Below are 57671 nucleotides of genomic sequence, written 5' to 3' on the forward strand. Positions count from 1 at the left end.
GTAGGTCTGAGAGAGGCACCGACGGGCACAACATATCGGGCTAAACCGGGTCGGTCAACCCAATAGATTGTGGATTGGTCGGTGGATAAGCCGGAAAAACCGAAGCCGTGGCGGGGCTTATCGGCCCGCCAGAAAAATTTTCCGGGTTCTGTTCAATGGCTCCACAGGAAGGACTGCAACAGCCGAAAGCGCCACCTCTCCCAAACCGTCATCCCCGCGAACGCGGGGATCCGGTGCCTTTCCTCGCGTCCGAATGGCAGGGGCAAATTGGAGCAAGTCGCTGAATCCCCGCGTTCGCGGGGATGACGGCTTACTTCGGCCATGTTCCCGGGATTCTGTAACGGCGCGCGCAGGCTCAGGCTCAGACCCGGCGACTGGAGAGAATCTCGCCAAACACCGCAGCAAAACGGTGCACATCCCCAGGCCAGCGGGCGGAGACGTAGTTCCCATCGCGCACCACAAACGCCGGCGTCGCATCCGCGTCGCTATCGCGCACGAGCCCGGAGGTCTTACGGCGATAGTGCGCCGCGTCGCGCGGTACATCGAGGAAGTCTTCCGGTCTGGCCAAGGCGCGCGTCACTTCCTGCTGCACCGACATATGGCCCACCGGCTGGCCGGGACCATCGGCATAGGTGCGGTAGTAGTCCGGGTCCCAGAAGCGGGTGATGCGGGTCAAGGTCCACGCGGATTTCTCCAGCGCCCAGGTCAGCGCGGTGGTACGTCGGCCATGCAGCACGGAACGCCCATCCGCGCCACGGCTGCGCGCAGCCAGCACCACGCCATGACAGATCGCGGCGACCGGTTTGTTGGCGGCGAAGAAGGCGGCGACTACACTTTGCAGTCGCGAGCTTTCGAGATACACACGCACGCCACGCGCACAGTGGCCACCGGGAAGCAGCAGTCCGTCGAAGCTCGCAGGTTCGATGTCGTCCCAACGCAGTGGCGCGTTGAAGGCCTGGTCCTTCAGCAGCGCGGCGTAATCGCGGCGCGCGACCGCGTTGGCGCGTAATAGACGGCCAAACGCCGTCAGCTTGCGCAGGCCCGGTATCCAACCCCACAGATCCAGCCCTTCACCGCTGATCATGATCGGGTCCGCGCTTGCCGGCTGGCCATCCGGCGTGGCGAATGTCACCCGATGTCCCGCCTGGGTCAGCACGCGCCAGGGCACAGCGACTTCGCTGGGGTCGAAGTCCAGGTGGGGGAGGGGGATGAGGACAGTGGCCATGTGGATCTTTCTGCGGCAGGTTGGGTGAGGCATAGCGGCTGACTATGGCGCATAGCCCCTGCGCTAGCCATCACCCGGCCATACGGCAAGGATCGATCGCGTAACCAAGGACGCCGCCATCCGGTTGTTTGCGACGGACCCGGCCCCGCGCCCTGGTTGCCCGGCCGGCAAGGCGGCTGGCCCAGGCTTCCAAAGTGTGACGTGGATCACATTTTGTGTGCTACCGTGATGAAATCGAAACCATGTGTCGGCGTGTTCGGTGGGCCGGTGCCTGATCTCCGGTCGATTGTCGTGGGGATTCCACGGCCATGGAAGGCTGCAGCCTTCTGCAGGAGTGCGTTGCGATATGGCGCAGGCACCCGCGGTATCGGAATTCCGGTACCGCGCCTTCATCAGCTATAGCCACCAGGACAAGTCCTGGGCCGATTGGCTGCACAAGGCTTTGGAAACTTACCGTGTCCCCTCACGCCTGGTCGGCCAGCAGACGGCCGCGGGAACGATCCCGCGACGTCTCGTGCCGATCTTTCGCGACCGCGACGAATTGGCCAGCGCGACCGACCTGGGGCGCAAGGTCAATGAGGCGTTGGCCCAATCGGAGAACCTGATCGTCATCTGTTCGCCGCGCTCGGCGAGCTCGCACTGGGTGCAGGAGGAAGTGCTGGCCTTCAAGCGGCTGGGTCGCAGCGAACGCGTTTTTTGCCTGATCGTCGACGGCGAGCCCAATGCCAGTGATTGGCCGGGCCGGGAGGCCGAGGAATGCTTCGCGCCGGCGCTGCGTTTCCTACTGGACGCCCATGGGCAGCCGACCACGGCGCGCACCGAGCCGATCGCGGCGGACGCGCGCGCCGGCAAGGACAGTCGCGGCAAGGCCAAGCTGAAACTGATTGCCGGCATGCTCGATATCGGCTTCGATAGCCTGAGGCAGCGCGAGCTGCAGCGCCGTCATCGGCGCATGACGGCGATCACCGCAGCGGCACTGGTGGTCATGGCGGTCACCACCGCCCTGGCGATCAGGGCAACCATCGCGCAGCACGCCGCGGACGCGGCCAGCCAGCTTGCCGAACGTCGCCAGAAGCAGGCCGAGGACCTGGTCGACTTCATGCTTGGCGATCTCAATGACAAGCTGCAGGAGGTGAAGCGGCTCGACATCATGGCGTCCGTCGACGACAAGGCAATGGCGTATTTCGCTTCGCTGCCGCTCACCGATGTCACCGACCAGGCTCTGGCCCAGCGCGCCAAGGCCTTGGAAAAGATCGGCCGCATTCGCGAGGAACTGGGTCACCTGCCGGACGCCATGGCGTCTTACCAGGCCGCCGCGAAGCTCACCGCCGCGCTGGCCGCGGCCGCTCCCGCCGACACGTCGCGCCAGCTCCAGCACGCGCGCATCCTCACCTTCATTGGCCAGAACCACTGGTTCCAGGGACAGCTCGACGAGGCCCAGGCGAGCTTTGCGTCGGCGCAGGGCGTGCTGCGGCAGGCCGGGCCTCACGCACCGGATGATCTTGTGTTGCAGTTCGAGCTGGAGATGATCGACAACAATCTTGGCCATGTACTTGAGGCCCGCGGTCGGCTGGATGAAGCGTCCGTGCAATACAAAAGCGCACTCGACCTTTCCAGGAAACTGGTGGCGGCCGATCCCGGCAAGACCGAATGGGCTCTTGAGCTCGGCGGTGCGCACAATAACCTCGGCAAGATGGCCTTGCTGCACGGGGACCTTGTCACCGCCATCACCGAGTACGGCAACGATGACGCTATCGAAACTGAATTGGCGGAGCGCGACCCCAAGGACAATGGGCAAAGCGACGCCATGCTCACGGTACGGGCCATCCTGGGACGCACGCTGGCGTTGGCCGGTGATGACGAAACCGGCATGCATCATTTGCAGCAGGCGGTGCAAATGGCGACCGCGTTGGTGAAGCTCGATCCGCACAACAGCGGCTTTCAGCGAGACCTTGCCCACTATGCCCAGCAGCTGGCCCGGCTCAAACGCCTCAACGACGATCTGCCATCGGCGCAGGCACTGACCGCGCAGTCGCTATCGATATATCCCGAGCTGGTTCGGAAGAACCCCGACGACACAAGCTTGCAACGTGAGCTGGCCGAGGCGCAGACCGAGCAGGCTGCCGAAACCCTGGCCGTGGGCCAGGCGGATGCGGCGCGCGCACAGGTGCAGGCAGCGCTGCACACGTTGGAACCCTTGCTGCAACAACAGCCCCGCGACCGCTCGACCCTGCTTGCCACGCTCGCTGCGCAAGCCTTGCTGGCCAGGCTCAGCAACGACCCGGCCGCCGCCGCGCAGCTGCAGGCTGCGGTGGTGACGGCCGCGCAGGCCCAGATTCGCGGCCAGGGCGATCCGCGCCTGCTGGCCCTGCAGGTGGAGGCGCTGCTCGCGTTGGGTCGCAAGCCCGAGGCGCTGCCGCTGATCCGGCAGCTATGGCTGAGCGGTTATCGCGATGCGGCCCTGCTCGCGGTATTGCAGCGCGAACACATTGCTTATCCGGTCAATGCGGCGTTCCAGAAACAGCTGCTGGCGGCAACCAGCAGAGACGATCGCTAGGGAGGGTGCACAGGGCTGGCAGGGGAGGCGGAAACATCCACAAGCACGGGGACCAACCTCTCGCATAGGAGTTCACCATGAATCAGCAAGCCGAGCAGCACGTCGAGGTGAGTGTCGAGCTCAAGGACGATCTGAGCAAAGGCAACGACTACAACGTACTCGTCGTTGATGGTGGCAAGCACCACCACAGTTTCGAAAAGCTGAATGACTCCCGGCATATGCATACCATCACGTGGGTGCTCAAGGGCAACGCCAGTAGCGGTGAATTCTGCGCGCTTGATGACAAGGAAAATCCCGGTTTTGCGTGGCTCATCAAGAAACCCGACGAAAAGGTCTTTCATAAACTGCAGCGCGTCGGCAAGAACAAGCTCACCATCCACAATCACCATATCGACAAGACCAGCGAAGGAACCTGGCATTACCAGCTGTTCGCCCGCTTCGGTGACAAGGTGTTCGGCGTGCCGCTGACATTTGCCGCGGGCCCCGCGAACAACCCCAACCCATCGATAAAGAACAACTAGCACCTGGCGGACGCCGCTTGCCGCTTGGGGCAAGGCCAAAACGTCTCGACTTGGAATTCGCCGGGATGACCCGATAACGAAGGAACGACCTTCGCCGCCGCCGGAACACCGGCGGCGGGCATGTCTCATGCGTCGACATTCCACGTGAACGGGTGCGCCGATAGCGTCTGCCCGGGAGGTTCGAGATGGCTTTGTTTGCCCGACATGCAAGCGGTCTCCGGCTTGAGCGGATGCAGGCGTCCGCGCAGTACGCCGGCGATGGCTTCGTCAATACCTACCCTTCCAGCGCGCAGCTTGTGCGCGAGAACCGTCCCTCGCTGGTCGACTTTGTCTTTGGCGGCGAAGGACGTACCCCGGGTCAACCCTTGCCCGCGCTCGATCCGCGCAGCGTCTGGACACGGCCCGTGGAAACGGGCCTGCGCGCCACCTGGCTGGGACACTCGACGGTACTACTGGAGATCGACGGCCACCGCGTATTGACGGATCCGGTGTGGGGACAGCGCGCCTCGCCGTTTTCCTTTTTCGGGCCCAAGCGCTTCCAGCCGGTGCCAGTCGATATAGCGCAACTGCCGCCGCTCGATGCGGTGCTTATCTCGCACGATCACTACGACCATCTCGACTACCCGAGCATTCGCGCGCTGGCCGCCTTGCAGGTGCCGTTCGTCACCTCACTGGGCGTGGGCGTGCATCTGGAAGCGTGGGGCGTGCCGGCGGAACGCATCACCGAACTGGATTGGTGGGAGCACACCGTCTTGCCAGGTGGACTGACCATCACCGCGGCACCTTCGCATCATTTCTCCGGGCGTGGCTTGCACGATCGCAACGCCACGCTGTGGTCGTCGTTTGCCTTGCGTGGAGAGCGGCATGCAGTGTTTTTCAGCGGCGACACCGGCCTGTCGCCGGTCTTCACCGAAATCGGTCAGCGCCTGGGGCCATTCGACCTGGTGATGATCGAGGTCGGCGCGTTTCATCCCTCCTGGGGCAATGTGCACCTGGGCCCGGACAATGCGCTGGAGGCCTGGGCCCAACTAGGCAGCGGTCGCCTGCTGCCGGTGCATTGGGGCACCTTCAATCTGGCCATGCATCCCTGGGCCGAGCCGGCGGAAGTGTTGCTCGCCAAGGCACCCGAAGGGCTGCTGATGCCGCGTCTGGGCGAACCGGTGGAGCCGGTCCAGGTGGAAGGCGTGCAGCCGTGGTGGCGGGGTGTGGCTCCGGGCCAATGGCAAGGCCCGGCGCTCGAGGCGGCCGAATTCCTGGCCATGCGCACGAACGACTAGGCTCCCGCATTTTCAGAGCCGCGGCATGGCGCGTCAGGGCGAAACCGCTTCCTTTGCAGCGCTGAGAATGTCGCCACCTCGCGGAACCTGGACCAGCGCGGCCGTCGACAAGGCCGATGATTGCGCAGGTGGGAGCGGGAAGGCCTGCGCCGCTCCGCTCCACGTACCGAGGTGAACGAGTTCGCGCACGACATTGCGATGCTGTAGCGTGCGGCCGCTGTTCTCACCGGCACCAATACGAACGCTGAGCATGTGCGGGTCATAACGCACCAGCCAGACATCACAAGGTGCGGACGGCTGGCCTGCACCCACGACGACTTGACCTTGCTTCCAATCGATCGAAGGGCCGCTGCTATTGGCATGCGCGATGGCGTCGGCGAGCTGGGCGCGATCCGTCCCCACGATGTCCGTGTGGCCATTGATATAGATTTGCGGCGTCCAGACGTTGTCGTGCTTGTGCGCGCGCGCGTAGTCCCATTGCCGCTGCGTATAGGCATCGCGGGCGAAGGTGTCCTTCCAGCCAAGATCATCCCAATACGTCACGCCGAACGACAGCGCAAGAATGTCTGGCTGTCCGGCGATCGCATTGAGGTTGGCTTGCGCGGGTGGACACGATGAACAGCCCTGGCTCTGGAACAGTTCCACCACCACCAGGCGTTGTCGCTGCGTTGATGGCGAGTCCTGGGCTTGGCTCAGCGCACTGAAGCCGAGCAACGCGACAGCGCCGAGCAGCGTCTGGTGCAGCCTGCTGAAGATCATGGCCATGCAGCTCTCCGGGCAAGGACGAAGCTTGGGGCGGGCTTAGCTTACCCCTACGTGATTGCTTCGCCGCATCGCCTGCGTCGGTTACACGACACGCCCTCTTGTGCGGGCAAGCGCCCATTGCAGCGAAGTCGGCCCGGCGCCGCGCTGGACGCACGGTATAGCCGCGTCTGCAGTTTGAAGTGGAAGCGCAGGGGACAAAGTCTGGACAGGTGACCAGACGGGCCGGGGCTTGATCCCGCAGCCGGCGAAGAAGCGATGGATTGACGGGATCTTGCTCGTCCGTCTTTCCAGGCGACTCCACCCTGCTGCACGCCGCGCTCACGGCGGCGTGCTGGCAGGTGTTCGTACCGGCTTAGCGCCGGAAACGCGTATTGGGTGCCAGCGGCTTTGACGGAGCGGTACCCGAGTGGTTTGGCTCGCGTGCGAACTGATTGGTGGTCTTGTAGCTGACTTGCGATCCCTCGGCCTTGCTTGGGTTCGCGTCCGGCGCAGTTTTTACGACCGCACCGCTGTAAACGCTATGGATATTGGCGAGTGAGAGTGCTTTGGGAAACGGATTCATTCGGTCGCTCTGAGTTGAGCCTGATCCAGATGATCAGGGTGAATCATCGTTTCGAAACCTCGATTGCTGAGGCGCTAGGTGCGGTGGGCACGAGCAGCGGATGCATAGAGGCATGAGCGGCGGGCACCCACACGTTCCTTCACCATACGCTAGTTGGCCGGCGGGTCAAGCGCTTTTCGGCGGCGGCGCCCCTGGGTGCCAGGGCGGCCTCAGTGCATGCGGTGGTACCAAAGGACCTCGCGGCCAAGCGGAGTGAGCGAGACCTTGGATCGGCCAAGCCTGACCAAGTTCTCCTTGAGCAGACCGCGCAAGTCGCTCAGGTGGCCAACCGCGCCCAAGGATATGGGGCACTCATGATCGATCCCACGCAGCAGTACCCACTGGGACAGTGTCAGGGTTGCCGGGTGATGCATGAGGTTCTCCGCCAGTGAAGCATGAACTTCATCCGAGAAGGGCTGGCGGCAGGCGCTCCCGGCATCTGCAAGGCTGCATCTTCAAATCGACCCGCCGGCTTTGGACGGCCAATCGGACCGCCGGCCCCGCAACCGCCGTTCGAGCTTGCCGTTACCGCCAAGGCTCGCCCTTGATGGATCGGACAAGCGTGAGACGGCGCGCCGTCTCCTGCGCTTTCTTGCTGTCCTGGGCCAGCAGCAACGACTGCCGCCGCGTCAACGGGACCGGCGCTGCCGCGGGTGCCAGGTAACCCATCTGGCGCGCGATCCGACGGGCGCGATCGAGCCAGGTATCGAAACGAGTGTGAAGCTGCGATCTTGAAGTCGAGCGCGCGATCATGGGAGGACCTTCGTCGACGCTGGCGATCGTCAGGTAATCGCCGTTACGTAGTAAGGATGACGGTGCGCCGGATCGCATTAACAGGCTGTGATGAAGCGTGTCTGCTGACTCGACGCAGCACACCCCTCGTCGGTTTTTCCCGAGTTGAGGCGTGCATGGAAGTGCATCGCAGCACGGCTTTAAGCCACACGATCAGGGCGCACTCCGAACATCGGAATGCGCCCTTGTGTGGTCGGTTGTTCGATCAGCGCAGACCGCCGCCTGCAAACAGGTGTTCGCCAGTCAGCCAGGCCGAGTCGTCGGAAGCGAGGAAGGTGACGATCGTGGCGATATCGTGCGGCTGGCCTATGCGGCCAAGCGGCGTGTTGGCGACGGCGTGCGATTCGAATTCAGAGCCGATAAAGCCTGCCGTGTGCGCGCCTTCCGTTTCGACCATGCCGGGATTGACCGCATTGACGCGAATCTTGCGCGGGCCAAGCTCACGCGAGAGCACGCCGGTAATCGCATCCACGGCGCCCTTGGTGGCGGTGTATACCGAGCTGCCGGGAGGCACGACGCGAGTAACCAGCGAACCGATATTAATCACGCTGGAACCTTCGCCCAGGTGCTTGGCCGCCGCCTGCGTGGTCAGCAGCAGGCCAAGCACGTTGACGTTGAACTGCTTGTTGAAATGCTCTTCGGTGATGTCTTCGAGCGGGGCAAACTCGTAGACGCCCGAATTGTTGACCAGGACATCGAGCTTGCCGAAATGCTTGATGGCGGCGTCGACGATGCCTTTCGCATCGGCGGCCTTGGAGACATCACCGCCTACCGACACTGCCTTGCCGCCGGCCGCGGCAATCTCGGCAACCACGGCGTCGGCGCCCGCCTTGCTCGACGCATAGTTCACGACGACCGATGCACCGGCGGCAGCGAGCGACTTGGCGATGGCGGCGCCAATGCCTTTGGATGCGCCGGTGACGATGGCGACTTTACCTTTGAGCTTGCTCATGACGTGTTCCTTTGGAGGGAGGGAGAGGCACGATCTACTTCAATAGTTCGCAACATATGAACTTCTGAACTAATTATCAAGAGCTGATAAAATCAAACGATGAGGCCCCTGACCCACCCGTCGCTGGAAGACATAACCGTAGAGGGCATCCTGCATGCGCTATCGGACCCCGTGCGCGTGGCGATCTTCGCGGAGCTGGCTGGGTCCGCCTGCGCCCACACCTGCTCGAACTTCCTGCAGGTGAGCGACCGCAGCATTCCGAAGTCCACGCTTTCGCAGCATTTCCGCGCGTTGCGGGAGGCGGGGTTGATACGCAGCGAGCGGCATGGCGTGGAAATGCACAACAGCTCTCGCCGCGAAGAAATCGAACAGCGCTTTCCGGGCTTGCTCGCCGCGATCATGAATGCACACCGCATTCAATCCACCAGCCGCTCGCGTCCAGCGAAACGACAGGCTGCCACGTCGAAGGCGAAGGCAGGATGATGTTGGTGTCGCGCGGTGGTCTGAGATGGTGCGTCACGCCACGCCGCGTCCCCGCGCTCGCGGCAGGCATCATGCACGAAGCGGGCAGTTGGCTGACTTCGTAATAGGGCAATGCCTGCATAAAGGCGTTTCCAGTCGCGGCATCCTACCTACGTCTGATCGGTCCTCTGTTAGATCCAGACGCCATGAGTCGGTCCTCTACCCCCTAGAATCGGCTCATCGGCCCCCCGCAAGGGGGGCCTTTCTTTGTCCGTTCTTAGAGCCTGTTCACGATCTCCGCGTAGCCCGCGTTGAGTGCGTGTGCCCGCCAGGGAGTGGTGCGTGGCGAAGCGCCTGCACGCGGGGAGGCGCCATGCATGGCGCCGGCTTTGAGGAGCGAGGACTGGTTGTCAGGTCGAGCCGCGCGCCGGTTCCTGGCGGGCACACGCACTCAACCCTTCGGGCCGGGTCTGTTTGCCCCCAGCCCCGCGTCATCACTCAGTCGTGTACGGACGTACACTCCTTCGTTCTTCCTTGGTCTGCGCGCAAACAGCTCCCGGCGCGGGCCACGCGGAGATCGTGAACAGGCTCTTAGGCCGCGCCCTGGCCCGCGCAAGCAAGCTCAGCTCGCAGCACCGTTCAGGTAATCCAGCGTGGCTTGCAGCATGGACGCCATGCCGATCTTGAGTGCGGCTTCGTCCATGAAGAATTTCGGCGAGTGGTTGGCAGGCGCCTTCGAGGCATCCTGTCCAACCGGCGTGGAGCCAACGAAGAAGTAGACGCTGGGCACTGCCTTGGCGAAATAGGCGAAGTCTTCCGAGGCCATCCACGGCTTGGCTTCGATCGCGTGGTCGCTGCCGATCGCCTTGCCGATGCTGGCGCGCACGCGCGCAGCCAGCGCAGGGTCATTCACCAGCACCGGGTTGCTGTCGCCAACGGGAATGGTGGCGTCCACGGTGGCGCCATTGGCCTGGGCAATGTGATCGGCGATGCTCTTGAGGTTGTCGATGGCCTGCTGGCGCATGACCGGATCGAAGGTGCGCAGCGTGCCTTGCAGCTCCACCTTGTCGGGCACGATGTTGAAGCGTTCGCCGCCTTCGACGATGCCGAAGCTGAGCACGGCAGGGAGGTCACCGATATTGAGTTTGCGACTCACGATGGTCTGGGCGGCACTGATGATTTCTGCCGACGTGACGATGGGATCCACGCCATTCCAGGGCAAGGCGCCGTGGGTCTGGCGGCCGTGCACGACCAGCTTGAACCAGTCCGAGCCGGCCATCGTCGGGCCCGGGCGCACGGCAACTGTGCCGGTGTTGAGCGCGCTGACCACGTGCATGCCGAACATCGCATCCGGCTTGAAGTCGCGGAACACGCCTTCCTTCAGCATCAGCGAGGCGCCACCTTCTTCGCCAGGGGGCGCACCTTCCTCGGCGGGCTGGAACACGAACATCACTTCGCCGGGCAGGTCCTTCTTCATGCCGGCCAGCACGGTCGCCAGTCCAAGCAGCATAGCCGTGTGCGCGTCGTGGCCGCAGGCGTGCATCACGCCGGTCTGCTTGCCGCGATACTCACCCTTGGCCTTGGAGGCGAAGGGCAGATCCACTTCCTCGGTCACCGGTAGGGCATCCATATCGGCACGGATGGCCAGCTTCGGTCCGGGCTTGCCACCCTTGAGGATGCCGATCACGCCGGTATGGGCGATGCCCGTGTGCACTTCCAGGCCTAGCTTCTTCAGTTGTGCTGCGACCAGGGCGGACGTGCGTGTCTCGCGGTTGCTCAGTTCCGGGTGCTGGTGGATATCGCGTCGCCACGCCGTGACCTGCGGCAGCTCGCCCTGCACGAGTTGTGCGGTGTCGGTGGCATCAGCGGATCCACACACGGCGGCGGCGATGGAAAGGGACAGGGCAAGCACGGTACGGCGCATGAGGTGTCTCCTGGAAGGTCAGCCGATCCTAGCGCGTTTGGCGACGCGCACGGCCGCGTCGCCAAACACCGTCTGTCCGCTCTCGCTGAAGGCGAGGCGAAGCGACCGGGCCATCAGGCTTGGCGCGCCGATCGGCTGGCCCGCCAGGGTGGCCGGCAGCGCCTTCTACTTCGCGATGCTGAAGTCGATCTCGATCGGATAGGGCTTGGGCTGTGCCGGTGGCGCCGGCAGCATCCAGCTGGCGAACTGGCCGGCCATGCATTTGGCTACGGCCGTTTGCGGCTGCACATCGATCTGCACCAGGCGGCCATCCGCCGTGACGTTGGCCACCAGGGTGAAGGGGCCTTTGTCCGTCGGCTTGTTGCTATCGATGCAGGACTTGTAAGCGTCCGTGGTCGGTTTGCCGATGCGATCCCATACCTGCTTCTGATAGGCCGGCCCAGTGGCCGCACCTTCGGCCAGCTTGGCCTGGGTGACGCGCGCGTGGAAGTCGGCGCCGGCAGCGGGGCTCAGTTGCAGGGCAAGGGCGAGCAGGGCGGACATGGCGGCTCCGGCGGTTCAGGAAATTTCACGTTAGCAGTTAAGCAGCTTGCGTTCACGCTGGCGACTCGACGCACGGTTATGGTGCCGTCATTCCATCCGGGGGAGGCTGCGATGAAGGTGATACTTCGCCCAGGCGTGATGCTGATGGCGATGCTGGCGTGCAGCGGCACACCCGCGGCGGAATCCACCCAGGTGCAACGTGCTGATGGCGCGATGACCCCGCTGCTGGTGTATGAGCCTGCGTCCGCGAAGGCCTGTCCGCCGCTGTTGCTGATCTCGCACGGCGCCGGCGGCAGCGAGCAAGGTTATGCCTATCTGGCCCGGGCCATGAGCGAGGACGGCTGGCGTGCGATCGTCATGGGGCACCGTGAAAGTGGCAACGCCTCGTTGCGCGCCGACGTCCGCCAACACGGCCTGAAGGAAGGCATCGGCGTGCTGGTGACCGACGCCCACGCGTATCGCGCCCGCTTCATGGATATCGACGCGGCGACCCAGTGGGCTGAAAAGCGCTGCCACGCGCCGTATCGGGCCCTGCTGGGTCATTCGATGGGCGCCATCACGGTCATGCTGGAAGCGGGAGCGACCAATCGTCTCGGCGTCCAGGGCAAGGGTGGGTTCGACGCCTATGTCGCCTTGTCGCCGGAAGGACCGGGGCGCGTATTTCCAGCTGGGGCGTGGGCGCCGATCCACGCGCCGATGCTGCTGCTGACTGGCACGCGCGATGGCGGCCTGGATGGCGACTATCGCTGGCGTACCCAGGCCTTCGATGGCCTGGGACCGGGCTGCCATTGGCTGGGCGTCATCGACGGCAGCAGCCATCTCAACTTTGCCGGGGTAGGTCTGTCGGGCAAGACCGAGACGGCGACGGTCAGCCTGGTGCGCTCCTACCTCGATGGCTTGCGTGGCGGCCATTGTGGCGAGCCGCCACATTTGGCCGGGGTGGAGGTGCGCAACAAGTAGCGCCGCGTCAGGGCAGGTGTTCGCTGGCGAGGTATTCCTCGCTCTGCATCTCGATCAGGCGCGACTCCGTGCGCCCGAATTCGGCACGCAGCCGTTCGCCGTCATACAGTTCGGTGATCGGCGCCGCCGCCGAAAGAATCAGCTTCACGTGGCGATCATAGAATTCGTCCACCAGCGAAACGAAGCGGCGCGCGGCATCGTCCGTGTAGATGGTGAACTGCGGCACGTTCGAAATGATGATCTCCGGGCCGGCCTTGGCCAGCTCGATATAGTCGGCGACCGCACGCGGGCCTTCGCACAGCGCGGCAAACTCGAACCACAAGATATTCCTGGCGCGTTTGCGCAGCGGAATGGGACGGTCGTTGAGGATGATCTCGCCGCCTTCCTGCACTTCACCGTCGGCCTGGCTGGCGAAGATGCGCGCGAGCGCGCGCTCGGCTTCCTGGCCTGGAGGCGTGTGATACACCGGCGCCTGGGACAGTGCGCGCAGGCGCCAGTCATGCGAGGAAATCATCTGCACGACTCGGCAGTGCTGCTCGATCAAGGCGATGGCAGGCAGGAAGCGCGCGCGTTGCAGGCCGTCCTTGTACAGATTGGCCGGTGCCGTGTTGGATGTGGTCACCAGGCAGACCCCGCGTGCGAACAATGACTCAAGCAGGGTGGCGAGGATCATCGCATCGCCGATGTCGTTGACCAGGAACTCGTCCAGGCACAGCACGCGGCAGCGCCCGGCGATGTTCGCGGCGACCTCGAGCAAGGGATCCTGGCGTTCGCCCAGGGCACGCAGCTGGTCGTGCACTTCGCCCATGAAGCGGTGGTAGTGGCGACGCAGTGCCATCCCATGCGGCAGGCTGGCGACGAAAAGGTCCATGAGGAACGTCTTGCCGCGGCCGACGCTACCCCACAGATACAGGCCGGGCACGCCCTCGCGGGTGTCGTTGCCGAGCAGGGACTTCAGACGTCCAAACAGGCCGCCGTTGTCGACCGTGGCCGCGATCAGCGCTGCATGCATGCGGTTGAACTCGGGCAGCAGCGCCTGTTGGGCCGGGTCGGCCTCCCAGCGATGGGCGGCGACGCCTTCCTGGTAACGGGCGCTGGGCGCGAGCAGGGGGGAATCAGTCATCGGTACGGCAAACTCTCAGGGCGCTACGCGGCAAGGCGCGGCAGCTGGCACGGTGGATGGAATCGAGATGGCATCAGCGCTGGCGCAGCGGCGGCAGCCAGGTCTGGATCGCATGCTTCACGGCGCCGCGCAGATCCATCAGGCGTCGATGGAAGAAGTGGCTGGTCTCCGGCATGCGCACCAGCTCGGGCGGATGCTCCATGCCGTCGATCCAGTCGAACACCGCCTGCGGATCGACCACCTCGTCTTCCTCCCCCTGGACGACCAGCCAAGGACAGGCGGGCAGGGCGATGCCTTCGAATGGCCAACGGCCGGCAGGCGGCGCAATGCTGATCAAGGCATCGGCGTGCAGGCGCACGGCATTGCGGATCGACACATAGCTGCCGAAGGAAAAGCCGGCCAGCCACACCGAATCGTCCGGACGCGTGCGACGAACCCACGCCACCACGGCAGCCAGGTCGTCGCCTTCGCCATTGCCGTTGTCATAACTGCCCTCGGATTCACCGGTGCCGCGGAAATTGAATCGCACGGTGTCCAGCCCTGACTCGCGCAGCGCGCGCTCCACCATCGTCACCACCTTGTTGTGCATGGTGCCGCCTTGCAGCGGATGCGGATGGCAGATGACCGCCGTGCCATGGCGCGCCTCTTCCGGCAAGGCCACGTCGCTGATGGCTTCGAGCTTGCCGGCGGGGCCGCTGAGCGCGAAGCTGGCAGCCTCTGCGGGAAATTGGTCGGGCTGGGTAGGGAGCATGACGGGATTCATGGCCATGATGATAACCGCCACGTGCGGCCGCCGGTCGCGCGAAGCAAGGCGACGTGCGTGAACAACCTGGCGCATACGTTGCTGGCGGGCGATGACGAACTGCTGCAGCTGGGTGGGCTGATGGGCGATTTCGTGCACGGCAAGCCCGATCCCGCCCTGCCCGAACGGCTGATCACGGGTATCCGCCTGCACCGCGCCATCGACGTCTACACCGACAGTCATCCTGAAGTCGTGGCGGCTCGTGCCTTGCTTCCGTCCCCGTATCGACGCTATGGCGGCATCCTGCTCGATATGTGGTTCGACCACCTGCTGGCGCTCGACTTCGAACGCTGGAGCGGGCGGGGGCTGGAGCCGTACTCCGCTGGCGTGCGCGACCTGCTGCGCCGCCATGAGTCGTCCCTGCCGACCGGACTGCAGCGTTTTCGCCTGTATATGGAGGCGCATGCGTTGCCGGCCGGCTACGCCCGTCCCGAAGAGATGGCCGCCGCCCTGGATGGCATTTCGCATCGGCTGAGCCGGGTGAACCCGGTGGGCGAGGCCTTGCCGGTGCTGACCGGGTTATCCGTGCCGTTGCACGGGCATTTCGAGACATTTTTTCCGCAGTTGCAGGGGTTCGCGCAGGGCTGGATCGAAGCGAATCCCTCCCTCTCCCCTCCGGGGAGAGGGCTGGGGTGAGGGGCCAATCTTGCGATGAGGCTTCTTTAGGCGGGCTTTTTTGAAGCGGGCTTCGTAGCCCCCTTCCCGCGAGCACCCGCCCTTTACCCCCTTTTAGGGGCTCATCCCAACCTTCTCCCCAAAGGGGAGATGGGGCAAACGAAAACGCCGCCCGATGGGCGGCGTTTATCGAAAGCTTGTTTGATCAGGCCTTACTTGGCCTGATCCACAATCCAATGCACTGCGTTCTTCACCTGCTCGTCGGTCAGCGCCGGGTTGCCGCCCTTGGCCGGCATCATGTTGCCATCCGGGCCCTTGTAGCCCTCGATGGCATGCTTGACCAGGGTGTCGAGGCCCTGGGCGATGCGCGGACCCCAGTTCGCCTTGTCACCCAGCTTCGGCGCACCGGCGACGCCAGCGGTATGGCAGCTATGGCACAGGTTGTCGTAAATCGTCTTGCCATCGGTGGAGCCACCGTAGGCGACCTGCGAGGCGGCGGCCTTGGCGGCGGCTTCCTGGGCGGCCTGCATGGCGGCGCGGCCGGTGTCACCGGCGTACACGGCACCGGCCGGTGCGATGCGTTCAGCGACCTGCTTCGGCGTCTCGGGGTTAACTTCCTTGGGCTCGCGGTCGTAGATCAACCAGGCACCACCGATCAGCATAAGGGTCAGCACACTAAGGCCCGCGATCAGCAGCGAAAAGCTGCGCATGAAGCTCTGGTCGGATTTGGTCAGGGAACCGCTCACGCAAGTACTCCGTATCAATGGACGGCCATGCAACCAAGATTGGGCATGGGTTCAGGCAACAAGGGCCGGATTATAGTCGAAGCTCGCGGCAAGTTTCAGGTCGACGCCGTGGGCGCGCGTGGTGCGTCGTAAAGTCGCTGTTTTCATGCAATATTCGGCAACTTGACATGATTGGCTGGTAAAACCCTGCCATCGGTCATAGGGCACCCATGTCAACTGGCATTGTCCAATGCCGTTGAACACACCCTATCCTTTCATCCGACATACAAGTCCGGCGCGCAGGGCGCGCTGTTGGGTCGGGTGGCCCGCCGTCTATTCTGGGAGTTTTTCATGTCGCGTTTTTGGAAGATCGCGCTGATCGCTGTGGCTGTGATCGTGGTGGGGGCCGTCGGCTTTCGTCTGCTACACAAGCCGGGTACCGAGGAAGGTGCCCAGGGGCAGCATCGCGGGCAGCGTCAAGGACAGGGCCAGGATGACGGCCAGGACAAGGATAAGGACGCAGCGCCGGTACCGGTGACGGTCGAGCACGTGGTCAAGCAGGATGTGCCGGTCTATCTGACCGCACTGGGCACCGTGCAGGCGCTCAACACCGTGACGGTGAACCCGCAGGTGAGCGGCCAGCTGCTGGCCATCAACTTCAAGGAAGGCCAGGAAGTGAAGAAGGGCGACCTGCTGGCGCAGATCGACCCGCGTCCCTTCCAGGCCACCTACGACCAGGCCGAGGCCAAGCAGCAGCAGGACGAAGCCCTGCTCGCCACGGCACAGAGCACCCTCAAGCGCAACGACGCACTGGTTGCCAAGGGCTATGTCGCCCAGCTCGACATGGACACTTTCCGCAACAACGTGACCAACCTCACCGCGACGGTGGCGGCGGACAAGGCGTCGCTGCGCGCGGCCAAGGTCAACCTGGACTACACCCGCATCATCTCGCCGATCGACGGCGTGGCCGGCATCCGCAATGTCGACCCGGGCAACGTGGTCACCACCACCACGGCCCTGGTCACGCTGACGCAGATCCATCCGATCTACGTGATGTTCAACCTGCCCGAGCAGAACCTGGAGATGGTGCGCAAGGCCGCCGCGGTCGGTAACGCGCTGGAAGTGCTGGCGCTGGACCGCGCCGACGCCCACACCATCGCCAACGACGGCCAGTTGAACGTGGTCGACAACCAGATCGACACCACCACAGGCACGTTCAAGCTGCGCTCGGTGTTTGCCAATACCGACAGCGCCCTGTGGCCGGGCCAGTTCGTGAACGTGCGCCTGAAGGTGCACACCGTGAGCGGCGGCCTGGTGATCCCGGGGCAAGCGGTGCAGCGCGGACCGGATGGCGACTACGTCTATCTTGTGCAGCAAGACCAGACGGTGAAGATGCAGCCGGTGAAGGTGGCAGGCGAAGTCGGCGACAGCCACGTGATGATCGGTTCGGGCCTGGCCCTGAACGATCCGGTGGTGACCGAAGGCCAGTTCCGCCTGAAGCCGGGCAGCAAGGTGAAGGCGCTCAAGCCGGGCGAAGTGCCGACGGCGCCGACCGCGGCGGAAGTGGACCAGGCCAAGAAGAAGGCCCAGCAGAACGGCGGTGGTCGCCGCGGCGGCTGATGCTGGATAGAGGCGAGGGATGAGTAGCGAGGGCGCGACAATCAGGCCTTTCGTGAGACTCCGCGGGAGCGCGGCGCCACGGACAGGCGCCCCCGCAACTCGCCCCCCGCCCCTCGCGTATCGACATAGCGTGCGACGACGACTCGCGTCCGCCACCTAACAGACGGCATTCCCCATGGGCTTCTCCACACTCTTCATTCGCCGACCGATCGCGACCTCGCTGCTGATGGTGGCGGTGCTGCTGCTCGGTATCCTGGGCTACCGCGAGCTGCCGGTCTCGGCCCTGCCTGAAATTTCGGCGCCGAGCCTGGTGGTCACCACGCAGTACCCGGGTGCCAGCGCCTCCACCATGGCCTCGCTGGTCACCACGCCGCTGGAACGCAATTTCGGCCAGATCTCCGGCCTGAGCATGATGACCTCCGACTCGTCGGCGGGCCTGTCCACCATCGTGTTGCAGTTTGCGATGGATCGCGACATCGACATCGCGGCGCAGGACGTGCAGGCGGCCATCAACCAGGCGCGCGGCACCCTGCCCAGCACGTTGCCGTATCCGCCGGTGTACAACCGCGTGAACCCGGCCGACGCGCCGATCATGACCTTAAAGCTCACGTCCGATAGCTTGCCGCTGCGCGACGTGAACAACTATGCCGACTCGATCCTGGCGCAGAAGCTGTCGCAGGTGCAGGGCGTGGGCCTGGTGTCGATCGCCGGCAACGTGCGCCCCGCGGTGCGCGTGCAGGTGAATCCGGCGCAGCTGGCCAATCTCGGCCTGACCATGGAAGACGTACGCAGCGCGCTCACCGAGGCGAACGTCAACGCGCCCAAGGGCACGCTCAACGGCGCCACGCAGTCCTACAGCATCGGCACCAATGACCAGCTGGCGACGGCCGTCGAGTACAAGAACACCATCATCGCGTACAAGAACAATGCGCCGGTGCGCCTGTCCGACGTCGCCAACGTCATCGATGGCGTGGAGAACGACCAGCTGGCCGCCTGGGCCAACGGCAAGCCCGCCGTGCTGCTGGACATCCGTCGCCAGCCGGGCGCCAACATCGTGCAGACGGTGGAGCAGATCCGCTCGATCATGCCGCAGTTGCGCAGCGTATTGCCGGCCGACGTGCATCTCGAAGTGTTCGCCGACCGCACCATCACCATCCGCGCCTCGGTCGAGGACGTGCAGTTCACCCTGATCCTCACCATCTTCCTGGTGGTGGCGGTGATCTTCGTGTTCCTGCGCCGCCTGTGGGCCACGGTGATTCCGTCCGTCGCGGTGCCGCTGTCGCTGATGGGCACGTTTGGCGTGATGGCCTTCACCGGCATGTCGCTGGACAACCTCTCGCTGATGGCGCTCACCGTCGCCACCGGCTTCGTGGTGGACGATGCGATCGTGATGATCGAGAACATCGTGCGCTACATCGAGCAGGGCAAGGACGGCAAGGAAGCGGCCGAGATCGGCGCGAAGGAAATCGGCTTCACCGTGCTGTCGCTGACCGTGTCGCTGGTGGCGGTGTTCCTGCCGCTGCTGCTGATGCCTGGCGTCACCGGCCGCCTGTTCCACGAGTTCGCCTGGGTGCTGACGATCGCGGTGACCATCTCGATGCTGGTGTCGCTGACGCTGACGCCGATGATGTGCGCCTACCTGTTGAAGCCCGATGCACTGCCGGAAGGCGATGACGCGCACGAGCGTCACGCGGCGGCGGGCAAGCGCACCACCTGGTCGCGCATCGTGGGCCTGTACGAGAGTTCGCTGGACTGGGTGCTCGAGCACCAGCGCCTGACCATCCTGGTGGCGGCGATCACGGTGGTGGTCACGATCTTCCTCTACATCGTGATTCCCAAGGGCCTGCTGCCCGAGCAGGACACCGGCCTGGTGACCGGCGTGGTGCAGGCTGACCAGAACGTCGCCTTCCCGCAGATGGAACAGCGCACCAAGGCGGTCGCCGACGCCCTGCGCCGCGATCCCGCCGTCACCGGCGTGGCCGCCTTCATCGGCGCGGGTTCGATCAACCCGACGCTCAACCAGGGTCAGCTCAGCATCGTGCTGAAGGACCGTGGTGATCGCGACAGCCTCGACACGGTGCTGGCGCGCCTGCAGAAGGAGGCCGCCGATATCCCGGGCGTGGCCTTGTATCTGAAGCCGGTGCAGGACGTGACCCTGGACAGCCGCGTGTCGGCCACCGAGTACCAGTACTCGATGTCGGATGTGAACGCGGCCGAGTTGTCGACCTATGCCAACCAGATGACCCAGGCACTGCGCGAGCGGCCGGAACTCTCCGACGTCGACAACAATCTTGCCGACCAGGGCACCTCGCTGAAGCTCACCATCGATCGCGAGAAGGCGAGCCGCCTCGGCGTGCCGGTGCAGACCATCGACGACACGCTGTACGACTCGTTTGGCCAGCGCCAGATCTCCACCATCTTCACCCAGCTCAACCAGTACCGCGTGGTGCTGGAAGTGGCGCCGCAGTTCCGCTCCAGTACGGCGCTGCTCAACCAGCTGACCGTGAAGAGCAATGGCAGCGGCGCGCTGACCGGCAGCAATGCGACGAGCTTCGGCCAGGTGGCATCGAGCAATTCGTCCACCAGCACCGGCCTTGGCGTGGCCAACACCGGCGTGGTCATCGGCGCCGGCGGCACCATTCCGCTCGCCTCGCTGGCGACTGCCGAAGTCACCAGCGCACCGCTGGTGGTCAGCCACCAGCAGCAGCTCCCCGCGGTGACCGTTTCGTTCAACCTGGCGCCGGGCTATTCGCTATCCGAGGCGGTGAAGGCGATCCATGACGTCGAGCAGCGGCTGAACTTCCCACCGCAGGTGCGCGGCCAGTTCGTCGGCAAGGCAGCGGAATTCTCCACCTCGCTGACCAACGAAGTGCTGCTGCTGGTGGCATCGATCGTGGTGATCTACATCGTGCTGGGCGTGCTGTATGAGAGCTACATCCACCCGTTGACGATCATCTCCACCTTGCCGCCTGCCGGCGTGGGCGCCTTGCTGGCGCTGATACTGTGCGGCATGAGCCTGTCGGTGGATGGCATCGTGGGCATCGTGTTGCTGATCGGTATCGTGAAGAAGAACGCGATCATGATGATCGACTTCGCCATCGAGGCGCAGCGCGAAGGCATGAAGCCGCACGAGGCGATTCGCCGCGCCTGCCTGCTGCGCTTCCGCCCGATCATGATGACCACGGCGGCGGCCATGCTTGGTGCCTTGCCGCTGGCCCTGGGCAACGGCATCGGCGCCGAATTGCGCCGGCCGCTGGGTGTGTCGATCGTCGGCGGCCTGCTGCTCTCGCAGCTGGTGACGCTGTACACCACGCCGGTGATCTACCTTTACATGGAGCGTTTCTCCGACTGGCTGCGCGAACGACGCGAGCGTCGTGCGCTGGACAGCGCGCAGGTGCGAGGAGCGATGTGACGTTGTTGCGACGATCCGCTGCGGCTCATCCCGCCGGAGTCGAAACGAAAGGGGCGCGATCTACGGGTCGCGCCCCTTTCGGCGTTTCCCGCGATCACTTTCGCGACGGCACATCCCCCCGCCGCCTTTGTAGGAGCGCACCCTGTGCGCGAAAAGGGTGGCGGCGTCAACGCTACTTAGGCTTTTCGCGCACTGGGTGCGCTCCTACATGGGTAACGGTGAGGCATCAACCAATCGTCTCGTCATGCGTTGAACGGTTGATGCCCGGTCTATCCATCTTCTTCCGCGTACGCCAAGCCCTGGCGTCCCGCTTCCCTGAACATCCCTGCGCGCAGGGCGACTTTCGTGGTTCGTTGACTGCATGAACATCTCCGGCCCCTTCATTCGCCGCCCGATCGGCACCTCGCTGCTCGCCATCGGCGTCTTCGTGGTGGGCCTGATCTGCTACTTGCTGCTCGGCGTCGCGGCGCTGCCGAACATGCAGTTCCCAGTGATCTTCGTGCAGGCGAGCCAGGCCGGTGCCAGCGCCGGCACCATGGCGACCACGGTGGCGGCACCGCTGGAGCGGCATCTGGGTCAGGTGCCCGGCATCGACACCTTGCGCTCGTCCAGTTCGCTGGGCAGCACGCAGGTGTTCATGATGTTCAACACCGGCCGCAATCTGGATGCGGCTGCGCGCGATGTGCAGGCGGCCATCAATGCGGCCCAGTCCGACCTGCCCAGTGGCTTGAATGCGCCACCGAGCTACCAGAAGGCCAACCCGAACGACGACCCGATCATCGCGTTCGCCCTGACCTCCGACACGCAATCGGCGCGCGATCTGTACGACGTGGCCGATTCGCTGCTGGCGCAGCGCCTGCGTCAGCTCGAAGGCGTGTCGGAAGTGGACATCCTCGGCGCCGCCACGCCGGCGATCCGCGTCGACGTCAACCTGCGCCAGCTCAACGCATTGGGTCTCTCGCCCGACCAGCTGCGCAATGCGCTGACCGCGGCCAATGTGACCTCGCCGCAGGGGTTCCTGACGGACGGCAAGACCACCATGGCGGTCACCGCGAATGACTCGCTGCACAAGGCCGAAGACTTCGCCAACCTGGTGATCGCGTCGAACAAGGGCGTGCCGGTGCGCCTGTCGGACGTGGCCAAGGTCTACGACGGCCTGCAGGATGCCTATCAGGCGGCCTGGTTCCAGGGTAAGCCGGCCATCCTGATGTACGTCTACCGGCAGTCGACCGCCAACATCATCGGCACGGTGGACCGCGTGAAGGCGGCGGTGCCGATCCTGCGCAGCTATCTGCAGCCGGGCACCACGCTGACGCCGTATTTCGACGGCACGCCGACCATCCGCGCCTCGCTGCATGAAGTGCAGGCCACCTTGCTGATCAGCCTGCTGATGGTGATGCTGACCATGGCGGTGTTCCTGCGCCGGCTTGCGCCGACCCTGATCGCCACGGCGGCCGTGCCGCTGTCGCTGGCTGGCGCGGCGATCGCGATGTACATCCTCGGTTACACGCTCAACAACCTGACCCTGCTGGCGCTGGTGATTGCGATCGGCTTCGTGGTGGACGATGCGATCGTGGTGATCGAGAACATCGTGCGCCATATCGACCAGGGCATGACGCGCATGGACGCGGCGCTTGCAGGCGCGAAGGAAATCGGCTTCACCATCGTGTCGATTACCGCCTCGCTGGTGGCGGTGTTCATCCCGCTTCTGTTCATGGGCGGCATCACCGGCCTGTTCTTCAAGGAATTCACCATCACCCTGGTGGCGGCGATCATCGTCTCGGCGCTGGTTTCGCTCACGCTTACCACCTCGCTGTGCGGCCAGTTCCTCAGCGGCCATGAAGACGACAAGCCGACCACGCGCGTCGGCATCGCGTTGGAGAACTTCCAGCAAGCCCTGCTTGGCGTGTACTCGCGCGCGTTGAAGTTCTCGTTGAAGCACACGCTGGCTTTTGCCCTGACCCCGCTGGCGCTGATCGTGGTGACGATCCTGTTGTTTGGTGTGGTCAAGACCGGCATGTTCCCGCCGCAGGACACGGGACTGATTCGCGGCCGTGCCACCTCGGGAGCGACCGTATCATTCCAGGATGCCGTGGCACGCCAACAGCGGCTGATCGACATGCTGCTGAAGGACCATGACGTCGCCCGCGTCGGTTCCCGCCTGGGCACCAGTCGCCAGGGCGCTTCCGGCTCGTTCGACATCGAGCTGAAGACGCACGCCCAGGGCCGCAAGGACGACACCTTCGCCGTGCTGGCGCGACTCAGTGCCAAGGCCGCGCGTTATCCGGACCTCAACGTGCGCCTGCGCCCGATCCAGGATCTGCCCAGCTTCGGCGGTGGCGGCACCAGCCAGGGTGCGCAGTACCAGGTGTCCCTGCAAGGGGATGATCCCGAAGAGCTGCAGCTGTGGTTGCCCAAGCTGGTGGCCGAGCTGAAGAAGAATCCCAAGCTCAAGGACGTCGGCAGCGACGTCGACGACGCCGGCCTGCAACAGAACGTGGTGATCGACCGCGACAAGGCGGCACGCCTGGGCGTCGGCATCGGCACCATCGACGGCGCGCTCTACAACGCGTTTGGCCAGCGCCAGATCAGCACCATCTACTCCGACCTCAACCAGTACAAGGTGGTGGTCAACGCGCTGCCGAACCAGACCGCGACGCCAGCCGCCATCGATGCGCTTTACGTGGCCAGCACCAACGGCACGATGGTGCCGCTGACCGCGTTCGCGCGGCAGGAGCCGGGCCTGGCGCCCACCCAGGTCACGCACGAAAACCAGTACACCACGATGAGCATGAGCTTCAACCTCGCGCCTGGCGTGAGCATGGGCGAAGCGCTGCAGATCATCCAGAAGACCGGTTCGCAGATGCGCCTGCCGGGCGATATCCGCATCAACATCGGCGGCGATTTCCGGCGTTTCCAGCAATCGCAGAGCGGCATGCTGTGGTTGCTGCTCGGCGCCGTCGTCACCGTCTACATCGTGCTCGGCATGCTGTACGAGAGCCTGATCCACCCGGTCACGATCCTCTCGACCCTGCCGGCCGCCGGCGTCGGTGCGCTGCTCGCGTTGTGGCTCACCAATACCGAGCTGTCGGTGATCGCGCAGATTGCCCTGGTGTTGCTGATCGGCATCGTGAAGAAGAACGCCATCATGATGATCGACTTCGCCCTGGTCTCGCGCCGCGAGCGCGGGCTGAGCGCCATGGATGCCGCTTATGAGGCCTGCATGGTGCGCTTCCGCCCGATCATGATGACGACCATGGTGGCGATCCTCGCCGCGGTGCCGATCGCAGTGGGCCTGGGCGAGGGCTCCGACCTGCGCCGTCCCCTGGGTATCGCGCTGATCGGCGGCCTGATCATCTCGCAGAGCCTGACCCTGCTCAGCACGCCGGCGCTGTACGTGATCTTCACCTGCCTCGCCGATCGCGTGCATGCGTGGCGACTGCGGCATCGCCAGCCCCGACCCGTGCCGGCTGTGTAGGAGCGCACCCTGTGCGCGATCACGGCGTCGCCGCTCCGTAGGCTTATCGCGCACAGGGTGCGCTCCTACAAAAAAGGCTGGGGCACCATACTCTTGCGCATTGTCGGGGGCGGCGTGCTTTCGCCCTCCGGGCGAAATCGTGACAATAAGGGGCTTTCGTCCACCACTTCCGACCCCATGTCGGATGGCTCCGGACGAATCGAGCGTCCGCACGCCCCCTTTTGGTCATGCCGTAACCCGCGAGGTCATTGCAGAAATGTCGAACACGCCGAAGATCATCTACACGCTTACGGACGAAGCTCCGTACCTCGCCACGGCGTCCTTGCTGCCGATCGTCGAAGCCTTCACCAGCACGGCGGGCATCGCCGTCGAAACCCGCGACATCTCGCTGGCCGGCCGCATCATTGCGCTGTTCCCGGATGTGCTGAAGGACGACCAGAAGATCGCCAACGACCTGGCCGAGCTGGGCCAGCTGGCCACCACGCCGGAAGCGAACATCATCAAGCTGCCCAATATCAGCGCCTCGATGCCGCAGCTGAAGGCCGCGATCAAGGAACTGCAGGGCCAGGGTTACGCGTTGCCGGACTATCCCGAAGACCCCAAGGACGTCAGCGACTGGAACGTCAAGGCGCGCTACGACAAGGTCAAGGGCAGCGCCGTGAACCCGGTGCTGCGCGAAGGCAATTCCGACCGCCGCGCACCGCTCTCGGTGAAGAACTACGCACGCAAGCACCCGCATAAGATGGGGGCCTGGAGCGCGGACTCGAAGACCCACGTGGCGCACATGGACGGCGGCGATTTCTACGGCAGCGAGAAGTCCACCGTGGTCGCCAAGGGCGGCAACGTGTCGATCGAGTGGTTCGGCAAGGATGGCAGCCACAGCGTGCTGAAGGAGAAGACCGCGCTGAAGGATGGCGAGATCATCGACGCCGCCGTGATGAGCAAGAAGGCGCTGGCCAGCTTCATCGACGCGCAGATCGAGGACGCGAAGAAGCAGGGCGTGCTGTTCTCGCTGCATCTGAAGGCCACCATGATGAAGGTCTCCGACCCCATCATGTTCGGCGTGGTGGTGACCGAGTTCTACAAGGACGTGCTGGCCAAGCACGCCGACCCGCTCAAGAGCATCGGCTTCGACCCGAACAACGGCATCGGCGACCTGTACGCGCGCATCGGCAGCCTGCCGCAGCCACAGCAGGACGCGATCCTGGCCGACATCACGGCCGAGTACGCCAAGCGCCCGGCGCTGGCCATGGTCAATTCCGACAAGGGCATCACCAACCTGCACGTGCCCAGCGACGTGATCGTCGATGCGTCGATGCCGGCGATGATTCGCGACTCCGGCAAGATGTGGAACACCGAGGGCAAGCTGCAGGACACCAAGGCGATCATTCCGGACCGCAGCTATGCCGGCGTGTACCAGGTGGTGATCGAGGACTGCAAGGCGCACGGTGCGTTCAACCCGTCCACCATGGGCAGCGTGCCGAACGTGGGCTTGATGGCGCAGGCCGCCGAGGAATACGGCTCGCACGACAAGACCTTCAAGATCGCCGCCGACGGCGTGGTCAAGGTCATCGACGAGGCCGGCAAGGTGCTGCTGGAACAGGCGGTGGAGATGGGTGACATCTGGCGCATGTGCCAGACCAAGGACGCGCCGATCCAGGACTGGGTCAAGCTGGCGGTGGACCGCGCGCGCCTGAGCAACACGCCGGCGGTGTTCTGGCTCGATCCGCAGCGCGCGCACGATACCCAGATCATCGCCAAGGTCGAGCAGTATCTGAAGAACCATGATCTGAGCGGTCTCGATATGCGCATCATGTCGCCGGTGGAAGCCACGCGCTTCTCGCTGGAACGCATCCGCCAGGGCCAGGACACCATCTCGGTCACCGGCAACGTGTTGCGCGACTACCTCACCGACCTGTTCCCGATCATGGAACTGGGCACCAGCGCCAAGATGCTTTCCATCGTGCCGCTGATGGCCGGTGGCGGCTTGTTCGAAACCGGCGCAGGTGGCTCGGCGCCGAAGCACGTGCAGCAGTTCCTGGAAGAGGACTACCTCCGCTGGGATTCGCTGGGCGAATTCCTGGCCCTGGCCGCCTCGCTCGAGCACCTCGGCAACCGCTACCACAGCAAGGACGCCAGCGTGCTGGCCAAGACGCTGGACGAGGCGAACGGCAAGATCCTCGACAACAACAAGTCGCCGGCGCGCAAGGTCGGCGAACTGGACAACCGCGGCAGCCACTTCTACCTGGCCTTGTACTGGGCGCAGGCACTGGCCGCGCAGAACGACGACGCCAAGCTCAAGGCGAAGTTCGCCGCGTTGGCCAAGACGCTGGCCGACAACGAAGCCAAGATCATCGGCGAGTTGAACGGTGCGCAGGGCAAGTCCGTGGAGATCCAGGGTTACTACCACCCGAACCTGGCGCTGGTGAGCAAGGCCATGCGTCCGAGCGCGACGTTCAACGATGCACTCGCGGCGCTGGTTGCAGCGGGCTGATCGTCAGGTCGTCATGTACCGGAAAGAAGGCCGCGCAAGCGGCCTTCTTTCGTTACGGCCCCGCCGCATCTATTCGTCATCCCAGCGAAAGCTGGGATCCAGCGACTTTGGACGCACCCCAAGGCACTGGATTCCAGCTTGACCAGCCCTTCGGCTGTTAGGAGCCGCTGGAATGACGAGTGTTGGCTACGACGCGGATCCGGCGCACCTTTGCGTGTCAGCAACCTGCGCTACGCTCCCACCCATGAGCAGCGTGCCCATCCCGAGCGAGTCCACCGCACCCACCGGCCGCGCCACGGAAGTCTTCACCGTCTTCCTCGCCCTCGGCCTGCGCTCCTTCGGCGGCCCCATCGCACACCTGGGCTACTTCCGGCGCGCCTTCGTCGAACAGCGACGCTGGCTCGACGACGCGCGCTTCTCCCAATTGCTCGCGTTGTGCCAATTCCTGCCGGGCCCGGCGAGCAGTCAGCTTGGTTTCGCCATCGGCTTGCTGCGCGCAGGCTGGCCGGGGGCTATCGCCGCCTTCGTCGGCTTCACCCTGCCGTCGGCCGTGCTGATGCTCGCCTTCGCCTGGTGGGCGCCCTATCTGCATGGCGCATGGGGGCAGTCTCTGCTGCACGGGCTCAAGCTGGTGGCGGTGGTCGTGGTGGCGCAGGGCGTGCTCGGCATGTGGCGCACGCTGACGCCCGACTGGCCGCGCCGCGCGCTCGCACTGGGCGCGGCGGCCATCCTGCTGTGGCAGCCGCAGGCGTGGATGCAGCTGTTGGTGATCGTGCTCGCCGCGTTGCTGGCGCCGTGGCTCTGCCGCAACGTTGTAGCGCATCGCGATGCCGCACCCACGCCGCGCTACGGACATCGCGTGGCCATTGTGCTGCTATCCCTCTATGCAGCCCTGTTGTTGTTGGCGTGGGGCGTGGGTACGCGCGGCGCGCTGCTCGTGCAGATCGGCGCGGCGTTCTATCGCGCGGGCGCACTGGTCTTCGGAGGTGGCCACGTGGTGCTGCCGTGGTTGCGGCAAGCCTTGGTAGCGCCGGGCTGGGTGGACGAAGGCAGCTTCCTCGCCGGTTACGGCGCGGCGCAGGCCCTGCCGGGACCGATGTTCTCCTTGGCCGCCTACCTGGGCAGCCAGATGCAGGGCGGGCAGGGTGGTGTCACTGGCGCGCTGGTCGCATTGGCTGCGATCTTCCTGCCGGGCTTTCTGCTGCTGAGCGGCGTGCTGCCGTTCTGGCAGCGACTTTCCGCGCGCGCCGAAGCGGTACGCGTGGTTGCTTCGATCAACGCGGCAGTCGTCGGCCTGCTTGCCGCCGCGTTCTATCATCCCGTGTGGACGGGCACTATCGGTGGACCGGCTGACATCGTGATCGCCGCCTGTGGCTTTGCGATGCTCGCGCTGGCGCAGCAGCCTGCATGGGCCGCCGTGCTCTGGTGCGTGGCCGCCGCCTGTCTTGGCCCTTGGCTGGGCCGCTGAATGGATGATTCCCGCCAAGGAACCGGTGCTGTCGCGCCATGGTCAGAATGCAGATCCCCGAAGGAAGCACGCTCGATGAATCGGACCGCCTGTCGCACCTTGAACCGTCGTCGCCTGCATCGGGCGATGGCTGTGGCTCTGCTCGTTCTGGCGGGGGCGGCACCGGTGTTCGGACAAAACGCGCCGCCGCCCGGGGCAACGGCTCCGGCGCCATCTCAGGTCACCAATCTCGAGGGCGTGACGGTCAGTGGCATCCAGCCGGGACCGGGCCTGTGGAAGGTGAGCAAGGGTGATCACGTGATGTGGGTGCTGGGCACCTTGTCGCCGCTGCCCGAGCACATGCAATGGAAGACCGACGAAGTCGAGCAGACCATCGCCGACTCGCAGGAAGTATTGGGACCGCCGTCGGTGGCGCTGAAGCCCAAGACGAATTTCTTCGGCAAGTTGTTCCTGCTGCCCTCGTTGATCGGCGCCCGCAAGAATCCCGATGGCCAACGCCTGCAGCAAGTCGTGCCCGCGGCGGAATACGCGCGTTGGCAAGTGCTCAAGCAGCAATACATCGGTAGCGATCGCAGCGTGGAAGACTGGCGCCCGATCTTCGCGGCGGTCGAGTTGTACGACAAGGCGATCAAGCGCAGCGGACTGAGCTCCTCGGGCGGCGTGAAGGACACCGTGCGCGAACTGGCCAAGAAGCATGGCGTGAAGGTCAGCACGGCGCGTTACACGATGATGATCGATGAGCCGCGCGCGGCGGTGAAGACGTTCAAGGCTTCGCCCATGGACGACCTGGAATGTTTTGGGCGCACGCTCGATACCGTGGAACACGATCTGGGCCGCATCACGGCGCGCGCGAATGCCTGGGCCACGGGTGATCTCGAAGCGCTGCGCGGCCTGCCGATGAATGATCAGCGCGAAGCGTGCATTGCCGCGGTCACCGAAGCAGGCTTCGCCAAGCAGCTGGGCTTCAGCGATATCCAGCAGAAAGCCCAGGCGATCTGGCTGGGCGCTGCGGAGCAGGCGCTGAACACGAACACGCAAACCTTTGCCATGTTGCCGATGGAGGAAGTGCTGTCGGCGAAGGGTCTGATCGCGCAGCTGAAGGCGAAGGGTTATCAGGTAGAAGCGCCAGACGGCAGCGAGTAGCTCTTAGCTCGTAGCTCCCTCTCCCCTTTGGGGAGAGGGTTGGGGTGAGGGGTCAATCTTGCGATCGCGTTAGTTCAAAGCCGGCTCTCATGCGACCTCGTCGCGAGCACCCGCCCCTCACCTCAATCCTCTCCCCAAAGGGGAGAGGAAGGAAGGTCAAGCGCTCGCTCGTTCGAGCGTCGCGATATCCTCAGCACTCAACTGCAGCCTCACCGCCCCAGCCAGCTCCTTCAACTGCGCAACGCTGGTAGCACTGGCAATCGGCGCCGTCACGCTCGGGCGTGCCATCAACCACGCCAATGCCACCTGCGCGGCTGTCGCGCCGTACGCAGTCGCCACCTTGTCGAGGGCGGCGAGAATCCCGAGCCCGCGCGCATTGAGATACTTCTGCACGGAGCCGCCGCGGGCTGCACTCTTGGCCAGGTCGGCTTCACTGCGGTACTTGCCGCTGAGGAAGCCACTGGCCAACGCGTAGTAGTTGATCACGCTGATGTTCTCGGCTACGACCAGCGGCTCGAGTTCCTTTTCGTAAGCCGCACGATTGACCAGGTTGTATTCCGGCTGCAGGGTTTCGTAGCGCGGCAGGTTGTCTCGTGCGGAAACGGCGAGCGCTTCGCCGAAGCGGTCGGCGCCGTAATTGGACGCGCCGATCACGCGCACCTTGCCCTGCTCGATCAGCCGCGCGAATGCCCCGAGGGTTTCATGCAGCGGCACCGTCGCATCGTCCTCATGCGCCTGGTACAGGTCGATGTGATCCGTCTGCAGCCGCCTGAGCGAACCATCCACCGCCTGGTTGATATTCATCGGCGACAGGCCCGGGTGCTCGGCCCATTTCGCCACCTTGGTAGCGATCACCACCTTGTCGCGCTTGCCGCTGCGCTTCAGCCACTTGCCGATGATGGTCTCGGACTCGCCGCCGCGGTTGCCCGGCACCCAGGCCGAGTAGACGTCTGCGGTATCGATCAGGTTGAAGCCGGCATCAACGAAGGCATCCAGCAGTTCGAACGAACGTCGTTCGTCGGCGCTCCAGCCAAACACGTTGCCGCCGAAGGCGAGCGGTGCGACGGAAAGTGGGGATCGGCCAAGTGGGCGGAGCTGCATGGGCGAAGTCCTTGCTAGCGTGCCCGCCGCGGGATGCAGCGGGCGTACCCGCTCGACGTGGTAGCGACCCCGCGGCGAATCAAGTCGGCAGGCAGTCGCCGGCAACCAGTGCGGGGCGTGCCGAGCCCTCAGATGCGGCCTGCCTGTTCGAGCGTTCCCGCTTTCCGCTGGGCTTTTGGTCGGACTTCGGCGTTTCGGCCAATCGGCGCGCCAGTTCGGCATTGCTGATGTAGCCGTGCATGAACAACAGGTCAGTCCAGAGCGAGCTCATGACGTCCTCCCTTCGTGTTGCCATGTGTCTTGGGTGATTCAAGATAGGAGCCTCGCATGCGCCGCAAAAGCGATATATTCACAAGCCAGACTTGAGGGAATTTCAATATGGCGCGTGTCTCGCTGGATCTTCTCCAACAGTTCGTGCAGGTCGCCCGCCTGGGCAACCTCTCGCGTGCGGCCGAACAGGCCAACCTCACGGTCAGTGCACTCAGCCATCAAGTGCGCCAGCTGGAACAGCGACTGGAGCGCAGGCTGTTCGATCGTGGCCCGCGCGGCGTGCAGCTCACCCCGGAGGGACGCCGTCTGATGGAAGCGGTGGGCCATCACTTTGAAGGGATCGACCGCGCCCTGTCGGGTTACCGGGTCCGCCGCGAGGAAGCGCTGACGCTCAGTGCGATTCCCGGCGTGATGTCCAGCTGGCTGGTGCCGCGCCTGGCACGCCTGGTGGCGGCGCATCCCGAGCTGGAACTCAACCTGCAATCAAGCGTGGAACTGGTCAATTTCGATCGCGATCCGGTGGATGCGGCGATGCGTTATGGCCGCGGTCCCTGGCCCGGCCTGATCACCGAGCGCCTGTTCGACGAATGGATCGCCCCGGTGGCAGCGCCAGCCCTGCTGGAACGCATGCGTGGTGTCGATCCCCTCGATCTCGCCAAGTGGCCGCTGCTCGGCGATCCCGGCGATCGCTGGCGCGACTGGTTCACGGCCACCGGCGGCCAACCACCCAGGCGCTATGTGGCCCAGTTCGACAACACCGATGCCTTGCAGCGCGCGGCGAGCGAGGGCATGGGCGTGGCCTTGGGACGCATGGTGATGGCGCGGCCGTTGATCGAGGCAGGCTTGCTGCAGGTGCTGGGCAACCGTTACCTGCAGATTCCGGAGGCTTATTTTCTGGTGTATCCGGAGCGGGCGAGGGACCACGCAAGCCTGCGGATCTTTCGCGATTGGCTGCATGGGGAGGCCGCGGCGTATGCGCGGACGATGTCCTACGCGACGTCGTCGGTGGGCCTGAAGGCTGCCGCGCCCGACTTCTCTTAGAAACGCATCCTGTGCGCGAAAAGGTCCAGCCCCGCTCAAGCGCAAGGTTTCCCATCGCGCCCCAAAACGTCATCATTCCCCATTGCATCCTCCCCCATCCCCCGGAGTAAATCCCATGAAATCTCGCGCCGCCGTCGCCTGGGAAGCAGGTAAACCTCTCACTATCGAACACGTCGACGTCGCTGGCCCCAAGGCCGGTGAGGTGCTGGTACGCATCGTGGCGACGGGCGTGTGCCATACGGACGCCTTCACCTTGTCGGGTGCCGATCCGGAAGGCATGTTCCCGGTGATTCTCGGCCACGAAGGCGGCGGCATCGTCGAAGAAGTGGGTGAGGGCGTGACCTCGCTGAAAGTCGGCGATCACGTGATTCCGCTGTACACGCCCGAATGCGGCGAGTGCAAATTCTGCCTCTCGGGCAAGACCAATCTGTGCCAGAAGATCCGCGTGACCCAGGGCAAGGGCTTGATGCCGGACGGCACCTCGCGCTTCTCGCTCAACGGCAAGCCGCTGCTGCATTACATGGGCACCAGCACGTTCAGCGAATACACCGTACTGCCGGAAATCTCGCTGGCGAAGATCAACAAGGCGGCGCCGCTGGAAAAGGTGTGTCTGCTCGGTTGCGGCATCACCACTGGCATCGGCGCCGTGCTCAATACCGCCAAGGTGGAGCCGGGTGCGAGCGTGGCGGTGTTCGGCATGGGTGGCATCGGACTGTCGGTGGTGCAGGGGGCGGTCATGGCGAAGGCCGGGCGCATCGTGGTGGTGGACACCAACCCGGACAAGTTCGTCATGGCCAAGGCGCTGGGCGCGACGGACTTCATCAACCCGACGGACTATCCGGACACGCCCATCCAGCAGGTCATCGTGGACCTTACCGACGGCGGCGTGGACTACTCGTTCGAGTGCATCGGCAACGTGCAGGTGATGCGTTCGGCACTGGAGTGCTGCCACAAGGGTTGGGGCGAGTCGATCATCATCGGCGTGGCAGGCGCCGGGCAGGAAATCAGCACGCGCCCCTTCCAGCTGGTGACCGGCCGCGTGTGGCGGGGCTCGGCCTTTGGCGGCGTCAAAGGGCGCACGCAGCTGCCGGGTTACGTGGATCGCTATATGGCCGGCGAGATCAAGATTGACGAGATGATCACCGAGGTCTTGCCGCTAGAGCGCATCAACGAGGCGTTCGACCTGATGCACGAGGGCAAGGTGATCCGCTCGGTGATCCACTACTGAGCAGGCGAAGGCCTGGGCTGGCTGCATGAAAGCCTGGCTTTAGCGTCGTGTGCTCTGCTGCCGCCATCCGTCGCCGTTGAGTCCTTGCCAGGATCTTCGGCGGGGCGAGATGGCGCTGCACGGGCAGCTGCGGTCCATCCACCATTCGTATACGTGGCGCCCGGCAAGCTGCGTGCTAGCCTGCCGTGCAGCCATGTTTCCCGATCTGTTCCATCTAGGGGTTGTCGATGAATAAGCGTGTGATTCCAGGTCTGGCAGCGTTGCTGCTGGCGGCTTGCAGCGGCTCGTCCGCGCCGGCTGATGCGCAGTCGCAGGATCAACCGGCCGGCGCCCTCGTGCCGCCGACCAGCGCCACCGATTTCACCGCCTCGCGGCTGGATCAGGTGCTGGCAGGCGATTGGCGCTCGGCGGAAAACCGGGCGCGCGATGTCTATCGCCATCCCAAGGCCACGCTGCAGTTCTTCGGCCTGCGGCCGGATCAGACGGTGATCGAAATCACCCCGGGTGGCGGCTGGTACAGCGAAATCCTCGCACCGCTGTTGCGCGACAACGGTCATTACATCGCTGCCGTGCAGAAGCCGAAAGAGGATGGCGAAGCGCGCCGCGATGTCACCGCGTTGCGCGAAAAGTTCGCCGGCAATCCGGCGCAATTCGGCAAGGCGCAGATCCTGGAGTTCGACCCGAAGGCGCCGGCATTCGGTGCGCCGGGTTCGGCCGACCTGATCCTGACCTTCCGCAACGTGCACAACTGGGTGATGGCCGATACCGCACCGGCGATGTTCAAGGCGTTCTATGCCGCCTTGCGTCCGGGCGGCGTGCTTGGCGTGGTGGATCATCGCGCGGCGGACAACGCCAACGTCGATACCATCAAGGAAAGCGGCTACCTGCCCACCGGCTTCGTGGTGAAGCTGGCGACCGACGCCGGCTTCAAGCTGGAAGAACAAAGCGAGATCAACGCCAATCCGAAGGACACCAAGGATTACGCCAAGGGCGTCTGGACGTTGCCGCCCACGCTCACCTTGGGTGATCAGGACAAGGCCAAGTATCTCGCCATCGGCGAATCGGATCGCATGACCCTGCGTTTCGTGAAGCCTGAAGCGCCGGCCAAGTCGCCGTGATTGACGACGATCGCGCGCCGAGCTGGCGCGCGATCGAAGCCGCATGCTGATCGCGCTCAACAAACCCTATGGCGTGCTGTGCCAGTTCAGCGATGCGGACGGCCGCCGCACGCTGGCGGACTTCGTCACGCAGAAAGATGTCTATCCGGCCGGCCGGCTCGATCACGACAGCGAGGGCTTGCTGCTGCTGACCGATGATGGTCGCCTCGCGCATCGCCTTACCGACCCTAAGCACAAGCAGCCCAAGACCTACCTGGTGCAGGTCGATGGCCAGGTCACCGACGATGCGGTGGCAGCGCTGCGGCGTGGCGTCGTGCTCAATGATGGCCCCACGCTGCCGGCAGGCGCGGAACACGCCGTCGAACCGGATTGGCTGTGGCCGCGAGATCCGCCCGTGCGCTTTCGCAAGCTGATACCTACCAGCTGGCTGCGCATCACCTTGCGCGAAGGCCGCAACCGCCAGGTACGGCGCATGACGGCCGCAGTGGGTTTCCCCACCCTGCGCCTGATCCGCGAGCGCATCGGCCCGCACGCGCTGGACGGGCTGCCCCCCGGAGAAACCCGCGTCATCCCCCTGTAGGGGCGCTTCAGGCCAGCCCGAAGAACGCCTCTGCGGTCGCCGTGCTGTTGGCCGCCGCGACTTCCACCGGCTCGCCACGATCCCGCGCGATTTCTTCGCAGATATGCCGCAAGTACATCGGCTCATTGCGTCGATGGGCAGGTTGCGGCCGCACGGTGCGCGGCAGCAGATAGGGCGCATCGGTCTCGATCATCAGGCGATTCGCGGGAATCTCCTTCACGAGCTCGCGCAAATGCGTGCCACGCCGTTCGTCGCAGATCCAGCCGGTGATGCCGATATGGCAATCCAGCGCGAGATAGTCACGCAAGGCTTCGCCCGTATCGGTAAAGCAATGCACGACGGCGCCCGGCAGCTTGTCGCGGTAACGGCGCAGCAAGGCAATGAAATCATGGTGCGCATCGCGCTGGTGCAGGAATAGCGGCTTCTGCACGTCCACCGCGATCTGCAGCTGGCGCTCGAACACCGCGAGTTGTACGTCGCGAGGCGAATAGTTGCGGTTGTAGTCCAGCCCTGTTTCGCCGACGGCACGCACTTCCGCGTGCGTGGCGAGCTCGCGCATCAGCGCGTCGGTGGCATCGTCGTAGTCGATCGCGTGGTGCGGATGCACACCCGTCGTGGCGTAAAGCACGCCCGGATGCTTCTGCGCCAGCGCGAGGGCGTGCGTGCTGCCATCCCGCGACGCGCCGGTGACGATAAGTCGCGCCACACCATGCGCATGCGCACGCTGCAGCACGGCATCAAAGTCGTGGTGGAACGATTCGTGGGTGAGATTCGCGCCGATATCGAGCAACTGCATGGGCTTGATGGACCGCTAAAAAGGGCGATTGTCCCAGACTGCCGCCATGGCCGCACACGCCGAGCTTGTTGGAGAACTGGGCCCGTGGCAGCGGGCGCATTCCTGAACCGGCTGGGACGCTTATGTCGTCAAAGGCACCGAATGGTCATATCCGCTGTCTAGGCTTCTTGGAGGCGGGTCGAACGTGATCATCCGCATATGGTCGATAAGGGTGATGCGTCGTGAGGAACCGTGCTCGCTTAGCGGCCAACGGGTGTGTTAACAATGAGCCTTCGATGCCGTTGGGGGCGGCGTGGAATGGGCATATTGCCGGGTTTCCGAGCGGGGTGTACGTATGTCGGCAGTCGCAAAGCCGGTGGTGGGTAAGGAGGGGCGGGCGATGGATGGCCAGGAAGCAGCGGTCTGCGCGTTGCTGGTTTCGCGCGGGCGGCTGAAAGACTCCGACCTGGCGCGGGCGCGCCGGCTACACGAGGAGTCCCCCGAAGGCACCCTCACCGCCCTGATGGCCCGACTGGGGCTGGTGTCCGAGCGCGACCTGGCCGAAGCCTGGTCCGAGCTGCTGCAGACGCCGCTGCTGGCTGCCCGCGAGGCACCCGAACTGCCGCCAACGGAGCTGGACGTATCCAGCCGCTTCCTCAAGCAGCATCACGTGGTGCCGGTGCGAGTGGATGAGGATGGCCTGGGCCTGGTGATGGCCGATCCGGCGGATGCCTACCCCCTGCAGGCCATCCAGCTCGCCGCCGGCCGACCGGTGGTGCTGCGCGTCGGCCTGCGCTCGGAGATCGACGACCTGATCGAACGTTATTACGGTTCCGGCCGCTCGGCGATGGGCACCATCGTCGAGAACCTGGACGGCAGCGCGGCGGTCGAGGATGACGTGGAACACCTGCGTGACCTCGCTTCCGAGGCGCCCGTGATCCGGCTGGTGAACCTGATCCTGCAACGCGCGGTGGAACAGCGCGCGTCGGACGTGCATATCGAACCGTTCGAGAATCGCCTGAAGGTGCGCTATCGCATCGACGGCGTGCTGCACGAGGTGGAGGCGCCGCCATCCAGCTCGACCGCCGCGGTGATCTCGCGCGTGAAGATCATGGCCAAGCTCAACATTGCCGAGCGTCGCCTGCCGCAGGATGGTCGCATCCAGCTGCGCGTACAGGGCAAGGAGCTGGATCTGCGCGTATCTACCGTGCCGACCAGTTTTGGCGAATCGGTGGTGATGCGTATCCTCGACCGTGAGTCGGTGGTCTTCGACTTCGCCTCGCTGGGCTTCACCGACAACTTCCAGCAGCGCTTCGTCGACGTGCTAGATCGCCCGCACGGCATCCTGCTGGTCACGGGCCCGACCGGTTCGGGCAAGACCACCACTCTGTACACGGCGCTGTCGCAGATCAACACGCCGGACGTGAAGATCATCACCGTCGAAGACCCGGTCGAGTACCAGATCGAGGGCATCAACCAGATCCAGGTCAAGCCGCAGATCGGGCTGGATTTTGCCGGTGCGCTGCGCTCCATCGTGCGCCAGGATCCGGACGTGATCATGATCGGCGAAATGCGCGATCTGGAAACCTGCCGCATCGCCATCCAGTCCGCGCTCACCGGCCACCTGGTGCTGTCCACCCTGCATACCAACAGTGCGGCCGGCGGCATCACGCGTCTGCTCGATATGGGCGTGGAGGATTACCTGCTCGGCTCCACCGTCAACGGCATCCTGGCGCAGCGACTGGTACGTCGCCTCGATCCTGAGACGGCGACGTCGTATGAGGCGTTGCCTGAAGTGGTCGAGCAGTTCGAGCTGTACAAGTACACCGACGAGCGTCCGATCCGTTTATGGAAACCAGGCAGCAGCGCGGCCAACCCGACCGGTTATCGTGGGCGCCGCGCCATCATGGAATTCCTGGTGATGAGCGATCCCTTGCGCCGCATGGTGATGCAACGCGCCGATGCCGGCGAAATCGAACGCCAGGCCCGCGCCGAAGGCATGCGCACCATGTACGAGGACGGTATCGCCAAGGCCGTAGCGGGCATCACCACCCTTGAGGAGGTGTTGCGTGTCACGCAGGAATCGTGAGTTTTCTCCCTCTCCCCTCTGGGGAGAGGGTTGGGGTGAGGGGCGGGTGCTCGCGAGAGCGCGTATGTTTCGTCTACGTCATCCCCGCGAAAGCGGGGATCCAGCGTCTTTAAGCTCTCGCCTTGCGCGACATCCAAAGGCACTGGATCCCCGCTTTCGCGGGGATGACGGTGAGGGAATAACTGTTTTACCGCGAGCACCCGCCCCTCACCTCGATCCTCTCCCCGAAGGGGAGAGGAGGTTTCGAGCATGAGCCAATTCCGCTATCGCGCCATCAGCGCTGCCGGCGAGACGCTGCAAGGCCAGATGGAGGCCAGCAGCCTCGAGGAAGTGATCAGTCGCCTACAGGATCAGGGGCACACGCCGCTGGACGCCCAGGCTGCGGGTGCCGAAGTCGACGGCAGCGGTCTGGCGGCACTGTTCCGGCGAGGCCCGTTCACCGGCGACCAGCTCGCGCAGTTCACCCATCAGCTCGCCACCCTGCTCGGCGCGGGCCAGCCCTTGGATCGTGCGTTGGGCATTCTGCTGGAGCTACCCGAGAGTGAGCGCGCGAAGAAGCTCATCGAGCGGGTGCGTGATCGCGTGCGCGGCGGTACGCCGCTGTCGCAGGCGCTGGACGAAGAGCACGGCGTGTTTCCCAAGCTCTATATCAGCCTGGTGCGCGCGGGCGAGGCCGGCGGTTCGCTGGAAGACACCCTGCGCCGCCTGGCCGAGTACCTGGAGCGTACGCAGCAGCTGCGCGGCAGCATCATCAATGCGCTGATCTATCCGGCCTTCCTGATGGTCGGTGTGCTGGGCTCGTTGCTGCTGTTGCTGGCGTACGTAGTGCCGCAATTCGTGCCGATCTTCCAGGACATGCAGGTGCCGATTCCGCTGATCACCCAGCTGGTGCTGGCCGTGGGCAATACCTTGCAGACGTGGTGGTGGTTGCTGTTGATCCTGCTGGTGGTGGGCGTGCTGGTGGCGCGTGCGCGGCTGCGCGATCCGGCGACGCTGCTGGCATGGCATGCGCGGCAGCTCAGCCTGCGTGTCGTCGGTCCGCTGTTGCTGAAGGTGCAGACCGCGCGTATCGCGCGCACGCTCGGCACCCTGCTGAAGAATGGCGTGCCCCTGCTTTCGGCACTGACCATTGCGCGCCAGGTCACCGCAAATCGTGCGCTGGACCAGGCGCTGGAACAGGCGGCGGAGCAGGTCAAGGGTGGCGCCGGCCTGAGCTTCTCGCTGGCACAGTCGCAGCGTTTTCCGCGATTGGCCCTGCAGATGGTGCAGGTAGGCGAGGAAGCCGGCCAACTCGACACCATGCTGCTGAAGGTGGCCGACACCTTCGAACTGGAAAGCCGTCGCGCCATCGATCGTTTGCTGGCCGCGCTGGTGCCGGCACTGACCATTGTGATGACCGTGCTGGTGGCGATCATCATGGCGGCAATCCTGCTGCCCTTGCTCAGTCTTACCAGCAACATTCAGTAAGCCGCGCTGTCCGATAACACACCACTCCGACTCCCCGATTCCACGAGGTACCTGGACATGCAACAAAGGACTAACCGTCGTCTCAGCACTGCACGCGGCTTCACCCTGCTCGAAATGCTGGCGGTGATCGTGCTGATCGGCATCATCGGCGCCGTGGTGGTGACCCAGGTCGGCAAGAACGTCGACAAGGGCAAGTACGGCGCCGGCAAGGCGCAGCTCACCACGCTCAGCCAGAAGATCGAGAACTACGCGCTGGACAACGGCACGCCGCCGAAGCAACTGCAGGACCTGCTGGTGAAGCCGGCCAATGCGCGCAATTGGCAGGGCCCTTATGCGAAGGAGTCCGAGCTGCACGATCCGTGGGGTCACGACTTTGGCTACAAGTACCCGGGCGACCATGGCAGTTTTGACCTGATTTTCTACGGTCAGGACGGACAGCCTGGCGGCGACGGCTATAACGCGGACGTGGGTAACTGGCAGTGAAAAGGTGGGGGCGGGACGTGGGTAGCGGGGGCGCAAGCGCACAAGCTTGCGGTCGCCGTGCGGGCTTGCGCCCGCGCTACCCATCCCTCGCCCCCGGTTTCACCTTGTTGGAAATGCTGGCGGTGATCCTGTTGATCGGCATCGCCGCCGCCGCCGTTGCGGTGTCCGTGACGCAAGGCCTGGCGAGTGCGCGCGTGAGCGCGGCAAGTGGCGAATTGGCGGCAGCCCTGCGGGCGACGCGCGCGCAGGCCATCGTGCATGGCGAAGAGCGCAGCTTCGATGTGGATACGCGCGCGAATACTTACCGGCCCGCCGGTGGCGAGGTGGTGCGTTTGCCATCGGGCATGCGCGTCGGCATCACCAGCGCGCAGGAAGACCAGGTCAATGCCACCACCGGGCGCATCCGCTTCTTTCCGGATGGGAGCTCCACGGGTGGCCATGTCACGCTGCAGCGTGAGCGCCGACGCTGGCAGGTCAACGTGTCCTGGTTGACCGGCGCCGTCAGCGTGGTCGATACGAGCGCGAAGCTATGAAACGGCGTATCCGCGGCTTTAGCCTGCTGGAAGTGATCGCGGCGATCCTGCTGCTGGCGATTACGTTTGCCGCGCTGATGAAAGTGGCGGGCGGTTCAATCAGTCTTGCACGCAATGCCGCGGACCACAGCGAGGCGGCCTTGTGGGCGCGCAGCGAGCTCGACACGGTGGATATCGACACACCATTGCGGCTCGGCAGCAGCGATGGTCGCTTCGACGAGCGCTATCGCTGGCACCTGGTGGTGACGCCATGGAGCCCCGGGCCGGTCGCGCCGAATGCCCAGGTGCGCATGGTCAAGCTCGATCTCGACGTGTTCTGGGGCAGTCGCCCGCGTGAGCGTTCCGCGCATTTCAGCACGCTGCGCGTGTTGAATCCCTCAGCGGCGAATTCACCATGAGGCCGGCAGCTAGCGCCGCAGGCGCGCGCGGCTTCACCCTGCTGGAAGTGCTGGGTGCGCTCGCCTTGCTGGCGCTGTTGTTGCTGGGCGTGTATTCGGGCGTGCGCACGGCCACGCAGACGGTGCGTTCCGGCGAAGCCGCCATCAGCCGCCTGGACGAGGTGCGCTCCGCCCAGCAATTCCTGCGCCGTGAGCTGGCGCAGGCGCGTGCGGTGCCGCTGGCGAAAACCGATAACGGTGACCCGATCTATTTCAGTGGCGACGAACACGAGATGCGCTTCGTGGCCTCTTTGCCGGGCTATCTCGGCAAGCTGGGGCCGCAGTTGCAGCAGCTGAAGCTGGTGCCCAATGGCAAGGGCGGTTCGCGATTGGAGGCCAGTTTTGCGCTGATGCCGCCCGACGGTAGTGCGCCCCGTCCGTTGAGTGAGCCTGAAGTGCTGGTGGAAGATATCCGTGGCGGCCGTTTCAGCTATCGCGAGCCCGACACGGCACAAGCCAAGGGTCAGTGGCGCAACCACTGGGACGACAGTCGCGTGATGCCGCGCATCGTGCGCATTGCCCTGACACTCGATGGAACCAGCTCATGGCCGTTGCTGGAGGCGCCGTTGCGGGTCGATCCCACTGCGACCCAAGGCCAGGCGAACCTGCTGCAAGGCCTGCAGCCGCGGAGTCTGCAATGAGGCGCGCCGTGATGACCCATCCTCAGGGGCAGCGGGGCGTCGCCCTGCTGGTGGTGCTGTGGGCATGCACCCTGCTGGCGATCCTGCTGGGCGGCTACGCCATGCTCGCGCGCACGGAGGGCCTGCAGGCGCGCTACATGTTTGCCCAAACCCAGGCGCATTACGCCGCGGAAGCCGGCTTGATGCGCGCCATCTACGCCTTGCAGGATCCGCAGCAAGAACAGCGCTGGATTGCCGACGGCCGCGTCTATCCGTTCGCCTTCGACGGCGCCAAGGTCAGCGTCAGCGTGATCGATGAAAGCGGCAAGGTGGACCTCAACGCCGCCTCGGCGGATGTCCTGCAGAATCTCTTTCGCCTCGCCGGCATGCCGGATGCCAAGGCGTTGGATCTTGCGAAGAACGTGGTGGACTGGCGCAGCTTCGCCATGACGCCGGCCGGTGCCGGCCTCAAATCGTCGGCTTATGCGATGGCCGGCCGCGACTACGGCCCGCGGCACGGGCCCTTCGCCAGCGTCGAAGAACTGCAAATGGTGCTGGGCATGGATCCGGCGGTCTACCGTACGGTGGCGCCGCAGCTGACGCTCTGGTCGGGCCGACCCAGCCCCGACCCCGCCAAGGCCCAGGCCCTGGCGCTGGCTGCCACTCCGCCCGGCATGAACCTGCAACAGGCGGATGCGATGGTGGCAGCGAGGCTGGGGGCGCAAGCCCAGCCGGGCCTAGTAGTCAGTCAGGGAGTAACGCATAGTATTCGTTCAGAGGCTACGCTGGCCGACGGTACTCGCGCGATCCTTCGCGCCACGGTGCGTTTACAGGTAGCTCGCAACGGCACCATGCCGTATGCAGTGCTGCGTTGGCAGGAGGGTGACGGGGAATGAGTTCGGCAACGCAGCCGCTGCGATTGCAGCTCGATCGCGCACGTCGCGCATGGCGCGCATCGCCGCTGCCACGCTTTTTTGCCTGGTGGGGTGGCGAGCTGACGGCCTTGCTGCCGCAGCGCTGGCGCCTGATGTTTGGCAGCGGCCCGAGCTGGTACCTGCTGAAGCCGGTGGGCGATGACTGGCAGCTGCACCGCGCCGGCCGCGTCGACCTGACCGCGCAATGGAGCAGCCAGCTCGACCCGGCCGACCAGCAGGTCGCCTTCGCCGATGCCGTGCGTGGCGTCGATAGCGAAGACCTGCGCGTCGCCTTGTGCCTGACGCCTGCCGAGGTGCTGCGTCCCCGCTTGACCCTGCCGCTCGCGGCGCGCGACAGCCTGCAGCAGATCGGCGCCTTTGAAATGGACCGCCAGACGCCGTTCCGCGCCGAGCAGGTGCGCTACGACGTGCGCGAGTTGCAGCTACCCGCGCCGGCCGGCCGCTTTGCGGCGGAGCTGGTGGCGGTGCCGCGCACCACGCTCGATCCGCTGCTGGCGCGACTGGCCAGCTCGGGGCTGCAGGTCGATGCCGTGGATGTCGCCGTCGAGCAGGATCGCCTTGGCGTCAACCTGTTGCCGGCGGAACTGACGCCACGTCGCCAGCATCCGCGCCAGCGACTGAACCTCGCCTTGGGCGCGGCCGCGATCCTGCTGCTGGTGCTGTCCTTGCTGCAGTTCGTGCACAACCGGGAAAGTGCCTTGGCGCAGATGCGCACCGAGGTGGAAGGCATGCGTGCCGACGCGCAGCAGGTAGCCGCGCTGCGCCAACAGCTACAGGACAACGCCGGCGCCGCCGGTTTCCTGGCCCAGCGCAAGGCGCGTACCGTGTCCGCGCTGGCCGTGCTGCAGGACATCAGCCAACGGCTGCCGACCACGGCGTGGCTGGAGCGCCTGAGCATCGACAACACCGGCCAGGTTGGCTTCCAGGGACAAAGCCCGCAGGCCGCGCGTCTCGTCGATGCACTCAAGGGCTCGACGGTGCTGACCGACGCCAATTTCCAGGGCACCATCCAGGTCGATCCGTCGACGGGGAAGGAACGCTTCTACATGGTCGCGCAGCTGCGCAAGAACACCGAGCCGAAACCCAAGGCTCCGCCTGCCGCGGCCGGAGGTGCGCTGTGAAGCTGGATGCGCTGAAGCCACGCGAAAGCCGCATCGCGGCGCTTTTGCTGCTGTTGCTGGTGCTGGTGATCGGATACTTCGCGCTCCTGCACTGGTGGTTCGTCGCTCCGCTGCAATCCGTCAATGCTGAGATGAACGATCTGCGCGATACGCATGCGCGTTTCGCCGCGGCCATCGCGGAAAAACCGCTGCTGCAGAAGCGTATCGCTGCCATGGGCGCAGGGCAGGCGGCGAGCCATGCCTTCCTGCCCGAGGACGACCCGAACGCTGCTGCCGCCGGACTCATGCAACGGGTCGTCGATGCCGTCGCCCAGCATCCGCAGAGCGGCGCGTGTGACGTGACCCAGAAGATGCCGGTGCCCAATCCGCCCGCCGCGCCCGATGAGCCTTATCGCAAAGTGGCCGTGAGCATCAGCCTGCGTTGCGAAGTTCAGCCGCTGGCCGAAACGTTGCATGACCTGGAACAAGGTTCGCCCTATCTGTTCGTGGACGACCTGAGCATTTATCGCAATCCCGTCGCCGCCCAGCAACAGGTGGGGGCGCCCTTGGAAGTGCAGTTCACGCTCTCCGGTTATGTGCGTCAGCCGCGCAATGCGGGTGGCGATGCGCAAGGAGACGCGCCATGAACGCCGAAGTACAGCGCCGTCTGACCCCCGTGCTTGGTGGCCTGGCCGCCACCTTCGGCCTGCTGTTGTTGCTGCTGCTTGCCGGTATCGGCCGCGCCGTGCACTGGGAAGCGCCGCGCCCGGTGGCGCCGCTGCCCGAGGTGCGCGACCAGGGCTTGCCGCCGCCCGTGCCGCTGCAGCAGTTCGCGGCCGTGTGGACGCAGCCGCTGTTCAATGCCGATCGCAAGCCGGGTATGCGCGCCGCAAGTGGCAGCGCGAGCCTGGGCGATATGCAGCTCACCGGCATTATCCTCACGCCGTCGCTGCACATGGCCTTGCTGCGCGACAAGAGCGGTGAACACGAAGTACGCGTGCGCGAAGGCGATACCTTGCCCGATGGCAGTTGGCGCCTGGCCGAGCTGAAACCGCGGGCGGCGATCTTCGAATCGGCCAGTGGCCGCACCGAGCTCGGTCTGCCTGCCGGTGCGCCCATCGACATGCCCAAGAACGCGCCGCTGGCCAATGGCATGCTGCCCTCGCCGCCACCGGCACCCGTGCCCGCACCGGCACCGATGCCACCCGGTGCAGTGCGCATGGTTACGGGTCCGCTGTCGCCAGCGTCCAGTGCCTCCCAGCCCAATGCGAATGCGCCAGGCGCGCCGCAGAACAATGCCGATTCGCAATCGGATCGCATCCGCCAGCTCAAAGAAGCCATCCAGAAGCGTCGCGCCGAGCAGTCGGCAGCGCCCTCCGAAGGAGCACATTGAATGTTGACCAAGCGCACGTCGCGGATTCGCCGCATCGGTACGCTCACTTTGGCGATCTGGCTAAGCGGTTGCCAGACCTTGCCGCAACCACACGATGACGGCGCGCTTCAGCGCGAGGCCATGGCCGGCACCCAGGATCCCGTACCGGCCCAGCGGCCTCTCAATGCGGGTGCGCAAGCGCAGGACCAGAACGCGGCCCTGGAGCCGAAGCTGCGTACCGGTACGGGCAAGTTCGTGCAGGCGACAGGATTGGCGCAGCCCCGTCAGGTGGCCAGCGGTGAAGGGGCGGTGACGTTCAACTTCGAGAACCAGCCGGTGCAGGCGGTGGTCAAGGCAATTCTTGGCGACCTGCTCAAGCAGAACTACACCATCGTGCCCGGCGTGCAGGGCAATATCTCGTTCTCCACCTCGCAGCCGGTGGACAGCAGCCAGGCGTTGCCGATCCTGGAAACGCTGTTGTCGTGGACCGGCAATTCGCTGGTGCAGCGCGACGGCCGCTATATCGTGATGCCGTCGAAGGACGCGGTGGCCGGCAACCTGGTGCCCAGTCTCGGCGCGGTGGCGCCCCAGGCCGGCATGCAGGCACGGCTGTTCCCGCTGCGCTACATCTCGGCCACCGAGATGCAGAAGCTGATCAAGCCGTTTGCGCGCACCGACGCCGTGTTGCTGGTTGATTCGTCGCGCAACCTCATCGTGCTGTCCGGTACGCCGCAGGAACTGGAAAACTATCAGCGCACCGTGCAGACCTTCGACGTGGACTGGCTGCGCGGCATGTCGGTCGGCGTGTTCAGCCTGCAGCGCGCCAATGTCAGCGAACTGATGCCCCAGCTCGACCAGATGTTCGGCCCCAAGGGCGATACGCCGCTGGCCGGCATGCTGCGCTTCATCCCGATTGAGCGCACCAATGCGCTGGTGGTCATCAGCACTCAGCCGACGTATCTGCGGGAAGTTGGCGACTGGATCGCCAAGATCGATCACGGCGGCGGCAACGAGCCGGATCTATACGTCTATGACGTGCGCAACATCAAGGCCTCCGATCTGGCGCAGTACCTGGCGCAGATCTATACCAATGGCGCCGCGAACAACAGCGGCGGCCATGTGGGTCCCGGCCTCAACGAAGGCACGCTGGGCAATACCAACAACGCCTACGGTTCCGCCAGCGGCATGGGCAGTACGGCTGGCAGCTTCGGCAGCAGCACCACCGGCGGATTTGGCAACACCACGGGCGGGCTCAGCACCCACGGCGATACCAGTGCGACCACGGGCGGCCTGGGTGGCACAACGGGGACGGGCGGAACCACCACCGGTGGCAGTGCCTTTGGCAGCGGTAGCGGAACGTTTGGCAACAGCACGAATCCCAACAACAATCAGGGCGGCCAGCAATACAGCTCCGAAGACGGCAGCATCCGCATCAGCTCGGTCGATGCGAACAACCAGCTGATGGTGCGTGCGCGGCCTTCGCAATGGGGGGAGATCGAGCAGGCCATCAAGAAGCTGGACAACGTGCCACTGCAGGTGCAGATCGAGATGCGCATCCTGGAAGTGGACCTGACCGGCCAGTTCCAGTTTGGCGTGCAGTGGTATCTGCAAGGCCTCGCTGGCGGCACCAACAACGGCGATGGCACCTTTACGCCCGGCGACAAGACCAACCCGCGGCAAATTGGCCTGGGTCAGGGCGGCAACACGTACAACCCCGGTACGAGCACCACACCGGGCGATGCGCTTTTCTATTCGTTCGTCAACAAGAACTTCCAGGTCGCGCTGCGTGCACTGGAAGTCAACGGCAATACGAAAACCTTGTCCGCGCCGTCGATGGTGGTGTTGAACAACCAGGTCGCGCATATCCAGGTGGGTGACCAGGTGCCGGTCAACCAGACCTCGATCGTCACCGGTCTCGGTTCAACCACGCTGGGATCGACTGCAAGCAGCGTTACCTACTTGCCTACCGGTGTCATTCTTGATGTGCAACCCCGCGTCAATCCGGGCGGCCTGGTCTATCTCACGGTCCAGCAACAGGTCAGCAACACGGTGGGTGCGGCCAATTCGCAGGGCAACTACACCATCCAGCAGCGCGCGGTGGGCACGCAGATTGCTGTGCAGAGCGGTCAGACGGTGTTGCTTGGCGGTCTGATCCAGCAGAACGAGGACAACACCAATACGGGGATCCCCGGTCTCAATCAGATCCCGTTCCTGGGTCGCTTGTTTGGCACCACCAGTCGTAACCGCAGCCGCACCGAGCTGATCGTGTTGATTACGCCACGCGTGATCACCAGCAGCGAAGAGGCCAAGCAGGTCACCGACGAGTACCAGCGCAAGTTCGAGTCGCTGGCGCCGTTGCGCGCATCTGAAGTAAGTCACGTACAGCCCTGAACGGATTTCTGGGCGAATACTGAGTAAGTTTATGCTCGTCATCCCCGCAGCCCTCGAGCCCTTCGGTCGTCGAGAGCTGCCGGATGATGGAAAATTCGGCGTCCTGGGCTGATACGAATAGTCAAAAACATTTACTTCGAATCCCTCCCGATTGCCATAGACCACCGCAGCGCTGCAGACACGTTCGTGTATGAGCACGGTGAAACCAGGGCATGACGCGAGCACGTGGCGTCCGGCGTATGTCTGGCAATTAGCGCTTCTTCGTCAAGTTATCCGTAGCACGTTCGTCGCATCCCCTGCCGGCGACCCGAAGGTTGTCCTTGCGCGAGGGTGGATTGGGGTAGGAGGGGTGCCTTCGAGGACGTCGATAGAGGGCGAGCAGCCACCCCACTATCATGTACGCGATGAGTACGTCGCCTTCCTTCCCGATTACCCCGTTGCTGCCCGAGATATGCGCCTCGCTCGCGGCGAATCCGCGCCTGGTGCTGGAGGCGCCTCCGGGCGCCGGTAAGACCACGCAGGTACCCCCGGCCTTGCTTGGTCAGTCCTGGCTGGCCGGAAGCCGGATTCTGATGTTGGAGCCGCGCCGCATCGCTGCACGCGCCGCGGCGCAGTTCATGGCGAAACAGCTGGGTGAGGAGGTCGGACAGACGGTGGGCTACCGCATCCGCTTCGAGTCGAAAGTCAGCGCTGCGACGCGCATCGAAGTGGTCACCGAAGGCATCCTCACGCGCCTGATCCAGGACGATCCCGAGCTCGGCGGTTTCGGCATCATCCTGTTCGACGAATTCCACGAGCGGCATCTGGCGGGCGACCTCGGCGCCGCCTTGGCGCTCGACGTGCAAGGCACGATACGCCCCGACCTGCGCATCGTCGTGATGTCGGCCACGCTGGATGGAGAGCGCATCGCGCAATGGTTGGATGCGCCGCGCATCAGCAGTCCGGGTCGCAGCTTTCCGGTACGGGTGGAGTATCCGCCGGCACGCGTGCAGGAAGGCCTGGAGCATCACCTCGCCCGCATCGCGCGCCAGGCTCTGGACGAAAACGACGGCGACGTGCTCGCCTTCCTGCCCGGTCGTCGCGAGATCGCACGCACCCAGGTGGTGCTCGAGCAATCGCTGGCGCGTGACGACCTGGAGGTCGTCGCCTTGCACGGCGAACTCTCACTGGCCGAACAGCAGTCCGCCTTGAGTCCAGCCGAGCCTGGCATGCGGCGCATCGTGCTGGCCACCAACGTGGCCGAATCGAGCGTGACCTTGCCCGGCATCCGGGCAGTCGTCGATAGCGGCCTCGCGCGCGAGCCGCGCTTCGATCCGAACTCGGGTTTCACGCGGCTGGAAACCGTCAATATCTCGCAGGCGTCTGCCGATCAGCGTACGGGTCGCGCTGGTCGCGTCGCCGAAGGCAGTGCCTACCGCTTGTGGCCACAAAGCAAGCGACTTGACGCCTCGCGCACCGCGGAGATCGCCCAAGCCGAATTGTCAGGCCTGGCGCTCGAGCTGGCGGCATGGGGCATCACGTCAAACAGCGGTAATGATCTGCCCTGGCTGGATGCGCCACCGGTCGGCGCACTCGCCCAGGCGCGCGAGCTGCTGATGCAGCTGGCCGCCCTGTCACTCGATGGGCGCATCACCGCGCTGGGCCGTCAGATGCTTGAACTCGGCGCCACGCCGCGTCTTGGTGCGGCCGCCTTGCGTGCAGCGCCGGAACTGCGGGCACTCGTCGCCGATCTGCTCGCGCTGATGGAGGCGCGCTCTCCACTGCGCGGCGAGCAGGCGCGCAGCGACGACTTCCGTGCGCGCGTCAGCGCCCTGCATGCATGGCGCGATCGGCGCACCGCAGGTGCGCGTGGCGGTGTCGATACGGGGGCGCTGGCCGCAATCGAGCAAGCCAGTAAAGGCTGGCGTCGCCGGCTGGACGCGCGCTCGGCCGCCAGCGGCATGCCTGATAGTCACGCGGTAGGCGACTTGCTCGTGCATGCGTTCCCCGATCGCGTCGCACGCCGCGACGACAGCAATCCGCTGCGATACACCCTGGCCAATGGTCGTGGTGCCCGCCTGCATGAGAACACCGCCTTGCATGGCGAGCCCTGGCTGGTGGCACTCGATCTGCGCTTCGAGGCGCGCGACAGCCTGATTCTTGCCGGCGCGCCGCTCGATCCGCGCGTGCTCGAACGCGACTACCCGGCACTGTTTCATCGCGAGCGGTTACTGCGCTGGAACGACGAGCGCAACGCCGTCGAGGCCTATGAGGAACAGCGTTATGCCGCCATCGTGCTCGAACGTCGCAGCGTGCCTGTGAAACCTGAGGATGCCTTGCCTGCGTTGATCGCGGCGGTGCGCGCCAAGGGTATCGACGCCTTGCCGTGGAGCGACAACGCCCGTCGCCTGCGCGCGCGCATGCAGGCGCTTCGCGCGTGGATGCCGGAGCTTGGTCTGCCGGATATCTCGGATGCTGCGTTGCTCGACACCCTCGATGACTGGCTTTCGCCTTATCTCAACGGCAAGCGCCGCCTCGATGCCTTGAGCGCGGAAGAACTCTCGCAAGCACTCGGCACGTTGTTCGACTACGAACAGCGCCGCCAGCTCGATGCCCAGGTGCCCGAAAGCGTCACCGTGCCCAGCGGCATGAGTCGTCGTCTCGAATACGCCGAAGGCGAGCCGCCCGTGCTTGCCGTGAAGCTGCAGGAATTGTTCGGGCTGGCCGACACGCCTCGCGTCGCCAATGGCCGCATTCCCGTCACCTTGCATCTGCTATCACCCGCCGGGCGGCCGATCCAGGTCACCCAGGACCTGAAGGGTTTCTGGGAACGCACCTATCCCGAAGTGAAGAAGGAACTCAAGGGCCGCTATCCCCGCCACCCCTGGCCGGACGATCCGTGGACCGCCGCGCCGACGCATCGGGCCAAGCCGCGAGGTACCTGACCTCGCCGCATCGATTGGCGCGCGGAGATTCGAGTCAGGGCGCCCGACTCGCTTTCCACATCGCACTGTTTTGCGTAGCTCCGGCTTGCGATCCCGCTTCTTATCGACGGTTCAATACCACGCGGAAACCTTGATCGGGGCCCGCACCATTGGCCGCTAGGCTGCCCCGGAAGGCTGATGCCGCACTGAAGTCGGCGCCCATCCAGCCGCCGCCTTTCCATACCCGGCCATAGCCACTTGGACTGCCTTGTGGATTGGTTACGTTCGCTTGCAGCTCGCCGTTCCAGTCCCAGCACCATTCCCTGATGTTGCCGGACATGTCGTAAAGCCCCAACTCGTTGGGCTTCTTGCTGCCGACCGGTTTTGGCTGATCATGGTTCTGCTCGATTGGGGGCCAGCTCCACGCGCCGGATAAGCTTTCATCGCCCGAGTTTCGCCAGTACCAGGCGACGTCATCGATGTCGTTGCTGCCGCTATAGGTGTAACTCTGGCTTGATTGGCCACCACCGGCGGCATATTCCCACTCGGCTTCGGTCGGCAGTCGGTAACCGTTGGCCCCCGGGTTGATCGTGACCGTCCATCGCATATGGTCGAGATAGCCAAATCTCGGGTCTGGTTGGTTGTTTGGGTCTTGCTCGTCCTTGTTGATGTTGTAGTAGGGCTTCAATCCCTCTTTGATGCTTCGCTTGTTGCAGTACTCGATGCTGTCGTACCAGCTCACCATTTCCACCGGCAGGCTGTCGCCCTTGAACTTCGATGGATTGCTGCCCATCACGTCGAGCCACTCTTTTTGGGTGACGTCGTATTTGCCGATATAAAAGTCGGATATGACGACGCCCTTTCCGTAGTAGTTGGAGGTGGTGTTCTTGAACGTGCCGCCCTTGACCCATACGAAGTTGGCAGGCACGTCGCTCGCCGAGGCACGAGCAATTTGGGTGAAGGACGTCAAGCTGGTGACCATCACGATGGCCATCAAAAGCAGTGGTTTCTTCATCGAGAGCCTTGCGTATCCGGGTCGACGACCCGCATGCATGTGAACTGCACATACCCGGATGAGCCGTGACATCGCGCGTGCGCCGCATCGGCATCATGCGGCACGCGTCGGACTCTCCGAATCGTCCCTTGAAAGGCATAAAGCCGGCGGCTGGCGGCCGCCGGCTTCAGCGTTTTCAACACACCTTCACGGGATTCCTCACCACACCGTCGCGTTTACCTGGCCGCTGGCGCCGTTATATGCCTCGGTGGCCAGGATCATGTAGTTGAACGAACCCATGTTCATGCCCAGGCTCTTCCAGTGGCTGAAGTGGTTGCCCGTGGTGACGGTGCCATTGCTGCCGATCGATGCGCCGCCCCAGGCATCCAGGTACTGCTCGAACGTCGCGGTACCGATGATGGAGGGCTGGTTCACCTGCTGGTGCTCATACGTGCTGTAGGTGTGTCCATCGCTGGTCACGCTGCCTTTATACGTGGCATTCCCCGTATAGAGCGAACCGAACTCGGTGATGTAGTACTCGACGAGCGGGTTGGTGGTCCAGCCGTAGACAGAGATGGTGTTGTAGCCGCTGGCGGAGCCGACGTTGTAGCCGACGCTCATATTCCCGCCGGTACTCCAGCCTTTACCGCCCACCACATCACTGACACCCGACCAGGTTATGGCGTAGTTGCCGGCATAGCTGGATGCCTGCGGAAACGTCATGGTGGCCGAGCCGCCACTGCTATACAGCGAATAGTAGTAGCCGTTATTCGTGCCGGTACCGTTGTTGCTTACCGACTGGGCGTCGGCCGCCATGCTTGCGCCACCCGCTATGAGGGCGCAGAGCAGTACTTTTTGAACGCGCGACGAAACGAACGACATTGCGTGCATACGAATTATCCCCGTTCCTTGAGGGCGTACGACAACGACGCCACAGCAAGCGCTGTAGCGGACTGACGCAGCCGTCAATTGCTTTCAAAGTAGACGCATCGCCACCCGTCATGGGTGGCCCCCGTATTACCTCCCCGGCCGATGACGCGAGGAACGGAGCAACACCCGGCGCAAGAGCCAAGGTTGGCGCTCATCGTTGTCTCGGCGCGACGCCGAGGTAGACGCGGGACGCAGTTATGTTAGCGCTACCTTTAGTCGCACTTGAGTCTAAGCACGGTTTTTTTCCGCAGTCAACGAGTCAGCGATCGGCAACGGCGCATCAAAGTTCAATTCGCGAACTGCGACACATTATTCGGCGTGCCAGGCATCCGGTCCCCTGCGAAGTAGCGTTGCGTAGGCGTCGCCGCAGTCGGCGGCGTGGGTTCGAGGATGAGTTTGAGCATCCGGTCCTGCTTGAGCGGCATTGCGATCTGCCGGGTTTCTTGGTGCAACCGTCGGCTAGCAATACACTGCAAATCGAAAGCATGTGAGGTCGCCGACAGTGCGATCCAATGCATTGGCTGCTTCAAGTGATGGCGGACCAGCGCATGGGGATACTGATGAAACCACGTTTTGTCATATCAATAGCTTTGGCGGTCGCCTGCCCGTGGGTGGCGTCATGCCCGGCGCAGGGTGTTCAGGCAAATGCCGGTCAGGCGGGTGGCGCCTCGACTGCGCATCGGAGCAAGGTCGGCAGGAAGGTCCCACCCGTCCGGTCTCCATTGGATCTGTCGCTGGGCCGATGGCAGTCATCCACGTCGATATCCACCCTTGGGTATCACGCACCGATGATCGACCCTCTATATAAGCCAGGCCGGCTCGACGCGGGCCTCCCAGATGGCTCGGCGTACCCACGGCCCAGCTTGCCGTTGTTTACGCCGGCGGGCCCCACGGGGTTGGTGAAGGCTTCAAGAGCCGCGCTCGATTTCGCCGCGAGAGCGGTCCTGTCCATTGCCGAGTACCGACGCGGCAATACGGCATGGCAGCCCGCGTCACCCACTCCAATCTACCTTGCGGGCGACATCACGACCGCGCGAGCGGCCGCTGCCACGAGTTGCCAGGCCAGTGAACCCGCAGTCGCTGGGGCCTCATGTCTGGGCTACCTGCAACCTGTCTGGCCGCCTTGAGAAATCCGAGTGGCAGCCTGCTTTGAAACTGAAAGAGGGCCATCGTTTGAGCGTTGCAGGCGGTGTTGCTCTAGGCCAAGCGTGCTGACGCGATCGCCTTGGGCCAGCACTGGCGACCATCATCCACGCGTGTAGACTCCGACGAAGTCACCGACGTCCCCAGCGGTGCCAGGCAGGGTCTTTGGCTTGGTGCACGACTGACAGAAGAGCGTTTCCTCCCCCACGAGGTAGCTTCATGTTGATGCGATGCGTTGTCTTCGTGCTCCTCGTGATGGTGTTTGGGTCCGCATCCGCGCTGGATGCTCCGACACCGGCGCCCAACGTCACGGTGAAGGCCGATGCCCAGCGCACCACGTCAGCGGGGACGCAGTTTGTCGTTCCGGCGGATTGGACGATTCATACCGATGGCAACAAGATCACGCTGAATCCGCCCGAGCCCGGCTCGCAGGTGGTGCTGGTGGACGTGAAGGCGGCGGACGTGGACGCCGCGGTGGCCGCGGCGTGGAAGATTTACGGGCCGGCCAAGACCTGGCCGCTGCACGACGCTACCGACAGTGCGCCGCACGATAACTGGGACCGGATCAAGGTCTACAACTACGAGACTTCGGCCAATGACAAGCGTGGCGTGACGGCGGTTGCGTACCGCCACGATGGTGGCTACACCGTGCTTATCTATGATGTCGCCAGTGCGGTGGGCGAGAAGCGTGCATCGCAGCTGCGCGCGATTTCCGATCGCCTGCTGCCGAAGGGCTATAAGCGCGAGTCATTTGCCCACAAGAAGGCGCACCCCCTGGATGTCGAGCGCGTCGAAGCGCTGAAGGCTTTCGTGGAAGAAGCGCGCAAGGCCTATGACGTGCCGGGCGTGGCTATCGGCCTGATCGACCACGGCAAGGTGGTGTTTGCAGGTGGTCTGGGTGTGCGCGAGATCGGCAAGCCCGAGCCGGTCGATGCCGACACGCTGTTCATGATTGCCTCGAACACCAAGGCGCTCACCACGCTGATGCTCGCACGCGAGGTCGACCAGCATCGCTTCGATTGGGACACGCCGGTGACCCAGGTGATGCCATCGTTCAAGCTTGGAGATGCCGATACCACGCGCCAGGTGCTGATGCGCCACTTGATCTGCGCGTGCACGGGCATGCCACGACAGGACCTGGAGTGGTTGCTCAATAGCCGCGATGCCACGCCGGACACCGTGCTGAAGGCGCTGGCGGGCATGCAGCCGACGAGCAAGTTCGGCGAACTGTTCCAGTACTCCAACCTCATGGCCGCCGCCGCTGGCTATATCGGTGCGCACGCGCTCTACCCGCATATGGAGCTCGGCGCGGCCTACGATTTCGCCATGCAGAAACAAGTATTCGATCCGCTGGGCATGCGCCTGACCACGTTCGACTACGATCGTGCGCTGCTTGCCGATCATGCGACGCCGCATGGCCTGGATGTCGATGGCCATACTGCCGTGGCCGGCATGGGCGTCAATGATTCGTTTCGCGCGGCGCGACCGGCGGGCGCCGCCTGGAGTGCCGTAAGCGACATGCTGCGCTATGTCCAGATGGAGCTGGCCAACGGCCTGCTTCCCAATGGGCAGCGCTACGTGTCGGAGCCTGCGTTGCTGGAGCGGCGCAAGGCCAACGTGGCCATGGGTACCACGGCCACTTACGGCATGGGCCTCGTGGTCGATCACACCTGGGGCGTGCCGGTGGTCCATCACGGCGGCGACCTGGCGGGATTCCACTCCGACATGCTGTGGTTGCCGGAGCAGGGCGTGGGCGCCGTGATACTCACCAATGCCGACGCGGGCGTGTTCATTCGCGGACCGTTCCAGCGCCGTTTGCTGGAAGTGCTGTTTGATGGCAAGCCGCTGGCGCAGGGTGACATCGATGCCGGCGTGAAGCGGTTAAAGGCGCAGATTGCCGCGGAGCGGAAGCGCTTGACCGTGCCTGCCGATCCCACCGAGGCCGCCAAACTGGCGGACAACTACCGGAACGCGGCGCTTGGCAGCGTCCAGGTGCAGCGCGACAGCAAGCATGCGGTGTTTGACTTCGGCGTCTGGCATAGCGACGTTGCCTCGCGCAAGAACGACGACGGCTCCGTCTCGTTCGTGACCATCTCGCCCGGCGCGGACGGCCTGGAGTTTGTCGCCGCAGGGAAGCCCGACGGTCGCAAGCTGGTATTGCGCGATGGACAGCATGAGTATGTTTACGATGCGGTGAAGTAGGGGCGCGAGCCTCTGCGCATCGTCATTCCAGCGAAGGCTGGAATCCAGTGACTTTGCGCTGCTCGGCCCTCAAGGCGCTGGGTCCCAGCTTGACCAGCCCTTCGGCTGTTGAGAGCCGCTGGGATGACGATATGGGCGGGATTGTCGTTGACGATCTTCTTACGTGGTCGAGGTGATCGGTGATGTTGAAGCTCATTAGGCCGCTGTGTGTCGTCGCCATCTTGCTGGCTGCATCGACCGCCTCCGCGGACACCCTCAAGCTGCCGCAGATTCAGCTGGCGAAAACCATCAAGCAAACCTATCAGTGCGCCGATGGCAAGTCGCTGCAGGTGACCTATTTGAACGCAGCGAACGGCCAGAGCTTTGCCTTGGTTCCCGTCAATGGCAAGCCGCTGCTCTTCGTCGACACCGTGGCGGCGTCGGGTGTCCGCTACCAGGCGGGCCGCTACGTCTGGTGGAGCAAAGGCAACGACGGCGATCTTTACGACGTGATGCAAGGCGAGAACGCGGCGCCTGTGCTGGCGGGTTGTTCAGCGGTCAAATGATGCGTGTCTGCACCCCGGGGCAAGCCTGGCTGCGCCGGCCCCATGCCGATTAAGTCTTTCATAAGGCGGTTGCTGGATAATCGCAGAGCCGCCGCGGGCGGTTGCCCATTTGGCCTGGTGACGGGAGCTCTCGGTTCGTGCACATCCTTCTTGTCGAAGACGACGCGCATCTGGGTGACGCCATCCAGCGCGCGCTTGAGCGCCTGGGCTATACGGTGTCCTGGTTGCGGGATGGTCGCTCGGCGTCCAGTGCCATTCGCGACCGGACCGCGGATCTGATCCTGCTCGACCTGGGCCTGCCGGGCCGTGATGGCATTGAAGTGCTGACCGAGGCGCGTCGTGCGCGCATTGAGACGCCGGTGCTGGTGATGACGGCGCGCGACGGCCTTTCTGCCCGCGTCGACGGTCTCGATGCCGGCGCCGACGATTACCTGATCAAGCCCTTCCACGTGGAGGAATTGGCCGCGCGCATTCGCTCGCTGGGTCGGCGCATGCGCGGGCTGGCCATCAATCGCATGGACGTGGGTGCCTTGAGCCTGGATCTCGGTACCTCCGAAGTCACCTTCCGCGGCGAGGCGGTGGAGCTGACGCGGCGCGAGTTTTCGCTGCTGCAGGCGCTGATGGAGAACGCGGGGCGCCTGGTTCGGCGCGAGAGCCTGGAAAACTCGCTGTACGGCATTGATCACGTGGTCGGCAACAATGCCCTGGAAGTGCTGGTGCATTCATTGCGGCGCAAGCTCAGCTTCGAGACGATCCGCAACGTGCGAGGCTTTGGCTACATGATTCCACGGGATCCGAAGTGAGAGCGGCCAGTCTGCGCGAGCGTCTGCGCTGGTTGATTCTTGGCGTGATCGCCGTCGTGCTGTTGCCGTTGGGTGTCTACAGTTTCCGGCGCACGGTGCACGAAGTGGGCGAACTGTCCGATGCCCGCCTCGCTCAATCGGCGCGCACCTTGCAAGTGTTGATCGAAAACGGCGGCCTGTCGGCCTTGCAAGGTCGCGAAGCGGGGCGCGTCGTGGTAGTGCCCATCGCCACCAGGTCGGTGCAGGAACGCGTGTTGCACGGAGAAACCAACGAGTCGGAAGTTGGTTTCCAGGTCTTCGACCGCCATGCGCAACCGCTGCTGGTCACGGCCAACTTGAGCGCCTTGCCCCCACCGGAGACCGGCAGCGTGGGCTTCCGCGACCTGCAGATCGGCAAATACCGCTGGCGCCTGTTCACCCTGCCGCCGGACGCCGACGGCATCGTCATCCGCTCGGCCGAGCGTTACGACAGCCGCAGCGACATCACCGTGGCCTTGTGGTTTGAGCATGCCGTGGCCCCGCTGGTCGCGCTGCCGGTCCTCGCCTTGCTGGTCGGCTGGGCTGTGCGGCGCGGATTGAGGCCGCTGGATGAACTGGCGCAGCGCTTGTCCGCGCGCCAGCCCGGTAGCCACGACACGCTGAAGGTCGCACAGGCGCCACGCGAGCTGGAACCGGTGCTGGCGGCTCTCAACGAACAGTTTGCACGCCTCGAGGACGCACTCGAGCGCGAACGTCGCTTCAGTGCGGATGTGGCGCATGAACTGCGCACGCCGTTGGCGTCGACCATGATCAATCTCGAGAACGCCGAAGCGAGTCGATCCACGCGGGAGGCGGACGTAGCCCTGGCAGGCGCCCGCCAAAGCCTGGCCGCGCTGGCCAGGCGAGTGGAACAGCTGCTGTCGTTGGCGCGGCTGGAGACCAGCTCGCGCGCAGGCCATCGCGCCGAGGTCGACCTGGTCGAGGTCGCCACCATGGTCATCGAAGAACTTTCGACGGTGATTGGCGACACCGATGTCGAGCTGGACGTTGCCCTGCCTTCCGGACGCTTGCCGGTATCGGGCTATGAGGTGGCGCTGGCCGCCTTGTTGCGCAACCTGCTGGAGAACGCGTTGCGCCACGTTCCCGCCGGAGGTCGCGTGGAGCTGTCGGTGG

The 57671-nt window shown here is 64.6% G+C and carries 46 protein-coding genes and 1 riboswitch (2 of these 47 cut by a window edge); of the genes, 32 read left to right on the forward strand and 14 right to left on the reverse strand.

Features of this window, described 5'->3' with window-relative positions:
* A riboswitch (cobalamin riboswitch) is annotated at positions 1-38 on the reverse strand (it extends 176 nt beyond the left edge of the window).
* A gap of 323 nt (positions 39-361) precedes the next feature.
* The gene (locus OUZ49_RS16090) at positions 362-1225 is read right to left on the reverse strand and encodes a type 1 glutamine amidotransferase domain-containing protein (RefSeq protein ID WP_266151581.1); all 864 of its coding nucleotides are present in this window, start codon (positions 1223-1225) and stop codon (positions 362-364) included.
* 346 nt (positions 1226-1571) lie between these two features.
* Here OUZ49_RS16090 and OUZ49_RS16095 point away from each other — a divergent pair, with 346 nt between their 5' ends.
* The 3 genes from OUZ49_RS16095 (at position 1572) to OUZ49_RS16105 (ending at position 5580) form a co-directional block, all read left to right on the forward strand.
* Positions 1572-3782, forward strand: coding sequence for a TIR domain-containing protein (locus OUZ49_RS16095; RefSeq protein ID WP_266151583.1), 2211 nt, complete (start codon positions 1572-1574; stop codon positions 3780-3782).
* A gap of 77 nt (positions 3783-3859) precedes the next feature.
* Complete coding sequence (locus OUZ49_RS16100; protein WP_266151585.1) at positions 3860-4303, forward strand: hypothetical protein; 444 nt, start codon at positions 3860-3862, stop codon at positions 4301-4303.
* Positions 4304-4488: 185 nt separating this feature from the next.
* Positions 4489-5580, forward strand: a complete 1092-nt coding sequence (locus OUZ49_RS16105) for an MBL fold metallo-hydrolase (protein ID WP_266151586.1) — start codon at positions 4489-4491, stop codon at positions 5578-5580.
* A gap of 33 nt (positions 5581-5613) precedes the next feature.
* Here the strand turns inward: OUZ49_RS16105 and OUZ49_RS16110 are convergent, their stop codons facing one another.
* Both OUZ49_RS16110 and OUZ49_RS16115 read right to left on the reverse strand, forming a co-directional pair.
* Positions 5614-6345: a DUF1223 domain-containing protein gene (locus tag OUZ49_RS16110; RefSeq protein WP_266151588.1), complete on the reverse strand. Its 732-nt coding sequence runs from the start codon at positions 6343-6345 to the stop codon at positions 5614-5616.
* Positions 6346-7943: 1598 nt separating this feature from the next.
* Entirely contained in the window at positions 7944-8690 is a 747-nt protein-coding gene (locus OUZ49_RS16115) for a glucose 1-dehydrogenase (RefSeq protein WP_266151589.1), read from the reverse strand.
* 99 nt (positions 8691-8789) lie between these two features.
* Here OUZ49_RS16115 and OUZ49_RS16120 point away from each other — a divergent pair, with 99 nt between their 5' ends.
* A complete protein-coding gene (locus OUZ49_RS16120) occupies positions 8790-9173 on the forward strand; it encodes an ArsR/SmtB family transcription factor (protein ID WP_266151590.1) in 384 nt (127 codons plus the stop codon).
* Between the two features lie 601 nt (positions 9174-9774).
* On the opposite strand, the gene OUZ49_RS16125 is transcribed toward OUZ49_RS16120, so the two are convergent.
* Together OUZ49_RS16125 and OUZ49_RS16130 are read right to left on the reverse strand one after the other, a co-directional pair.
* A complete protein-coding gene (locus OUZ49_RS16125; protein WP_266151591.1) occupies positions 9775-11076 on the reverse strand; it encodes an amidohydrolase in 1302 nt (433 codons plus the stop codon).
* Between the two features lie 165 nt (positions 11077-11241).
* Positions 11242-11619, reverse strand: a complete 378-nt coding sequence (locus tag OUZ49_RS16130) for a peptidase C13 (RefSeq protein WP_266151592.1) — start codon at positions 11617-11619, stop codon at positions 11242-11244.
* Between the two features lie 111 nt (positions 11620-11730).
* Between OUZ49_RS16130 and OUZ49_RS16135 the strand changes: the two genes are divergently transcribed.
* Complete coding sequence (locus OUZ49_RS16135; protein WP_266151593.1) at positions 11731-12579, forward strand: alpha/beta hydrolase family protein; 849 nt, start codon at positions 11731-11733, stop codon at positions 12577-12579.
* Between the two features lie 7 nt (positions 12580-12586).
* On the opposite strand, the gene zapE is transcribed toward OUZ49_RS16135, so the two are convergent.
* Positions 12587-13702, reverse strand: coding sequence for a cell division protein ZapE (gene zapE, locus OUZ49_RS16140; protein WP_266151594.1), 1116 nt, complete (start codon positions 13700-13702; stop codon positions 12587-12589).
* A 73-nt stretch (positions 13703-13775) separates the two neighbouring features.
* Complete coding sequence (locus OUZ49_RS16145; RefSeq protein ID WP_266151711.1) at positions 13776-14465, reverse strand: alpha/beta hydrolase; 690 nt, start codon at positions 14463-14465, stop codon at positions 13776-13778.
* Positions 14466-14522: 57 nt separating this feature from the next.
* On the opposite strand from OUZ49_RS16145, the gene OUZ49_RS16150 reads away from it, so the two are divergent.
* The gene (locus tag OUZ49_RS16150; RefSeq protein ID WP_266151595.1) at positions 14523-15140 is read left to right on the forward strand and encodes an acyl carrier protein phosphodiesterase; all 618 of its coding nucleotides are present in this window, start codon (positions 14523-14525) and stop codon (positions 15138-15140) included.
* A gap of 191 nt (positions 15141-15331) precedes the next feature.
* Here OUZ49_RS16150 and OUZ49_RS16155 read toward each other — a convergent pair whose 3' ends face one another.
* Together OUZ49_RS16155 and OUZ49_RS16160 are read right to left on the reverse strand one after the other, a co-directional pair.
* Complete coding sequence (locus OUZ49_RS16155; protein WP_380005342.1) at positions 15332-15853, reverse strand: c-type cytochrome; 522 nt, start codon at positions 15851-15853, stop codon at positions 15332-15334.
* 63 nt (positions 15854-15916) lie between these two features.
* The gene (locus OUZ49_RS16160; RefSeq protein WP_266151596.1) at positions 15917-16108 is read right to left on the reverse strand and encodes a hypothetical protein; all 192 of its coding nucleotides are present in this window, start codon (positions 16106-16108) and stop codon (positions 15917-15919) included.
* Between the two features lie 87 nt (positions 16109-16195).
* Between OUZ49_RS16160 and OUZ49_RS16165 the strand changes: the two genes are divergently transcribed.
* The 6 genes from OUZ49_RS16165 (at position 16196) to OUZ49_RS16190 (ending at position 29459) form a co-directional block, all read left to right on the forward strand.
* Positions 16196-17464: an efflux RND transporter periplasmic adaptor subunit gene (locus OUZ49_RS16165; protein ID WP_266151597.1), complete on the forward strand. Its 1269-nt coding sequence runs from the start codon at positions 16196-16198 to the stop codon at positions 17462-17464.
* Between the two features lie 175 nt (positions 17465-17639).
* Positions 17640-20876, forward strand: a complete 3237-nt coding sequence (locus OUZ49_RS16170) for an efflux RND transporter permease subunit (RefSeq protein ID WP_266151598.1) — start codon at positions 17640-17642, stop codon at positions 20874-20876.
* Positions 20877-21237: 361 nt separating this feature from the next.
* Positions 21238-24354, forward strand: a complete 3117-nt coding sequence (locus OUZ49_RS16175; protein WP_266151599.1) for an efflux RND transporter permease subunit — start codon at positions 21238-21240, stop codon at positions 24352-24354.
* Positions 24355-24610: 256 nt separating this feature from the next.
* Positions 24611-26848, forward strand: a complete 2238-nt coding sequence (locus tag OUZ49_RS16180; protein ID WP_266151600.1) for an NADP-dependent isocitrate dehydrogenase — start codon at positions 24611-24613, stop codon at positions 26846-26848.
* A gap of 244 nt (positions 26849-27092) precedes the next feature.
* Entirely contained in the window at positions 27093-28316 is a 1224-nt protein-coding gene (gene chrA / locus OUZ49_RS16185) for a chromate efflux transporter (protein ID WP_266151601.1), read from the forward strand.
* Positions 28317-28391: 75 nt separating this feature from the next.
* Positions 28392-29459: a TraB/GumN family protein gene (locus tag OUZ49_RS16190; protein ID WP_266151602.1), complete on the forward strand. Its 1068-nt coding sequence runs from the start codon at positions 28392-28394 to the stop codon at positions 29457-29459.
* Between the two features lie 156 nt (positions 29460-29615).
* On the opposite strand, the gene OUZ49_RS16195 is transcribed toward OUZ49_RS16190, so the two are convergent.
* A complete protein-coding gene (locus OUZ49_RS16195) occupies positions 29616-30560 on the reverse strand; it encodes an aldo/keto reductase (RefSeq protein WP_266151603.1) in 945 nt (314 codons plus the stop codon).
* Between the two features lie 79 nt (positions 30561-30639).
* Positions 30640-30831, reverse strand: a complete 192-nt coding sequence (locus OUZ49_RS16200; protein ID WP_266151604.1) for a hypothetical protein — start codon at positions 30829-30831, stop codon at positions 30640-30642.
* A 107-nt stretch (positions 30832-30938) separates the two neighbouring features.
* Here OUZ49_RS16200 and OUZ49_RS16205 point away from each other — a divergent pair, with 107 nt between their 5' ends.
* The 4 genes from OUZ49_RS16205 (at position 30939) to OUZ49_RS16220 (ending at position 34797) form a co-directional block, all read left to right on the forward strand.
* Positions 30939-31871 (forward strand): LysR substrate-binding domain-containing protein, encoded by a 933-nt coding sequence (locus OUZ49_RS16205; RefSeq protein ID WP_266151605.1) that lies wholly within the window; start codon positions 30939-30941, stop codon positions 31869-31871.
* 115 nt (positions 31872-31986) lie between these two features.
* Positions 31987-33099 carry an S-(hydroxymethyl)glutathione dehydrogenase/class III alcohol dehydrogenase gene (locus tag OUZ49_RS16210; RefSeq protein WP_266151606.1) on the forward strand — a complete coding sequence of 371 codons (1113 nt, stop codon included), beginning with the start codon at positions 31987-31989 and terminating at the stop codon, positions 33097-33099.
* A gap of 227 nt (positions 33100-33326) precedes the next feature.
* Positions 33327-34217 carry a class I SAM-dependent methyltransferase gene (locus tag OUZ49_RS16215; RefSeq protein WP_266151607.1) on the forward strand — a complete coding sequence of 297 codons (891 nt, stop codon included), beginning with the start codon at positions 33327-33329 and terminating at the stop codon, positions 34215-34217.
* Between the two features lie 43 nt (positions 34218-34260).
* Positions 34261-34797 carry a pseudouridine synthase gene (locus OUZ49_RS16220; RefSeq protein WP_266151608.1) on the forward strand — a complete coding sequence of 179 codons (537 nt, stop codon included), beginning with the start codon at positions 34261-34263 and terminating at the stop codon, positions 34795-34797.
* Between the two features lie 7 nt (positions 34798-34804).
* Here OUZ49_RS16220 and OUZ49_RS16225 read toward each other — a convergent pair whose 3' ends face one another.
* Entirely contained in the window at positions 34805-35593 is a 789-nt protein-coding gene (locus tag OUZ49_RS16225; protein ID WP_266151609.1) for a TatD family hydrolase, read from the reverse strand.
* A 334-nt stretch (positions 35594-35927) separates the two neighbouring features.
* On the opposite strand from OUZ49_RS16225, the gene gspE reads away from it, so the two are divergent.
* From gspE to hrpB, 12 genes are all read left to right on the forward strand, one after another.
* Positions 35928-37661, forward strand: a complete 1734-nt coding sequence (gene gspE / locus OUZ49_RS16230; protein WP_380005271.1) for a type II secretion system ATPase GspE — start codon at positions 35928-35930, stop codon at positions 37659-37661.
* Between the two features lie 249 nt (positions 37662-37910).
* Positions 37911-39128, forward strand: a complete 1218-nt coding sequence (gene gspF, locus OUZ49_RS16235; protein WP_266151610.1) for a type II secretion system inner membrane protein GspF — start codon at positions 37911-37913, stop codon at positions 39126-39128.
* Between the two features lie 57 nt (positions 39129-39185).
* Positions 39186-39611, forward strand: a complete 426-nt coding sequence (gspG, locus tag OUZ49_RS16240; RefSeq protein ID WP_266151611.1) for a type II secretion system major pseudopilin GspG — start codon at positions 39186-39188, stop codon at positions 39609-39611.
* Positions 39612-39676: 65 nt separating this feature from the next.
* Positions 39677-40144 (forward strand): GspH/FimT family pseudopilin, encoded by a 468-nt coding sequence (locus tag OUZ49_RS16245; protein WP_266151612.1) that lies wholly within the window; start codon positions 39677-39679, stop codon positions 40142-40144.
* A complete protein-coding gene (locus tag OUZ49_RS16250) occupies positions 40141-40542 on the forward strand; it encodes a type IV pilus modification PilV family protein (RefSeq protein WP_266151613.1) in 402 nt (133 codons plus the stop codon). Before OUZ49_RS16245 ends, OUZ49_RS16250 begins: the two co-directional genes overlap by 4 nt.
* Positions 40539-41222, forward strand: coding sequence for a prepilin-type N-terminal cleavage/methylation domain-containing protein (locus tag OUZ49_RS16255; RefSeq protein ID WP_266151614.1), 684 nt, complete (start codon positions 40539-40541; stop codon positions 41220-41222). Before OUZ49_RS16250 ends, OUZ49_RS16255 begins: the two co-directional genes overlap by 4 nt.
* Before the next feature lie 11 nt (positions 41223-41233).
* Positions 41234-42097, forward strand: a complete 864-nt coding sequence (locus tag OUZ49_RS16260; protein ID WP_266151615.1) for a type II secretion system minor pseudopilin — start codon at positions 41234-41236, stop codon at positions 42095-42097.
* Entirely contained in the window at positions 42094-43257 is a 1164-nt protein-coding gene (locus OUZ49_RS16265) for a PilN domain-containing protein (protein ID WP_266151616.1), read from the forward strand. The genes OUZ49_RS16260 and OUZ49_RS16265 overlap by 4 nt, the downstream gene beginning before the upstream one ends.
* Positions 43254-43883: a type II secretion system protein GspM gene (gene gspM / locus OUZ49_RS16270; RefSeq protein WP_266151617.1), complete on the forward strand. Its 630-nt coding sequence runs from the start codon at positions 43254-43256 to the stop codon at positions 43881-43883. Before OUZ49_RS16265 ends, gspM begins: the two co-directional genes overlap by 4 nt.
* Positions 43880-44629 carry a general secretion pathway protein GspN gene (locus tag OUZ49_RS16275; protein ID WP_266151618.1) on the forward strand — a complete coding sequence of 250 codons (750 nt, stop codon included), beginning with the start codon at positions 43880-43882 and terminating at the stop codon, positions 44627-44629. The genes gspM and OUZ49_RS16275 overlap by 4 nt, the downstream gene beginning before the upstream one ends.
* A complete protein-coding gene (gene gspD / locus OUZ49_RS16280) occupies positions 44630-46999 on the forward strand; it encodes a type II secretion system secretin GspD (protein ID WP_266151619.1) in 2370 nt (789 codons plus the stop codon). It begins immediately after the preceding gene.
* A gap of 404 nt (positions 47000-47403) precedes the next feature.
* Positions 47404-49923, forward strand: coding sequence for an ATP-dependent helicase HrpB (gene hrpB, locus OUZ49_RS16285; RefSeq protein WP_266151620.1), 2520 nt, complete (start codon positions 47404-47406; stop codon positions 49921-49923).
* Positions 49924-50023: 100 nt separating this feature from the next.
* On the opposite strand, the gene OUZ49_RS16290 is transcribed toward hrpB, so the two are convergent.
* Together OUZ49_RS16290 and OUZ49_RS16295 are read right to left on the reverse strand one after the other, a co-directional pair.
* A complete protein-coding gene (locus OUZ49_RS16290) occupies positions 50024-50917 on the reverse strand; it encodes a formylglycine-generating enzyme family protein (RefSeq protein ID WP_266151621.1) in 894 nt (297 codons plus the stop codon).
* A gap of 198 nt (positions 50918-51115) precedes the next feature.
* On the reverse strand, positions 51116-51712 hold the full coding sequence (locus tag OUZ49_RS16295; RefSeq protein ID WP_266151622.1) for a glycoside hydrolase family 11 protein: 597 nt from the start codon (positions 51710-51712) through the stop codon (positions 51116-51118).
* A gap of 1476 nt (positions 51713-53188) precedes the next feature.
* Here OUZ49_RS16295 and OUZ49_RS16300 point away from each other — a divergent pair.
* From OUZ49_RS16300 to OUZ49_RS16315, 4 genes are all read left to right on the forward strand, one after another.
* Complete coding sequence (locus OUZ49_RS16300; RefSeq protein ID WP_266151623.1) at positions 53189-55171, forward strand: serine hydrolase domain-containing protein; 1983 nt, start codon at positions 53189-53191, stop codon at positions 55169-55171.
* Positions 55172-55353: 182 nt separating this feature from the next.
* Complete coding sequence (locus OUZ49_RS16305; RefSeq protein WP_266151624.1) at positions 55354-55716, forward strand: MliC family protein; 363 nt, start codon at positions 55354-55356, stop codon at positions 55714-55716.
* Between the two features lie 137 nt (positions 55717-55853).
* Positions 55854-56519 (forward strand): response regulator, encoded by a 666-nt coding sequence (locus OUZ49_RS16310; protein WP_266151625.1) that lies wholly within the window; start codon positions 55854-55856, stop codon positions 56517-56519.
* Positions 56516-57671, forward strand: partial view of a sensor histidine kinase gene (locus tag OUZ49_RS16315; RefSeq protein ID WP_266151626.1) — the 5' portion only. It continues 272 nt past the right edge of the window; the window shows 1156 of its 1428 coding nt (coding positions 1-1156); its start codon is at positions 56516-56518; the stop codon falls past the right edge of the window. The genes OUZ49_RS16310 and OUZ49_RS16315 overlap by 4 nt, the downstream gene beginning before the upstream one ends.

The sequence above is a fragment of the Dyella halodurans genome (assembly GCF_026283925.1).
GTDB classification, from domain to species: Bacteria; Pseudomonadota; Gammaproteobacteria; order Xanthomonadales; family Rhodanobacteraceae; genus Dyella; species Dyella halodurans.

Excerpts from the sequence above, each read along its gene's own strand:
- OUZ49_RS16090 (WP_266151581.1), bottom strand. The coding sequence starts at position 1,225 with ATGGCCACTGTCCTCATCCCCCTCCCCCACCTGGACTTCGACCCCAGC.
- OUZ49_RS16095 (WP_266151583.1), top strand. The coding sequence starts at position 1,572 with ATGGCGCAGGCACCCGCGGTATCGGAATTCCGGTACCGCGCCTTCATC.
- OUZ49_RS16100 (WP_266151585.1), top strand. The coding sequence starts at position 3,860 with ATGAATCAGCAAGCCGAGCAGCACGTCGAGGTGAGTGTCGAGCTCAAG.
- OUZ49_RS16105 (WP_266151586.1), top strand. The coding sequence starts at position 4,489 with ATGGCTTTGTTTGCCCGACATGCAAGCGGTCTCCGGCTTGAGCGGATG.
- OUZ49_RS16110 (WP_266151588.1), bottom strand. The coding sequence starts at position 6,345 with ATGGCCATGATCTTCAGCAGGCTGCACCAGACGCTGCTCGGCGCTGTC.
- OUZ49_RS16115 (WP_266151589.1), bottom strand. The coding sequence starts at position 8,690 with ATGAGCAAGCTCAAAGGTAAAGTCGCCATCGTCACCGGCGCATCCAAA.
- OUZ49_RS16120 (WP_266151590.1), top strand. The coding sequence starts at position 8,790 with ATGAGGCCCCTGACCCACCCGTCGCTGGAAGACATAACCGTAGAGGGC.
- OUZ49_RS16125 (WP_266151591.1), bottom strand. The coding sequence starts at position 11,076 with ATGCGCCGTACCGTGCTTGCCCTGTCCCTTTCCATCGCCGCCGCCGTG.
- OUZ49_RS16130 (WP_266151592.1), bottom strand. The coding sequence starts at position 11,619 with ATGTCCGCCCTGCTCGCCCTTGCCCTGCAACTGAGCCCCGCTGCCGGC.
- OUZ49_RS16135 (WP_266151593.1), top strand. The coding sequence starts at position 11,731 with ATGAAGGTGATACTTCGCCCAGGCGTGATGCTGATGGCGATGCTGGCG.
- zapE (WP_266151594.1), bottom strand. The coding sequence starts at position 13,702 with ATGACTGATTCCCCCCTGCTCGCGCCCAGCGCCCGTTACCAGGAAGGC.
- OUZ49_RS16145 (WP_266151711.1), bottom strand. The coding sequence starts at position 14,465 with ATGAATCCCGTCATGCTCCCTACCCAGCCCGACCAATTTCCCGCAGAG.
- OUZ49_RS16165 (WP_266151597.1), top strand. The coding sequence starts at position 16,196 with ATGTCGCGTTTTTGGAAGATCGCGCTGATCGCTGTGGCTGTGATCGTG.
- OUZ49_RS16170 (WP_266151598.1), top strand. The coding sequence starts at position 17,640 with ATGGGCTTCTCCACACTCTTCATTCGCCGACCGATCGCGACCTCGCTG.
- OUZ49_RS16175 (WP_266151599.1), top strand. The coding sequence starts at position 21,238 with ATGAACATCTCCGGCCCCTTCATTCGCCGCCCGATCGGCACCTCGCTG.
- OUZ49_RS16180 (WP_266151600.1), top strand. The coding sequence starts at position 24,611 with ATGTCGAACACGCCGAAGATCATCTACACGCTTACGGACGAAGCTCCG.
- chrA (WP_266151601.1), top strand. The coding sequence starts at position 27,093 with ATGAGCAGCGTGCCCATCCCGAGCGAGTCCACCGCACCCACCGGCCGC.
- OUZ49_RS16190 (WP_266151602.1), top strand. The coding sequence starts at position 28,392 with ATGAATCGGACCGCCTGTCGCACCTTGAACCGTCGTCGCCTGCATCGG.
- OUZ49_RS16195 (WP_266151603.1), bottom strand. The coding sequence starts at position 30,560 with ATGCAGCTCCGCCCACTTGGCCGATCCCCACTTTCCGTCGCACCGCTC.
- OUZ49_RS16200 (WP_266151604.1), bottom strand. The coding sequence starts at position 30,831 with ATGAGCTCGCTCTGGACTGACCTGTTGTTCATGCACGGCTACATCAGC.
- OUZ49_RS16205 (WP_266151605.1), top strand. The coding sequence starts at position 30,939 with ATGGCGCGTGTCTCGCTGGATCTTCTCCAACAGTTCGTGCAGGTCGCC.
- OUZ49_RS16210 (WP_266151606.1), top strand. The coding sequence starts at position 31,987 with ATGAAATCTCGCGCCGCCGTCGCCTGGGAAGCAGGTAAACCTCTCACT.
- OUZ49_RS16215 (WP_266151607.1), top strand. The coding sequence starts at position 33,327 with ATGAATAAGCGTGTGATTCCAGGTCTGGCAGCGTTGCTGCTGGCGGCT.
- OUZ49_RS16220 (WP_266151608.1), top strand. The coding sequence starts at position 34,261 with ATGCTGATCGCGCTCAACAAACCCTATGGCGTGCTGTGCCAGTTCAGC.
- OUZ49_RS16225 (WP_266151609.1), bottom strand. The coding sequence starts at position 35,593 with ATGCAGTTGCTCGATATCGGCGCGAATCTCACCCACGAATCGTTCCAC.
- gspE (WP_380005271.1), top strand. The coding sequence starts at position 35,928 with ATGTCGGCAGTCGCAAAGCCGGTGGTGGGTAAGGAGGGGCGGGCGATG.
- gspF (WP_266151610.1), top strand. The coding sequence starts at position 37,911 with ATGAGCCAATTCCGCTATCGCGCCATCAGCGCTGCCGGCGAGACGCTG.
- gspG (WP_266151611.1), top strand. The coding sequence starts at position 39,186 with ATGCAACAAAGGACTAACCGTCGTCTCAGCACTGCACGCGGCTTCACC.
- OUZ49_RS16250 (WP_266151613.1), top strand. The coding sequence starts at position 40,141 with ATGAAACGGCGTATCCGCGGCTTTAGCCTGCTGGAAGTGATCGCGGCG.
- OUZ49_RS16255 (WP_266151614.1), top strand. The coding sequence starts at position 40,539 with ATGAGGCCGGCAGCTAGCGCCGCAGGCGCGCGCGGCTTCACCCTGCTG.
- OUZ49_RS16260 (WP_266151615.1), top strand. The coding sequence starts at position 41,234 with ATGACCCATCCTCAGGGGCAGCGGGGCGTCGCCCTGCTGGTGGTGCTG.
- OUZ49_RS16265 (WP_266151616.1), top strand. The coding sequence starts at position 42,094 with ATGAGTTCGGCAACGCAGCCGCTGCGATTGCAGCTCGATCGCGCACGT.
- OUZ49_RS16275 (WP_266151618.1), top strand. The coding sequence starts at position 43,880 with ATGAACGCCGAAGTACAGCGCCGTCTGACCCCCGTGCTTGGTGGCCTG.
- gspD (WP_266151619.1), top strand. The coding sequence starts at position 44,630 with ATGTTGACCAAGCGCACGTCGCGGATTCGCCGCATCGGTACGCTCACT.
- hrpB (WP_266151620.1), top strand. The coding sequence starts at position 47,404 with ATGAGTACGTCGCCTTCCTTCCCGATTACCCCGTTGCTGCCCGAGATA.
- OUZ49_RS16290 (WP_266151621.1), bottom strand. The coding sequence starts at position 50,917 with ATGAAGAAACCACTGCTTTTGATGGCCATCGTGATGGTCACCAGCTTG.
- OUZ49_RS16295 (WP_266151622.1), bottom strand. The coding sequence starts at position 51,712 with ATGGCGGCCGACGCCCAGTCGGTAAGCAACAACGGTACCGGCACGAAT.
- OUZ49_RS16300 (WP_266151623.1), top strand. The coding sequence starts at position 53,189 with ATGTTGATGCGATGCGTTGTCTTCGTGCTCCTCGTGATGGTGTTTGGG.
- OUZ49_RS16305 (WP_266151624.1), top strand. The coding sequence starts at position 55,354 with ATGTTGAAGCTCATTAGGCCGCTGTGTGTCGTCGCCATCTTGCTGGCT.